This is a genomic window from Spirillospora sp. NPDC049024, from assembly GCF_040649235.1.
Lineage (GTDB): Bacteria > Actinomycetota > Actinomycetes > Streptosporangiales > Streptosporangiaceae > Spirillospora.
In genome coordinates, this window is record NZ_JBEZFD010000043.1 from 1 (window position 1) to 40,852 (window position 40,852).

Below are 40,852 nucleotides of genomic sequence, written 5' to 3' on the forward strand. Positions count from 1 at the left end.
CCTCAACGCCTTCGAGATCACCTTCGAAGGCCGCCTGGCCGCCGCCCGCAACTAGACCCCGCAAGATCGAGTTACACCGTTAACTGGACAGACCCCTGGGGCGCAGGACGCGATGGCGGCCGGCGCGGCGGATGGCGGTGTAGAGGCGGTGGAAGTGGCCGTCGTCCTGGTCTGAACCGTCGGTCTTGAAGTAGGTGTCCAGGTCGAGGGCCGTCTGCTCGGAGACGGCCTTGTCCGCCTTCTCCATCTGGCAGATCCACTGCGGGGTGCAGCCGAGGGCGCTTGCGAGCTGGTTCTGGGACAGCTTCGCGCGCTGGCGCATCCTGCGCAGCTCTTCACCGAAGTGGACGCGCAGCGCGTCGGGGTGGTGCTGGTCGCTGGCCATGGCGGGGGCCTCCGGCACTCGGTTGACGGGGGCGTCGGGGGGTGGACGTCCAATTGAAACAGCTTCGTAGCCGACAGTAATCGATCGACTGCATTCTGTCCCACGAATCGAACGCAGACCAACGAGTTCGGCCGCGAAGGGGCAGGTCAACCAATGAAAGACATGAGAACGGCCGGGATCGAGCGAGACTTCCCCGCCTGGATGGTGTGGATATCCCAGCAGGGCGAGTACTGGGGCGCGGTCCGACGCGATCCGAAGCTCACCATGCCCGCAACCGTCATAGCCGACTCCGAGGACGAACTACGCGCAGCACTAGCGGCCCAACCGTCCAGCGGGGAGCCGAGCCGATGAACCCGGCAGCCGGCCTGACGACTTGGATCCCCGGCTTGCAAGTCTGGTACGGGATCTACACCCGTTCATGGTGGGCCTTCGTCCCCGGCCTCCCAGACCGACTGATCGAAGCCCCGCCCCGGACCTCCTGGCCCAGAGCCTGACTTCACTGGCCATGCGAACCGCGAACCACCGACCCACACCAACCCGGCGACAGCGACGCAGTGCGCCTTAGAACCCCGGCCGTAGATCGCGAGCCCGCCTGCCATCACCGCGCACAGAGACCTTCGTGCGCCTCAGGAAGGGCATTAGGTTTGCGTTCATGGTCAGAGACACGCCGCCGGAAACGGCCAAACGGTACGTGGTCCTCGTCGAGGAAGTGATTCCCCTCGGGAGCGACGACCATAACTGGCAGCTCGTCAAGACGATCCCCGTGGAGGGCGACCGCACCATCGCCGACGCACGGGCACGGGCTCTGGCCATGGAACACGTCCCCGAGTCGCTCTACGTACCTCACGGCGCAACCCCCGCTCGGAGCGTGTTCCGGGTCGCCGACGGATCGTGGCTGGTGGAGGTGAGCACCCCGCCTCTTCCAGTCCAAAACTTGCCCGGATCACCACAGCCGAGCAGGTGCACGTCCAGGAATACCTCCCGCCTCCCGCCTCCCGACGACACTCCGCCACCCCATAAACGCCGCCTGCTCCGCCGCGGTTGACCGTCAAGATTCCGAAGTCAGAAACAGCTGAGCGCGTCGAACCGCATTCGGAACGGGTGATCGCCACCGTGCGTCACCTGAAGACACTACTCAATCCTCACAAAAATGGCGCCGAGCCTGTCCAAGCCAGCCTCTTCGACTCGCTCAAGCCTCCAAGTCTGGTCCCCAATCAGAAACGTGTCTCCAGGATGGAGGGTCAACTCGCGCTCGCCATCGTCTTTAACGGAGACAAGAACCTCTGGCACCCTACCGTCGTCTCCTTTGCGCGCACTCATCAACCCAATCTCCAGATCCTCATCTATAGAGGTTTGAGTGCCTTGCTTCAGGCCGAATCTCTCGACTGCCATGCTCACTCCATCGTGGTGTAGCGGTGCCGGATGTTGGCTTTGAATTCTTTGATCGTCATCGGCGAGGGATGACTTCTGTGCCAGGGATTGTACAGGTATAGATTTCCCTGATCATCAACCCTGGTGACCTCGTAGGCATGTTTGGCGATGAGTTTGTTCGGGAGGTTTGATTCACCTTTGCCCAGCTCGCGTGTCCCGACCAGCACGGGCTTTCCCTGGGAGAGCAGGCCGACGATTTCGTCCTGGAGCCTGCGGTCCGCGCTTCGCCCTTTGTTATCATATCCAGTCGGAAAGTCGACAGTCTTGGCAGGGTGACCCGTGAGCCCAGTAAGCAGTTCGGCACGCTCTTCGGGACTGCTGCCCTGATTCAATCGCACATAACCGGTCGGCGCATCCCCTGGCTTGCCCTGCGCTTTCCATATCCGGTTCGCTCTATCCAGACGTTCGGCACTCCAGGTCTGATCCAGCCCGGCGATCGCCTTCTCCAGAACCGGTGCCCAAGCCGTACCCGCTGCGGTAATTGCAGCAAATGCAGGCATATGGGGCCGATCATCTTTAATCGGCACCTCAGGTGTCACCGTGAGCGTGATCGACTGCCCGGTCGACTCGTAACGCTGCGCTGACTTCGAATACTTGGCCTCGTTGAAGCGGACCTCATAGTTGCCGTCTTCAGTTTCTCGCACACAGTTCCGGATGGCTTCAGGATACTTTTCGGCGACCGCCCCAAGGGTAGCGATTATGCCGCAGTCGCCGAGGATCCCCTGCTTTGCCTGTTCCCGGGCAGGTTCACCGTTGAACAGCGGTACACGTGTACCATCAGCACGATCCAGCGGCGTGCCATAACGGTCGGGGATATACTCAGGTTCTTCTCTTGGATCCTGAAAGTCCGGGCGATCGACCGTGCCCTTCAATTCCTTCGGTTCATCGCTTCGCCCCAGCTTGGCGGCAAGCTGTTTCAGCCGATCCGGTATCCCGCGTTCAAGGACGTCCTCGTCGAAGTCGACGATACTCCCGTTGTCGTCGGCTGGACTTTCCCCGGAGACTTGTTTGTCCAGTTCGTCCACCACGTCGTCCAAGCTGTTGAAGGCCGCCGGGCCGTCCGGCTCACCGGCCCCCGCGCGAAGATCGTCACCGGGCAGGTCTTCCGGTTGACTCACGGGCTCCTGTGAAACGCCTTCTGCCACGTCGCGGGCGTTCTCACTTCCCGACACCGAGGCGGGCGGCGGCATGTCGGTGCCCGGCTTCTGGTCTTGTTGAGGACTTGGGGCCTGCTCTTGCGGACGCTCGGTCTTCGAGTCATCGTTCTCCGGCGGTGACGGAGCAGGCTCGACGGCGGGTTCTGCAGGCGGCTGGCTACCGGCGTCTGTGGCTTCGGTCTCCTGTGGTCGGTTCTCCTGCCGGACAGGTTCGCGAGCGCGAGCGAGGCTTTCCAGTCGCGACGGCTGGTTCGGGGAGCCGGGGTTGTCGGCCGGCATGGTGTACTGCCGTGTCGATGATGCGGGGTCGTCACGCGTCTCGGCCTTCTCGCCGACGTCCTCGGTCCGTGTGGCAGTGGTTTTGTCGTCACGTCCGCCCTCGGCCTCACCGCCGCCTACCCTGGCATCGGTCTGCTTCCCGGCGTCACCAGAGCGCGCTTCCTGGACGCGTTCGTCCTGCTTCGACTCGTCCTCGGATTCGGAACCGCTTGCCTCCACCTTCGGATTGGCTGCGTCCCGCGGCTTGTCCTGGGTCCCTGGCGCGCTCGCCTTCTCCTTGTCTGCGTCCGTGGGCCGGGCGCCACTGTCTTCGGCCGCTGCCTGCTGGGGCCCGTTCTCCTGCGGGGCGGGTTCGCGGGCGCGAGCGAGGCTCTTCAGACGGGACGGCTGGTCGGGCGCGCCAGGATTGTCGGGTGGCGGCCCGGGCGGCTTGTCGGACGATTTGGGCCGATCGGCATCCTCGGCTTTGGTGTCGGTCCCGGTGGAATGCTCCACGCCCACGCTGCGGCCCTCTCCCCAAGATGAACCCGGCGACGGCCCGCCTCGTCGCATGCGAGCCTGGGGTGTCCGGTGCCGCGCGGGGTCTGCGGCCGGTCACACCGCCGTCCATGAAAGCGCGAATCCACAGGGATTGCACGATCCATTGATCAGTGAGCGCTATTCCGTCTTCGATACTGAAGCGCGAGACCGGCGTCCGCCATGTCGTCGTCGCCAGTGCCGGGTCAACGCCGTCAAACGGACGGCGAAGCGGGCGACAAACTCCGGACATGCGTGTGAGTCCGAGACTTCGCCGGGATGCGATCGCTCAGCTCGCCTGGTCGGCCGGCGTTTCGGTAGCCGGTGCAGCCGTTGGGGCCGGGGCTGGGCTTCCGGTGCTTGCCGAGTCCCCGGGACATCGTGATCGTCCAGGTCTCGGCTGCCTGGGCCGAGAGCCGGGGCTGCCGTTACCCGCCCGGGCGCCGGTCAGTCGATGCCGTATTGGGTGGTGATGCCTGCGATCAGTAGTTCTAGGCCCTCTGCGAAGTGGCGGTCGTAGTCGGTGAAGATCTCGGGGCCCGCGGCGGCGGAGAGGGGGAAGTCGGCCATCATCCGGGCGCGTTCCTCGACGTCGAAGCCCTCGCGCCGCTCGTCGGGGAGGGGCTCGACGCCCTGCTCCTCGATGACGAAGCCGATCGTGTACAGGTACGTCGTCAACGTCGCGCGGACCGCCTGGGCGAGAGTGAAGCCGGCGGCGGTGAAGAGGCGCAGGTTGTCCTCCATCTGCTCGGCGTGCTCGATGCCCGTGAAGCGTGAGCCGCTGAAGACCTTGGCGCCGTCGCGGTAAGCGCGCAGTGCCTCGCGAAAGCCGTGGTTGGACTTGCGCAGCCGTTCCTGCCAGGTGTCGTCGGGATGGAGGGGGGTCCCGGCGACCATCCGGCGGTACATCTCCGTGGCCATTTCGTCGAGCAGGGCCTGCTTGTCCTTGAAGTGCCAGTACAGGGCAGGTGCCTGGACGCCCAGCTCGCGGCCGATGGCGCTCAGCGTCAGGCCTTCCAGGCCCACCTCGTTCAGGAGGTTGAGGGCGGCGTCCGCGACCCGCTTGCGGTCGAGGGGTGCACGCCGTCTGGTGGTCACGCTTGACAGTTTAACGCCGTTAAGGTCATCCTCGCATCCAACTGAACTTAACGGCATTAAGGAGCGTGGACGCATGGCCGCACAGGTGGACGTACTGGTGGTGGGCGCGGGTCCCAGCGGGCTGGCTCTCGGCGTCGACCTCGCCCGGCGCGGGGTGGACGCGCTCGTCGTCGAGCAGGGCGACGGGCTGTTCCCCGGCTCGCGCGGCAAGGGGCTCCAGCCGCGCACCATGGAGGTCTTCGACGACCTCGGCGTCCTCGACGCGATCCGAGCGGCCGGCGGCGTCCACCCGGTCGGGATGATCTGGCAGGACGGACGGCGTATGGGCGAGCACCAGATGTTCGACCCGGCGGAGCCGACCGAGGACGCGCCGTACACCGAACCCTGGATGGTGCCGCAGTGGCGCACGCAGGAGATCCTGCTGGCGCGGCTGCGGAAGCTGGGCGGACGGGTCGCCTTCCGCCGGGAGGCGGTCGGCCTCGCACAGGACGAGAACGGCGTGACCGTGCGCTTCGCCGAGGGGCCAGAACTGAGGGCCGGGTACGTGGTCGCCGCCGACGGGGGGCGCTCGGCGGTGCGCCGGGCGCTCGGCATCGGCATGACGGGCGAGACGGTCGATCCGGGTCCGATGCTGGTGGCAGACGTCCGTATCCCCGATCTGGACCGCGACAACTGGCACATGTTCCCGGCAGAGGACGGGGGCTTCATGGCGGTCTGCCCCCTCGCGGGCACGGAGGACTTCCAACTCGTGGCGCGGCTCCCGGAAGGCACCGCGGTGGACCTCTCCCTCGACGGCGTACGCAAGGTCGTCGCCACCCGCTCGCACCTCGCCCCCGAGGACGTGACCGAGGTCCGGTGGGCCTCGGACTTCCGCCCGCGGGCGGCTCTGGCGGACCGCTTCCGCCAGGGCCGGGTCTTCCTCATCGGGGACGCGGCGCACGTCCACTCGCCGGCCGGCGGCCAGGGCCTCAACACCAGCGTGCAGGACGCCTACAACCTGGGCTGGAAGCTGGGCGCCGTGCTGCGGGGCGACGCGCCCGCCGCACTCCTCGACAGCTACGAGGAGGAGCGGCGCCCGATCGCCGCCGCCATGCTCGGGCTGTCGACGAGCGTTCACCGCGGCGAGACCCGCCGAGGCGAGGCGACCCGCCAGCTCAACCTCGGCTACCGGGCCTCCTCGCTCGCCGAGGAGACCCGCGAGGCCCCGGGCCCGGTGCGGGCGGGCGACCGCGCACCGGACGGGACGGTGAAGGGGACACGGCTGTTCGACGCGTTCCGGGGGCCGCACTGGACCCTGCTGACGGTGGACACGGACCTCGACACGTACACGGCGCAGGTGTACGGCGCGGGCGTCTTCCTGATCCGCCCGGACGGCTACGTGGGCTGGGCGGGAGAGACCACGGAGGGACTGGCAGAGTACGCGGGCCGAGTGGGGGCCAAAGACGCCTACCGGACCCTTTGACCTTCTCCACCGTTCACGAACCCGGCCCGACCTGTCGTCGCGGGGACGTCGACGTCCGATTCCTGCCAGCGTGGTCGTGCCCGCGCTTCCTACCGTCGGGGCGTGGAAACTGATCTTGCCGGTGCCGGTCGGCGCCGTGACCTGCCCGGTCCCGTCGTCTGGTTCATGTCGCTCGCGGCCGGGCTCGGGACGGCGACGATCTATCCGTTGCAGCCGGCGATCGCCGATGTGGCGGATTCGCTGCACGCCTCGCTCGGCGCGGTCGGGGTGGCGCTCGCGTGCGGGCCGATGGGCTACATGGTCGGGCTCGGCCTGCTCGTCCCGCTGGTCGACCGGTTCCCTCCGAGGCGGGTGCTGTCGGCGCAGGTCGGGGTCCTGGCGGCCGCCCTGTTCGTGAGCGCCGTCGTCGGCGATGTGCGGGTGCTGGGCGCGTCGACCGGCGTGATCGGGGCGTGTTCGGCGGTCGGCGCGGCCCTCAGTTCGATGGTCGGACGGCTGGCGTCCCCGCATCGGCGGGCGGCGACGCTGGGGATCCTGACGGCCGGGATCTCGGCGGGGATCCTCGCCGGCCGCATCGTCGGCGGCTGGCTCGCCGAGGTGATCGGCTGGCGCGGCATGCTCATGGTGTTCGCCGCGGCCTGCGCGGCCGTCGCGGTGGGCCTGCCGCTGGTGGTCCCGGGCACCCGGGGACAAGTCGAGCGGGGATATCTCGCCACGTTGAAGTCGATTCCAGGCCTGTTCGTCCGGTACACGGCATTGCGGTCGGCTGCGACCCGCGGTGCCCTGTGGTTCTTCGCGTTCTGCGCGGTATGGGCCGGGCTGGCGGTGGCGCTGTCGGAGCCCCCGTACTCGTACTCGGCGGAGCGCATCGGCCTGTACGCGTTCGCCGGACTCCTCGGCATCCCCGCCACCCGGGTCGCGGGCATGTTCACCGATCGCGTCGGCGCGCGGCGCGTCATCCTCTTGGGCCTGGCCGTCGCCGGGGCCGCGGCGGCGGTCGTCGGGGTCGCCCTCCCGAGCGCCCCGGCGACCTTGCTCTGCCTGGCGCTGTTCGACGCGGGACTGTTCGCCGCACAGGTCGCGAACCAGAGCACCGTCCTCGCGATCGATCCCGCGGCGCCCGCACGGTTCAACAGCGCCTACATGCTCGTCTACTTCGTCGGCGGAAGCCTGGGGACGGCGTTCGGCGCCACCGCCGTCGAACGGTTCGGCTGGCCTGCGACGACGGGGTTCGCAGCGGCCGCCGTCATCGTCGCCGCGGCGGTCACGCTGGGGGCGCGCGGCCGCTCCGTCCCGTCCACTTCCCCAGAGCGTGCCCAGGACCCTGTAAAGAGTTAGAGGTGGTCGACGGCGTTCTGGCAGCGAGTGGCTTGGGCGCGGAGGGCGGTTGCCAGTTCGGGCGGGCCCGCGGTCAGGGAGAAGTCGGCGTCCACGGAGGTGATCATCCATACGAGGGCGGACGGGGTGTCGGCGCCCACGTGGAGGAGGCAGCTGCGGGAGTCGACGGCCTCGATGACTCCCATGCCCGGCCACACGCGGTCGGCGACCGCGTCGGCGGGTTCGTGCAGGGTGACCGTCGCCTGGCAGGCCCACGACCTGACCGACAGCCGGCGCGCCAGGTAGGCGGCCACGTCGCCGTCCGGAGGGGCGCGGGGCGGGAAGCGGGGGCCCGCCGGGAGGCGCGGGCTCATGCGGTCCACGCGGAACGTGCGCCAGTCGTCGCGGTCGGGGTCCCAGGCCACGAGGTACCAGTGGCGTCCGAAATTGACCACGGTGTGCGGCTCGACCTGGCGGACGGTGTCTCCGCGCGGGCCCGCGTAGCCGAACCGCAGCCGCTCGTGCCGGCGGCAGGCGTCGGCGATGGTCATCAACGTGTCGGCGTCCACCTCGGGGGCGCGGGCGCCGACCCGGACGGTGGCCCGGGCCAGCGTCGCCACCCGGTGGCGCAGGCGGGACGGAAGCACCTGTTCGAGTTTGGCGAGCGCCCGGAGGGACGCCTCCTCGATCCCGGCGACGGATCCTCCGGCCGCCGTCCGCAGCCCGAGCGCCACCGCGACCGCCTCGTCGTCGTCCAGCAGCAGGGGCGGCAGTGACGCGCCCGCCCCCAGCCGGTATCCGGCCGTGCCCCGGTTGGCGTGGACGGGGTAGCCGAGTTCCCGCAACCGGTCCACATCCCTGCGGACGGTCCGGGTGGTGACCGCCAGCCTTTCGGCGAGTTCGGGACCGGACCAGTCCCCGCCGGTCTGGAGCAGCGACAGCAGCCTGAGCAGCCGCGCGGATGTGTCCGGCATGAATCCAAATATGCCAGTTACTTAGGAACGAATTCGTCCTAACCTGCTTCTAGCGTCGTCCGCATGAATTCCGAACAGGGCGTTCGTCCCTTCACCATCGATATCCCGCAGGATCGGATCGACGACCTGAACGCGCGGCTCGCGGCCGCCCGCTGGCCGGACGAGCTTCCCGGGGTGGGCTGGGACCACGGTGTCCCCGTCTCCTACCTCAAGGACCTCGCCGAGTACTGGCGCACCGGCTACGACTGGCGCGCGCACGAGGCCGCGCTGAACGAGTACCCGCATCACGTCACCGAGGTCGAGGGGCAGCGGGTGCACTTCCTGCACGTCCGGTCGCCCGAGGCGGACGCGCTGCCGCTCGTGCTCGTCCACGGCTGGCCCGCGACGTTCACCGAGTTCCTGGCAGTGATCGGGCCCCTCACCGACCCGCGGGCCTACGGGGGCGACCCGGCCGACGCGTTCCATCTGGTCGTCCCGTCGCTGCCGGGGTTCGCGTTCTCCGGCCCGACGCGCAGGCCCGGCGACGGTGACACCGCACGCTACGCCGAGGTCGTGGCCGGGCTGATGGACCGGCTCGGGTACGAGCGGTACGGCGCGCACGGCGGCGACGTCGGCTCCTTCGTCTCGCCCCAGCTCGGGCGCATGGCCCCCGAGCGCGTCGTCGGGGTCCACATGAACGGCCCGATGACGTTCCCGTCCTGGGACGGCAACGACGACGGCTTCGACGAGGCAGACAAGGAGCGGCTCGCCGTCCTGACCGACCCGTCCGGTGAGCGGTTCGGGTACGCGGCGATCCAGTCGACGCGGCCGCAGACGCTGGCGTTCGGTCTGCACGACTCGCCGGTGGGGCTGCTCGCCTGGATCACCGACCAGTTCCAGCAGTGGAGCGACCCGGCCAAGCGGCTTCCGGAGGACGCGGTCGGCAGGGACGCCCTGCTCACCAACGTCACGATCTACTGGCTGACCGACACGCCGGCGTCGTCCATCCGGCTGTACAAGGAGGCGTCGCAGTGGGGTGCCCCGGCGGAGATCTCGACCGTCCCCACGGGATGCGCGATCTTCCCGGGTGATCTCACGATCCGGGCGCTCGCCGAGCGGCAGCACAGGATCGTGCACTGGGCCGAGTACGACCGCGGCGGCCACTTCGCGGCGATGGAGGCGCCGGACCTCCTGACCGGCGACATCCGCGCGTTCTTCCGGAAGGTGCGCTGACATGGGCGCTCGCGAGGCCCTGTCCGCGCGAGCGCTCAACCGCGCGCTCCTCGGACGCCAGTTGCTGCTCCGCCGAGCGGACCTCCCGGTGGTTCTCGCCGTCGAACGGCTGCTCGGCCTCAACGCGCAGGACCCGAACCTGCCGTACCTCGCGCTGTGGAACCGCCTGGAGGGCTTCGCGATCGATGACCTGACGGCGGCGATCGAGAAACGCGAGCTGGTGCGCTCGACACTGATGCGTGCGACGCAGCACCTGCTGTCGGTGCCGGACTTCCGGCTGATCCGTCCGCAGCTGGCGCCGCTGCTGCGGCGGGTGCAGCGCACCGCGTTCGGCCGCCGCGTCGCCGGCGCCGACCTCGACGCGCTCGTCGCCGAGGCCCGCGACCTGCTCGCCGACGGCCGGACGCTCACCCGCCCCGAACTCGGGCGGCTCCTCGCCCGCCGGTGGCCGGACGCCGACCCCGCCGCCCTCGGATGGTCGGTGCAGTACCTCGAACCCGTGGTGCATCCCGCGCCGAGCGGCACGTGGAACATTCGCGGCGCGACGCCGTTCGCCCGCGCCGACTGGACCGGCGTCCACCGGGAACCGACGCTCCAGGACGCATGCCTGCTGGTCAGGCGGTTTCTGGCGGCGTTCGGACCCGCGTCGGTGGCCGACGCCCGGACCTGGTCGGGCCTTGCCGGTCTTCGCGAGGTGTTCGACCGCCTGCGTCCCGAGTTGCGCGTGTTCGCCGACGCGTCCGGTAAGGAACTCTTCGACCTGCCGGACGCGCCACGTCCCGAGGACGACGTCCCGGCGCCCGTGCGCCTCCTGCCCGAGTTCGACGCGACCCTGCTCGCCCACGCCGACCGCACCCGGATCATGACCGCCGACGTCCGGCGCCGTGTCTGCGACGGCGCCGCCGTGGCCGCCACGGTCCTGGTCGATGGCATGGTCACCGGCACCTGGACGGCGAAGAGCACCGCCGACACGGTCACGCTGACCGTCCGTCCGTTCCGCCCCCTGTCGCCGACGGACCGCTCAGCGATAGAGGCCGAGGCCGAACGGCTGCTCACCTTTACTCGCCCGCACACCCGCCACGACGTCCAACTGACGCTCTGTCAGTAGCCATTGACGTGTGGCGCCACCGACCCGGGAGGCCAGATCGCGGCAGAAGGCCCGATCGGCCCGAAATTGTCGGCGGTCCGAGTGAGAATGGTGCGGTGACGTCGAGATTCCAGGACCCCCTAGAGGACGAGACGTGCCGCCGCTTCGTGGAGCCCGCCCTGGACGCGGCAGGCTGGCAGGACGACCAGATCCGCGGCCAGTATCCGATCAATAGGGGCCGCCTTCGCGCGACCACGCGGGGCCATCGGCAGGAACGGCCGCTGAAGGCTGACTACGTCCTGTCCTACTCTGACGGGCTGCCGATCGCCGTCATCGAGGCCAAGCGCTCGCGCCGCGACCCCGCGGACGGCCTGGAGCAGGCAAAGCGGTATGCCCGCCTGCTGGACATCCCTTTCGCCTACTCGACGAACGGGCACCGGATCCTGGAGTTCGACGCCCGCACCGGCCTTCAGAACGAGATCGCGGCTTTTCCGTCCCCCGATCAGCTGTGGACCCGTTACCGGCAGGAACGGCAACTCGCTGACGAGCAGCAGGCGAGGTTGGCCTCGGCCCCGCTCAACTCGAAACTCCGCAACTGGGACGGCACCCCGAAGGAACCGCGCTACTACCAGAACATCGCGATCAACCGGGCGGTTCAGGCCATCGCATCCGGCAAGAAGCGGATGCTGCTCGTGCTGGCCACCGGCACGGGGAAGACTCTCGTCGCCTCGCAGATCGTCGCCAAGCTCTGGAACGCGAAATGGCCGGAGGCCCGGCGCCCCCGGGTCCTCTACCTGGCCGACCGCAACATCCTGATCGACCAGCCCAAGGACGACTACTTCGTCCCCATGTTCGGCGAGGCCGTGCACAAGCTCGGGGGAGGCGACGCCAAGACGGGCCGCTACATCTACATGGCCCTCTACCAGTCACTCGACAGCAGCGGCGACGCGGAAGCCCTCTACCGCCAGTACGCCCCGGACTACTTCGATCTCATCATCGTCGACGAGTGCCACCGGGGAAGCGCGGCCGAGGAGTCGAGATGGCGGGAGATCCTGGAGTACTACTCCCCGGCGGTGCAGCTCGGCCTGACCGCGACTCCCGTCACCACCAAGGACGCCGACACCTACGGCTACTTCGGTGAGCCGCTGTACCAGTACACGCTCGCGAACGGCATCGAGGACGGGTTTCTGGCCCCTTACCGCGTCCGCAAGGTGCGCCTGAACGTCGACATGACGGGCTGGCGCCCAGATCCCGGCCAGAAGGACCTCCTCGGCCGGGAGATACCAGACAAACTCTACGGCCCGAAGGAGTTCGAGCGGATCCTCGCCATCCTCGACCGCACCGAGGAGGCCGCCCGCTACCTGACCGAGTTCCTGCACCGGACGGGCCGGATGGGCAAGACGATCGTGTTCTGCGCGAACACCGGCCACGCCGGCCGGATGGTGAACGCCCTGACCAACGCCAACGCCGACATGTCGCGCCGATACAACGGCAAGTACGCGTGCCGGATCACCGCAGCGGACGGCGATCCGGGGCGGGAGCTGCTGGACGAGTTCCGCAAGGAGGAGAGCGACGTCCCGGTCATCGCGGTCACCTCCAGGATGCTGTCGACCGGAGTCGACATCCCGACCCTCCGCAACATCGTGCTGTTCCGCGTGATCAAGTCGATGCCGGAGTTCAAGCAGATCATCGGGCGCGGCACCCGGCTCTTCCCCGAGTCGCGCAAGTACACCTTCGACATCATCGACTTCGTCGAGGCGACGCGCCTGTTCAACGACCCGCAGTTCGACGGCCCGCCGATGCGCGTCGTCCGTGACGAGACCGACACCGACGGCCGCATCGTCGACTCAGTCGAAGAGGAAGTGCCCGGCGATGACGGGACCGTCGCCGAGCCGGAGGGCGAGTACGAAGAGCAGGACGGCGGGACCCTGCCTCCGCTCGTCACCGATCCGGACGAGGTGGACGACATCCTCGCCAGCCCTAAGACCTTCTACGTGGACGGCGTCCCCGTCACGCCGTGGGGCACCGCGTTCTACGTGTCGGACAGCAGCGCCAACGGCGGCCTGCGGCTCGTCGAGTACGACCAGTTCGTCCGCGACCAGATCATCAAGCTCCGCCTTGAGCCGCACCAGCTCATGGGGCGATGGGCGCAGATGAAGAGCAGGCAGGAACTGCGCAAGCTGCTAGACGACAGCCACATCGATCCCGAGGACCTCGCCGAATGGGCCGGACGGCCGGACGCCGACACGATCGACCTGCTGCTGTACCTGGCCTGGGAGGTCCCGCTGCTGTCGCGGTCGGAGCGGGCGCGCCGCGTCTCGGTCCGGCATCGCGAGTTCCTCGACTCGTTCGCACCCAAGGCCCGGGAGGTGCTCGATAGGGTTCTGGACCAGTACGCGGCTCGGGGCGCCGAGGAGCTGGACGTCCGGGCGCTGCGTTCGGACGCCTACTCCGATCTCGGCAACATCCTGGAGATCGGCGAGCGCTTCGGCGGCGGCGACGAGCTGCGCGCGGCGTTCGACGAGCTGAACGCCCGTGTCTACGAAGCGTCGTGACCTTCAATCTACTTTTAGTTCCAAGCAGGCATTCTGCACCAAACTAAAAGTGACTTGGAGGTGTAACGCCGATAGGGTGGCCGCATGCGGCAGCGGGACGACGAGCCTCGCGCCCGGCTGTGGCGCCGGGCGGCGCGTCAGCGCGGCTACTTCACCGCCGCCCAAGCACTTGAGGACGGTTACTCCTACCAGTCGCAGTACTTCCACGTGCAGCGCGGCAACTGGACGCGCGTCGATCGAGGGGTCTACCGCTTCCGCGAGTTCGCCGACCTGCCGACCGGTGAGAACGACCACCTCGTCCGCTGGACGCTCTGGAGCCGTGACCTGGCCGTGGTGTCCCACGGAACCGCCCTCGGCGTGCACGACCTGGGCATCGCCAACCCCGCCGAGATCCACCTGACGGTCCCGCCGGGATTCCGGCAGCGTGACCCGGCGGTGGTGGTCCACCGCGCCGAGCTTTCCCCCGAGGAGATCGAAGAACATGAAGGGTTCCGGGTGACCACTCCCGTCCGCGCCATCGCGGAGTCCGCCGCCGACGGGCTCGACCAGGATGCGATCGACTCCGCCGTCGCCGAACTGCTCGACCGCGGAGCCGCGACCAAAGGGCAGCTCCTGCGCGCCGCGCAGCATCTGGGGGCACGCGCCGAGCTCGCGATAGAGCGGGCCTTCCAGGCGGAACGCGCATGAGGAGGTACGCGACCGCTGTCGATCTCCGGCGCGCCTTGGAGGCCCGGCTCAAGCAGCGGGCAGAAGAGACCGGTACCGATCTCAGCCGCCTGCGCCGCGTGGCGGTGTTCGACCGGATCGGCGCGCGGCTGTCCGCGGCCGAACGGGGGTGGGTCCTCAAAGGAGGCGCGTCCCTGGAGTTCCGCCTCGGGGTCCGCGCCCGCGCGACGAAGGACCTCGACCTCGCACTGCTGGGCGGACCGAATGACGGCGTGGCCCTGCGCGAGGAGCTGATCGAGACACTCGCCGTGGACGTGGACGGTGACCGCTTCACCTTCACCGTCCGGCCGCCCACGGCCCTGGAGCCCGATTCGGCCGGACGTCCCGGCTGGCGGTTCTCTGTCGACGCCGCGCTCGCCGGCAAGTCGTTCGCGACGATCAGGTTGGACGTCGTTCTGCGCGGCGAAGAACTCGCGGCCACAGAACGCATCACCTTGCCCGGCTTCCTCGACTTCGCGGACGTGCCCGCCCGCACCATCGAGTCGGTAGACCGGCGCCAGCACTTCGCGGAGAAGCTGCACGCCCTGACCCGCGACTACGGCGAACGGCCGAACACGAGGGTCAAGGACCTCGTGGACATGGTCCTGTTGATCGAGGACGGCCTTCCCCCGGACCGGTCCTTGCTGGATGTGGTGAAGCACGTGTTCGCGGCCCGTGCCGTCCATCCGGTACCGCCGGACATCCCCGACCCGCCGCCCATCTGGGCGACGGAGTATCCGAGACTCGCCGAGGATCGGACGCTCGCCGAACCGAAGCTCGCGACCGCGCTCGATCTCGTCCGCAAGTTCTGGGCGCAGACCCTCACCACGGAAACGGAAATCTGACCCCGCCATGGCTTCAGCGAAGAAGAAGACCGAGGACACCAGCTCGCGCGCGAGACTCGGTTCCGTCATCAAGTCGGCCCGCGACATCATGCGCAAGGACGCCGGCCTGAATGGCGACCTGGACCGGCTGCCGCTGCTGTCTTGGCTGCTGTTCCTCCGCGCCTTCGACGCGCTGGAGAAGCAGCGCAAGATGGCGGAACAGGACGACTTCCGCCCCGCGATCGAGCCCAAGTACCAGTGGAGAAAATGGGCCGAGGACAAGGAGCTCACCGGCGACGACCTTCTCAAGTTCGTCAACGAGGAACTACTCCCGTACCTGAGCGACCTCAAGAGCGACCAGCCGGGCGACCCGCGCAACGTCCTCGGCCAGGTCTTCGAGGGCGTCCAGAACCGGATGGCGTCGGGCTATCTCCTCCGCGACCTGATCAACCAGATCAACAACATCAACTTTACGTCCAGCGACGACATCCACACGATGGCGTACCTGTACGAGTCGCTCCTGAAGGAGGTGCGGGACGCGGCCGGGGACTCCGGCGAGTTCTACACTCCGCGCCCTGTCATCCGTTTCATGGTCAAGCAGACGTTCCTGGAACTCGGCGAGACGATCCTCGACCCCGCCTGCGGCACCGGAGGCTTCCTTGTCGAGGCCTACACGGAGCTGACAGAGCTGCCCGACGGCCAGAAGCTCGGAATCCTCCAGCAGGAGAAGCTCTGGCGCGACCTGCGGGGCATCGAGAAGAAGCCGCTCCCCTACCTGCTGTGCATGATGAACCTGATCCTGCACGGCATCACCGAACCGAACATCCTGCACACGAACGCGCTCCGGCACATGCGCAACGAGACCGGGCCAAGCAGCCGCGTGGACGTGATCCTCACCAATCCGCCGTTCGGCGGTGAGGAGGAGGCCTCGATCGCCAAGGCGTTCCCGAAGGGCTATCAGACCCGCGAGACGGCCTGGCTCTTCCTGCACGAGGTAATCAGGAAGCTCAAGCCTGACGGTCGCTGCGCCATCGTCCTGCCGAACGGCGCCCTCTTCGGTGAGGGCATCGGCACCAAGATCAAGAAGAAGCTGCTGGAGGAGTGCAACCTGCACACCATCGTCCGGCTTCCGCAAGGTGTATTCGCGCCCTACACGCAGATCCCGGCGAACCTGCTGTTCTTCGACAAGACGGGCCCCACTAAGGAGACCTGGTTCTACCAGATCGACCCGCCCGAGGGCCGCAAGGGCTACGCAAAAACCAGACCCATGAGCAATGAGGAATTCGCGGAATGTGCCGAGTGGTGGGGCGGCAAGGAAAGAATCGGCCGAGAGACAAACACCCATGCATGGCGCGTCTCCATCGCCGACCTCACCGCCAATGAATATAACCTCAATCTCACCAACCCCGAGGAAGAGGACGATCTAGGCCATCGCCCTCCCTCTGAACTACTCACCGAACTGATATCTACGGAGAACAAGATCCTCAACCTCCTCACTTCGCTCCAGAACGACTTGGAGGGGATATAATGACGCTCTCCGAGCGTGCGTTCGGCGACGCAATTCGACCAAGCCCGAAGCGAATCTCGGTCAGCGCCGACGAAGAGTATCGCATCGCCGGCATATACAGCTTCGGACGAGGTCTGATCAAGAGACCAACAATTACGGGGGCACAGACGGCATACTCCACTTTTACTCGTCTTGAGACTGACCAGCTGGTGATGAGCAAGCTTAATGCTTGGGAAGGTGCACTGGCGGTAGTCCCTGACGAATTTTCTGGGGCCCATGTGTCCCCAGAATATCCCGCATTTGACATCAACAGAGATGTTGCCGACCCCGCCTATATTAAGCACCTGGTCGCCTGGCCAACTCTATGGGATCGCCTCACGCCACGAGGCTCGATGGTCCGTCGAAAGCGGACTACCCCGGCTACACTCATGGCAACCCCTGTGCCGCTGCCAGATCTGAAGGAGCAGCGCCGCATCGCCGCCCGCCTAGACGCCCTTCTTATGAAGTTCGAGCAGGTGGTGACACTTAGAGCATATCGCAGCGAACTGTGCGAGGCGCTAGGCGAATCCCTTATTTGGGACGCAGTGAAGTCGGCCAAGACCACCAAGGCGGTGGGCGAAGTTATAACCTTGATTCGGCGCCCCATTGCCCCACAATCCGGAAAGACCTATCGAGAGATCGGCATAAAGTCCTTCGGTAAGGGCGTATTCCACAAAGAACCAGTCAGCAGCGACGACATCGGCAGCAAAAAAGTTTTCGCTATCGAGCCGGGCGATCTGCTCTTCAGCAATGTCTTCGCCTGGGAAGGGGCAGTCGCACTAGCCAGTGCAGCCGAAGCGGGCTTCATTGGCAGCCATCGATTTATGACCTACCAAGTGAACGAAGATCTCGCAGATCCCTCATACCTTCGGCATTACTTCACCTGCAAGCCTGGACTTGAGGTGATTCGCAGAGCCTCACCCGGCTCCGCCGGAAGAAACAAAACCCTCGGCATCAAGAAGTTTGAGGCTCAACAGATTCCGTTGCCACCACTCGATACCCAGCATCGGATGGCCCGCACACTAGATGCGATCACAACAGGCGTCAAAGCAAATATTCAAGCCGAAGCAATCGCCGCAGTCAAACCATCACTACTAAACAAGGCATTTAGCGGACAACTCTGATCCCTTAACGCGACCTTGAGGCAGCGGTGAAATCTACATACTTGCCGCCCGCCCCGTCACTGTAACCGCTCTTGCGGTCACAGAGGCAAGCGTTGACGCCGTCGATTCACGACAACTCTGCTCGTAGTCGGCTCAGGAGGTCACGCGCCGCCACCGAGGTGAGCCTGAGCCGGGCGCCATCCGGGTCCTTGGAGTCACGGATCAAAACTTGTCCTGGCAAGGCGGCAAGTTCTACGCACTCTCCACCTACACCGTTGCTGTAGGTGCTCTTTCGCCATCGCAGAGTCACTTGCTTTGTTGTGCTCACAGGTAGACCTCCTTGGCCTGGCACATGAACTCGATGGTCTCAAGTCGGCTCAGAGCGTCACCCATCATCCTATTTAAGTACACTCCCGTCATGAAGACCTCATCCTTGTCGTCGATCAGTTGTCCGATTGCTCCCGACTCGATGTAGACCAGGTCTGCGTCCTTCTCAAAGCTCAGCAGGATCAGTCCCCCCGAGAGCGCTTCGGGCGTGATCCGCTCGAAGGGCATGATCAACAGCTGCACATGAGGCAGTCGCGCCATGGAGATGAGGTGATCGATCTGCTTCCTCATCACCTCCGCGCCGCCGACAGGCCGCCGGAATACCGACTCGTCCAGGATGAACGCCGCCATCGCAGGCTTCTCACGGGTGAGGAGGGTCTGCCGCTCCATACGGCTCGCGACACGCGCATCCAGCGTTTCCACAGGTTCGCTTGGATCCATGATCGCGCGAGCGTAGTTTTCGATCTGCAGTAGACCGGGCAGGATCTGAGCCGCGAAGCACCGAATCCCAATGGCCTTGGGCTCGTACTCCAGGTACGTCTTGAAGCCGGGGCGCAGGACGCGGTGGCGGCCGGCGCGGCGGATGGTCTTGTGGATGCGCTGGAAGTGGCCTTCGTCGTGGTCCCAGCCGTCGGTCTTGAAGTAGGTGTCCAGGTCGAGGGCCGTCTGCTCGGAGACGGTCTTGTCCGCTTTCTCCAGTTGGCAGATCCACTGCGGGGTGCAGCCCAGGGCGTTCGCGAGCTGGCTCTGGGACAGCTTCGCGCGCTGGCGCATCCGGCGAAGCTCTTCGCTGAAGTAGACGCGCAGCGCGTCGGGGTCTTGCTGGTCACCGGCCATGGCAGGGGGCCTCCGGCACTCGGTTGGCGGGGGCGTCGGGGGTGGACGTCCAGTTACAACGGCTTCGTTGCCCAGAGTAATTACTCGACCGCAACCTGTCTCAGGAATCAGACGCACGCCGACGAGTTCGGCCGCGAGAGACAGGTCAGCGAATGAAAGATGCGAGAACGGCCGAGATCGAGCGGGACTTCCCCGCCTTGATGGTGTGGATATCCCAGCAGGGCGCGTACTGGGGTGCGGTTCGACGTGACCCGAGGCCGGGCCTGCCCGCGACCGTCATCGCCGACTCCGAGAAGGAACTACGCGAGGCGCTGGCCGCTCAGCCGTCCACCGGGGAGCTGAGCCGATGAACCCGGCCGCCGGCCTGGCGTACTGGATCCCCGGTTTGCAGGTCTGGTACGGGATCTACACGCGGTCATGGTGGGCGTTCGTCCCGGGCCTGCCGGACCGGTTGATCGAAGCACGCTCCCCGGAGCTCCTCGCCCAGAGGCTCACCGCCTTGGCCATGCGAGCCACAGAGCACCAACACGCACCGACCGGGTGACCGCGGGGCTCTCCAGCCGGGACGGTTGGCCGGGGCCGCCGGGGTTGTCGGGCGGGTGTGCGGGTGGCCTGGTCCGGTCGGCGCTCGACCACCCGACAAGCATTTGGGACGGCCTGGTCAGGTCACGCGGGTCCAGGCGGTCTCGGTGACGATTACGTGGTCCATGAAGCGCAGGCCGACCGTTTCGGCGGCGTCACGCAGCGCCTCCGTCGCCCGGCGGTCGGACACGCTGGGCTCAAGACGTCCACTGGGATGGTTGTGCGCCACACCGAACGCGGCGCCGCCAGTCGCGAGTACCGCGGTCAGCACGTCCCGGACAGGAATAAGGCTTCGGTCGGTGGCGCCCTCGGTCAGCGGGACGACACGCAGTACTCCCCCGCCGGTGTCGCATGCGACGACCACGACCCTCTCGTGTCGCAGGCCGCGCAGAAGCGGCGCTGCCACGGCTGCGAGGTCCGCCGAGCCTCGGATCCTTCGGCGCTCCTTGCCCTTCGCCGCGCGCCGCGCCAGCTCGAAGGCGGCGGCGACGCGAGCCGCTCTGGCCGGGCCGATCCCCGGCAGGCGGCTCAGAGTGTGGGCGTCAGCACCTGCCAGGGTCGCGAGACAGCCCTGATCGTCGATCAGTCTGGCGGCCAATTCGATCGCATCGCGGCCCGGCCGCCCGGCGCCGAGGACCAGCGCCAGCAGCTCTCGGTCCGCCAGAGCGCGAGGGCCCTGGCGGAGCAGGCGCTCGCGAGGCCTGTCCGACTCGGGCAGATCCTTGACCCGCATCTCGTACCTCCCCCAGAAGGACAGCAGACGGGGGCGACAGAGCGCGGCAGGCTCAGTCGTCGGTATCGGTGTCGGTGACCTCGACCTCCGTCAGCCGCCGGGTCACATCCGGATCGAGCTCCTCGTCCGGCGTCTCGGCGATCGCGGCGCCCCCGACGAGTTCCTGGGCCCAGGAGAGAAGCGTCTCGGCACGTGCGTCCTGGAACGCGGAATAGTCACCGCGCACTGCCGCGTCGTACGCCGGCGGTGACACCAGAAGGCTTTCGAGCCGCGCGCGGATCTCCTCTTCTCCGCTGAAGTCGATCTCGTCCTTGAGGTAGGCGGCGGGGGCCTGGTCGGCCACGGCCTGATTGCTGATCGCGGTCAACATGACGATGTTGACCAGCGTGTTCGCCCGTTCATAGGCGAGCCCTTCGCGCATCAGCCACGCCTTCGGGAAGAAGTGGTGGTATTGCATGTCGTTGGACATGGCCAGGGCACGGCCGGTGTCGATCCGCTGCCCCGTGCGCAGGTCGCGCAGTCCTGCGGCCGCCAGGAGCAGAGCGAACGCCTTCGTCCTGCCGCTGTCGCGCCTGTACTGCTGAGACTTCCAGAGCCCGACGCTGAGGGGCGGCGTGTCCACAGCGATGTTCTTGGCCGCACCGGAGGCGAACGCGGCGACGGCGGCGAGGTCGTCGCTCATCTTCCGGGCGTTCCAGCCGTCGTAGTAGGCGGTCAGCGCCGTCTTCCAGAACCAGCTGCGGATGGCGGTGAACTGGCGCGCGTCGGGCTTCGGGAGCCGCCGGAAGATCTCGATGACGACCGCGAGCTGGTTCGGATACGGGAGCGCCTCGGCGGTCGGTGTGCCGATCTCGGTGGTGAGGAAGTCCACGGCGCGGCGTGCTGCGTCCCCGGTCTCTGCGATGGCCGAGGTCAGCTTCTCGTGCGGCAGGGCGGGCAGCCCTTCGAGGTCCCTCGTGGAGAACCCGAGGTCTGCGGCGGCGGAGATCGCCCTGAGCAGCAGTTGCCGGTCGATCCGTCCGTAATGCTTGCGTGCCAGGACTGCGCGGACGCCGTCGATCGCATCGAGCAGGTCGAACTCGTCGGTCCAGGTGGCGGCGCGGACGAACTCCACGGTCGTGAGCGGCGTCCCCCGCGTGTTGACGCGTTCGAAGATGCGGCCGACCTCGGTGAACGACGTCTTTTCGAGGGTCACCACGGCGACCTCGTACTGGGTGAATCGGTTGAACAGGAGGTCCGCTCGGGCCTGCTGCTCTTCAGGGAGCTTCATGACCCGTTTGAAGAAAGCGGACGGATCGGTCAGGAAGCGGAGCGGGACCTGGTAGGCCGGCGGGTCGTCGAGATCATCGCGGTGCAGAAAGCGCTCTTCCCGCAGGTCGTATGCGAGGTTCCAGTTACTCCGCGGGTCGTCCGGCTCCCAGTGGAGCGCGCCGCAGATCGTGGACAGCCGCTGGCAGCCGTCGAGGAGGTAGGCGGTGACGTCCTCGTCCTCGCGGACGTCGATCGCAAGGCCAGCGATGGTGCGTTCGCTCGCGAGGGGAAGATCGCTGCGCCACAGCAGGAGGCTGCCGATCGGGTAGTTGCGCGCGATCGAGTCCAGAAGGTCGAGCACCTGCTCCCGAGTCCAGACGAACTCACGCTGGAACTTGGGGAGGCGGATCCGCCCCTCGCGGACGCGCGAAGCCAGTCCCGTGATCAGCTCCGGGACCGGCCTGTGCTCCCGTTCCTGCGACCTTCTGGACACCCCGTCCCCCGCTCCGCCCGCCTGTCGCCTTTGCCACATCATGACATTTACCCCTGACGTTCTGACGTTCCTTTTAAGGATGTTGTGGGACTTCGGCCGGATCGCACGAGTCAGGTCAGGGAGCTGCAAAGCGACAAAGCGGTCAGTGGCCTGGTGGATTGGTTGGGGGGCCTCTGGACGGGAAATCGTCGTCGCATGGAGATACCGCGGACGCTGGTGCTGACCGGGCACTTTCCACCGGAGCCCGGCGGCGTTCAGACGTTCACGTGGGAGCTGGTCCGGAGGCTGCCCGTGGACCGGGTGGTCGTCGTGGCGCCCGCGTGGCCGGGGTCCGCGGAGTTCGACGCGGCCCTCGCGTTCCCCGTCGTCCGGCGGCACGGGTATCTGCTGTTCCGCGGGCTGCGGCGGCTCGTCGTCCGGCACCGGGTCGAGGCCGGGTGGATCACGGCGGCGGCGCCGTTCGGGATGTACGCGCCGCTGGTGCGGGCGGCCGGGGTGCGGTGGCTGGTCGGGTCCGCGCACGGGCAGGAGCTGGGGTGGTTCCGGGCGCCGCCGACGCGGGTGGCGCTCCGGGCTGCGGCGCGGTCGTTCGACGTCCTCACCCACCTCAGCGCGACCACGCTGCCGGAGCTCCAGGCCGCGGTCGGCGACCGGACGCGGCTGGCGCGGCTCGCCGGGGCCGTCGACACCGTGCGGTTCCGTCCGGGGCTGGACGGGTCGGCGGTGCGCCGCCGGCACGGGCTCGGGAACGGGCCGGTGGTGCTGAGCGTCGCGCGGCTCGTCCGGCGCAAGGGCCATGACATGCTGATCCGTGCATGGGCCGACGTGGTGCGGCGCCGTCCGGACGCCCGGCTGGTGATCGTCGGGGACGGTCCGATGCGGCGCAGGCTCATCGAGCTTGCGGACCGGGAGGTGCCGGGGACGGTCACGGTGACCGGGCCCGTCTCCGCAGCGGAGCTGCCGCGCTACTACGCCGCCGCCGACGTGTTCACGCTGCCGTGCCGCGACGACCGGGCGGGGCTCCAGACCGAGGGGCTGGGCCTGTCGGTGCTGGAGGCGTCGGCGTCGGGGCTGCCGGTGGTGGTGGGGCGGTCCGGCGGCAGCCCCGAGTCCCTGATCAACGGCCGGACGGGCGTGCTGGTCGACGCCGCCGGCCCGGACGAGATCGCCCTCGCCCTGCACCGCCTGCTCGGCTCCCCCGAGCGCGCCGCCGCGATGGGGGCCGCCGGACGGCGATGGACATGCGAGCGGTGGAGCTGGGACGCCGCCGCTGCCCGGCTCGCCGGCCTGCTGAAGGACTCCGCCCCCGAAGCGCCGCCGAAGCACGACACACCGGGGATGGAGCCCGCATGGGACTCAGGGAGCAGCTGAACAAGCGCGACTTCCGGCGGCTCATCGTCGGCCAGACGGTCTCCTCGTTCGGCGACTGGATGGGCACCCTGGCGCTGATGTACTTCGTGCTGCTGCTCAGCGACTCCACGACGGCCGTCGGCGGCGTGCTGGTGCTGCGGCTGCTCCCGTCCGCGCTGGGCGCGCCGGTGGCGGCGCGGGTGGTGACGCGCTGGCGGCGGCGCAGCGTCATGATGTGGGCGACCCTCGTCCAGACGGGCATGGCGCTGGCGCTGCCGATCGTGCCGTGGCTGGTGTGGGTGTACTTCTGGGCCTTCATGATCGAGGTGGCGGGGCTGATCTTCCTGCCGGCCCGGGACGCGTCGATCCCGTTCCTCATCGAGGACGAGGAGAACCGGCACGACACGGGCACGCTGGAGATCGCCAACGGCATCACGATGGCCACCTCGTACGGGATGATCCCGGTGGGCGCCGGCGCGTTCGGCCTGATCCTGCTGTTCTCGGAGAACGTCGGCCTGCACGGCAACTGGCGCTACGCGGTGGTGTTCTGGCTGGACGCCCTGACGTACCTGGCCTGCTACTTCGCCATCCGCTCGATTCCCGACCTCGGTCCGGGGCCCGCCGAGCGGCGGGAGATGGAGCGCACCGAGCAGGAGACGTCGTCCCGCGGCCTGCTCTCGGGCCTGCGCCTGCCCGTGGTGCGCGGGGTCCTGCCGGGGGTGGCGGTGGTGTCGCTCGGGCTGGGCGCGCTGTTCTCGCTGGGCGTGGTGTTCGTGCGGAACGTCCTGGCCGCGGGCCCGGTGGGGTTCGGGACGCTCGTGGTGCTGTTCGGCGTGGGCGCGCTCGTCGGGCTGCTGATCATCCACCGCAAGGTGCGGAACCTGTCGGTGCAGATCCGGGCCGGGACGGCCGTGCAGGGTGTGGTGATCTTCCTTATGGCCCTGCTGGGGACGGTGACCTGGGCGTTCATCGGGGCCGTGCTGTTCGGCGCGGCGGCGACCAGTGCGCTGGTGGGCGGGATCACCTACCTCCAGGAGGCGCTCAGCGGGGTCAACCGGAACCTGGCCCTCACGGCCTTCCACGCCGTCCTGCGCTTCGGCCTGGCGCTGGCCGCGCTGCTGGCCGGGGCCGCGGCCGACCTCCTGAGGAAGGCCGGCGCGGCCCCGCTCGGCCTGTCGCCGTCGCAGTTCGTGCTGGCGATGTCCGGGCTGGTCGTGCTGTTCGGGGCGTCCCTGATCCGCGTCCCCGGCGCCAACGGAGTCTCCGCTAAGTGACCGGGACGGGGCCGGGCTTCTTCTCCGGTTCCATCGCGGACGCCTCGCCGCGGCTGTTGGCGGCGCGGAGGGCGACGACGGCCGCGGCGACCAGGAAGAGCGAGCTGGCCAGCAGCGCGCGGGAGAACCCGCCGGTGAGCGCCTCGGACACCGGCCTGCGATCGGCCAGCAGGTCGTTCGTGCGGGCGGTGGCGACCGCAGAGAAGATCGCCAGGCCGAGCGCGCCGCCGATCTGCTGGGACGCGTTGAGCAGCGCAGCCGCCAGCCCGGCCTTGTCCGGCGGGACGTTGGCGTTGGCCGCGGTGGTGACGGCCACGAACGTGAAGCCGAGCCCGAACGAGGTGACCATCAGGCCGGGCAGCAGGTCGGCGAGGTAGTGGCCGTCCACTGGGACGCGCGACAGCAGGTAGATGCCCGCGGCCGCGAGCAGCAGCCCGAAGATCATCACCGGCCGCGTCCCGGCGCGCGCGATCAGCGGGGCGGACGCGCCCGCCGCGACGCCCACGCCCGCGCAGAGCGGCAGGTAGGCCGAGCCGGTCTCCAGCGGCGAGTAGCCGAGGACGTTCACCATGTAGAGGCTCAGGAAGAAGAACATCGACAGGAACCCGGCGACCGCGACGAGCTGGGTGACGTCCGCGGCGGCCAGCCCCCGGATCCGGAAGATCGACAGCGGCAGCAGCGGGTTCCGGCCGCGCTGCTCGGTGACCAGGAAGGCCAGCAGGACCGCGGCGGAGCCGGCGAGGCCGCCGATCGTGCGGCCCGCGTCCCAGCCCACCTCCGGGGCCTTGACCAGGGTGAACACCAGCAGCAGCATCCCGCCGGTGACGAGGACCGTGCCGAGCGCGTCGAAGCCCGCGAGCCGGGCGCCGCGCCGGTCGCCCTCGACCAGCAGGAACAGCCCGGCGATGACGAGGACGCAGACCGGGACGTTCACGAGCATCACCCAGCGCCAGCCGGGCCCGTCGGTGAGCAGCCCGCCGAACAGGACCCCGGCGGCGGAGGCGCCGCCGCCGACTCCGCCCCACACGCCGAGCGCCTTCGCCCGGTCGCCGCCCTCCTTGAAGGTGGTCGTCAGGATCGACAGCGTGCCGGGCAGCATCAGCGCGGCGCCGACGCCCTGCGCGAGCCGCGCGGCGACGAGCGTCCCGGGCGAGGTGGCGAGCCCGCCCGCGATCGAGGACAGCGAGAACAGCACGGTGCCCGCGACCACGATCCGGCGGCGTCCGAGCAGGTCGGCGAGCCGGCCGCCGAGGAGCATGAAGCCGCCGTAGGTCAGCAGGTAGCCGGACGGGACCCACTGCAGGTCCTGGACGGAGAAGCCCAGGTCGGCGCGGATCGCGGGCAGCGCCACGTTGACGATCGAGGCGTCGATGAAGTCCAGGAACGCGATGGCGCACAGCAAGGTCAGGGTGAGCTTGCCGCGTCCCGTCGCGAGGAAGGACGGAGGGGATTCGGTCATGCGGGCCTCCGGTCGGTGGGCCCGCGCCGGCGACCGCCGGCGCGGGACGCTCGGGGGCTCGTTCACTCCCCCGGGTCGGTTCGGTTCGCGTTCCATGAGCGGATCGGAGGGCGGGAGTGTGACGCGGCGGCCCGGAAATGTGGGCCAGGTCACAATCGTGCGGCGGATGTCACACTCGGGGGGCCGGCCGAGCTCAGAGGGGTGAGCGCAGAGGAGGTCGAGCCATGTCCGAAGACACAGCCGCCGACATCGCGACGGAGGTGTTCGCCGGGCACCGGGAGCTGCTGTTCTCGGTGGTCTACAACATGCTCGGGAGCGTCGCCGACACCGAGGACGTCCTGCAGGACGCCTGGCTCGCGTGGGCGTCCCGCAGCGCCGCCGACGTCCCCGGGGAGATCGAGAATCCGCGCGCCTACCTGGTGCGGGTCGCGGTCAACACGGCGCTCTCGCGGCAGGCCGCGATCAGGCGCCGCCGCGAGACGTACGTGGGGCCGTGGCTGCCCGAGCCGCTGGTGACCCGCGACGACGTGGACGAGTCCGCCGAGCGCACCGAGGCGGTCTCGATGGCGCTACTGGTCGTCATGGAGACGCTCACCCCGCTGGAGCGGGCGGTGTTCGTCCTGCACGAGGTGTTCGGCTACGCGCACACCGAGATAGCGCAGATGCTGGAGCGCAGCCCCGCGGCGGTCCGGCAGCTCGCGCACCGCGCCCGGGAGCACGTCCACGCCCGCCGCCCCCGCTACCAGGCCGATCCGAAGGTGCAGCGGAAGGCGACCGAGCGGTTCCTCGAGGCCGCGCTCGGCGGCGACCTCGACGCGCTGATGGACATCCTCGCCCCCGACGTGACGCTGTGGACGGACGGCGGCGGCAAGGCCAGGGGCACGGCGGCCCTGCGTCCGATCCAGGGGGCCGACCGGGTGGCGCGCACCATCACCAGGACGACCTCCCAGCGGCTCAGTGAGCTGGACATCTGCTACCGCACCGTCAACGGCGACCCGTCCGCGGTGCTGTTCGACAAGAACGCCCCGTTCGCCGTCATGGTCCTCGACCTGGACCCGGACGGCTACCACGTCCGCGGCGTCTACGCGGTCACCAACCCCGACAAACTGACCCACATCGAGGAGAACGAGGAGATCGAGGACGAAGACTGAACCCGCACCTCACGCCGAACTGTCTCAGGAATGGGGCAGGACGCACATGGCGTCGAGGCCGAGGACGCGGTTGAGGCGGCCGAAGGCCAGCCAAGAGCCGATGCACATGCTCAGCTCCACGATCTCGGCCTGGGTGTAGTGGGCGGCCATGCGGGTCCAGAAGTCCTCGTCCAGGCCGTGGTGGTCGAGGATGTACCGCTCGGCGTACTCGGCGGCCAGGCGGGTGCGGTCGTCGAAGGCGTCGGTGGTGCGCCACTCGGCCACGGCGTCGGCGAACCCCTCCTCGACCTTCTGCCCGTCGCGCTCCGTCCGCCAGTCGAGGCAGAACAGGCAGCCGTTGAGCTGGGCGACGCGCAGCCGGGCGGCCTCGAACTCGCGGAGCCCGAGGGTGGTGTGCGCGTAGACGGCGAGGGAGAGGTTCGAGGCGGCGGGGCCGATGCCCGGCACCATCTCGCCCCACACGTACTGGATCGGGTCCTTGCCCTCGGGGATCTCGATGTTCACGGGCCTGCCCTTCTGCTGACGCCTCTCATGGCGCCGTCCTGCCGAGTCTGCCCACGGCGGGACGGACGGGAACGTCGAGCGCGTCGTAGAGCCCCGGTTCGGCGTCCACGAGCCAGTCGATCGCGTTCACCAGGCGGCCGGCGGCGGTGGCGTTCCCGCCGGCGGCGCGGTTGCCGTGCTCGTCGGTGGCCTCGACGGTGACCTCGATGCGCGGGACGCCCTCGATGACCACGCGGTGCGCGCCGTCGCCGTCCGGAGGCACGGGCCAGTCGGGCGCGCAGGACGGGTGGATGCGCGTGACGTGCTCGACGACGATGCGGGGCTCGCCGCCCACGATGCCCTGGACCTCGAACCGCACCGCGCCCTGCGTCCCCTTCTCGAACTCGCCCATGGACACGGTGGTGATCGTGGCGTCGAGCGGGCGCCGGTCGACGGTCTCGCGGATCTCGTCCAGCTCGACGCCGAGGGCGCGGGCCATCAGCCTGACCTGGCCGCCCCACACCATGGTCGGGACGGTCGCGGCGAGCATCGGCGGCTCGTAGTCCATCGGCTGTCCCATGCCGACCAGGTACCGGACGGAGTCGGGCTGGTCGTAGGTGGAGTAGTCGAAGATCTCCTGGCAGCGGACGACGTCGATCGTGCCGCCGAGGCCGCTGACCAGCAGCGGCAGGACGTCGTTGCCCCACCCCGGGTCGACGCCGGAGGCGAACAGCGAGCCGCCGCCCTCGGCGATCGCGTCCAGTACCTCCGCGCGCATCTCGGGCGGCGCGTTGCGCTGGTCGTAGAGGGCGTACAGGGCCGGGGTGACGACGACGGCCCCGGCGCGGATCGCCTTGAGGACGTCGGCGAGCGCGTCGTCCGGGCGGATGTCGCCCGACGCCGCGTACACGACGGCCTGCGGGCGGTCGGCGAGCACGGCCTCTACGTCGGCGGTCGCCGCGACGCCCAGGTCGCGGTCGAGGCCGGCGAGGTCGCCCGCGTCCCGTCCGACCTTGCCGGGATCGTGGACGATCACGCCGCTCAGCCGGAGCGCCGGATGCGCCTCGACGGCCCGCACGGCCAGCCGTCCCATGTTGCCGGTACCCCAGACGACCACGGAGATCATGCGCGGAATGTACCAGGACCCAAGCAAGCACTTGGTAGCCACATGTGGACACGGAAATCTTTCATCCAGCTCGTGACGCGGCCCCTAAATCCCTATAGAACACGTTCTAATCTCACGAGTGAGGGAGGTCACATGAGTGACACCACCCCGTCCCTTCGCGTGTCCCGTCGCGGTTTCATCGTTGGAACCGGTTCTATGGTCGGGCTGGGCCTGCTCGGCCGGACCGGAGCCGCGGCGGCCCCGGCCCCCGCGCCGATCGCCAACGGCGCCCGCGTACCCGTCCTCGTCATCGGCACCGGCTACGGCGGCTCGGTCGCCGCGCTGCGCCTCGCCCAGGCGGGCGTCGACGTCCACATGGTCGAGATGGGCATGACCTGGGACACCCCGGGTTCGGACGGCAAGATCTTCTCGGGCATGAAGTCGCCGGACTACCGCGCCTACTGGCTCCGGACGCGGACCCTGCAGCCCATCAGCAACTTCCTCGGCTTCCCGATCGACAAGGACGTCCCCAAGTACACCGGGATCCTGGACGCCGAGGACTTCGGCGGCATCCTCGTCTACCAGGGCCGCGGCGTCGGCGGCGGCTCCCTCGTCAACGGCGGGATGGCGGTCACGCCGAAGCGCTCGCGCTTCAGCGCCATCCTCCCGTCGGTGAACGCCGACGAGATGTACAACGTCTACTACCCGCGCGCCAACTCCGGGCTCGGCGTCAACGAGATCGACCGCGCCTGGTTCGACACGACCGACTGCTACCAGTACGCCCGGGTCGGGCGGAAGCACGCCGAGCGCTCGGGGTTCGAGTTCGTCTACGTCCCGAACGTCTACGACTTCAACTACATGAAGCAGGAGGCGGCGAACGCCGTCCCGAGGTCGGCGCTGAACACCGAGATCCTCTACGGCAACAACTACGGCAAGAAGTCACTCCAGAAGACCTACCTGGCGCAGGCCAAGGCCACCGGCCGGGTCGCCATCTCGGCCCAGCACCGGGTCACGTCGGTGTCCCCCGCGTCCGGCGGCGGGTACACGGTCGCCATCGAGCAGATCGACACCACCGGCAACGTCGTGGCGACCAAGACGGTGACCGCCGACCGGGTGTTCTTCGCGGCCGGCAGCGTCGGCACCAGCAAACTGCTGGTCAAGCTCAAGGCGACCGGCGCGCTGCCCAACCTGAACGGCGAGATCGGCAAGGGCTGGGGCGACAACGGCAACGTCATGGTCGGCCGCGCCAACCACATGTGGGACCCGACCGGCAGCCTCCAGTCGTCCATGCCCACGGGCGGCATCGACAACTGGGACGCCGGCGGCGCGTTCGCCGAGGTCGCGCCGCTGCCCACCGGCATCGAGACGTACGCCTCGTTCTACCTGTCGATCACCAACACCCCGCACCGGGCCGAGTTCTCCTGGAACGCCTCCGCCGGACGCGTCGACCTGAACTGGCAGAAGTCCTGGAAGCAGTCCAGCATCGACATGGCCAAGACGATCTTCGACAAGATCAACAGCAAGGAGGGGACAATCTACCGGACCGACCTCTTCGGCACCTACAAGATCTGGGGCGACCACCTCACCTACCACCCGCTCGGCGGCGCCGTCCTGAACAAGGCCACCGACAACTACGGCCGCCTGCACGGCCACCCCGGCCTCTACGCGATCGACGGCTCGCTCATCCCGGGCAACACGAGCGTGAACCCGTTCGTCACCATCACCGCCCTCGCCGAGCGGAACATCGAGAAGATCATCGCCACCGACCTGTGATCCACCGGGATCCGGCCACGGGCGCGTGTGGCCGGACCCCTTCCACGGGCGCACGGGCTCTACGGGCAGGCGGGGAACAGCCGCCGCGTCCCCGTGCCGGCCGCGTAGGCGGCGGGGTCGCTGAACCGGCAGCCGAAGTCCGGACGCGCCACCACCGACGGCCTGGTGACCACGTCCCCCGCGGGCCGCACTCCCCGGTCGATCCAGCGGACGAGATCGTCCCAGGCCGCGCCCGCCTCACCGCCTGAGAACTCGCAGTGCTGGGTCGTGCGGACTGCACGCTGGACGAGCAGCCTCGACCGGTGGTTCCGCGCGACCTCCTTCGCGTAGATCTGCTCCATGGAGAACGGGACGAACAGGTCCCCCAGCCCGTGCAGGCTCAGGACCGGGACGTCCGGACGCCCGTTGATGCGCGGAACCTGGGACAGCCGGTTCGAAAGCCGCGCCGGCAGGTTCTGGACCCGCACCCGCTGGACCGTCCTGTTCACGTCGACCGGGCTGTTCGGCTCGTACCGGGTGAACAGGTTCGTCCCCAGCTGCCCCGGCTCCTCGGCCAGGGTGGCGCCCGGCTTGGGCGGCTCGGCCAGCGTGAACGGGAAGTCCTTCCAGACCGCGAACGAGTTCGCAGCGCCGGGGCGCTCCCCGCCCGTCCGGTTGACGACGATCGAGCGGAACTGCTTCCCGCGCTCGTTCGTGGTGTCCGGCCCGCCGGGCCGCAGCCCGGTCAGCCCGAGCGCCGCCTCGATCTTCGGGACGGTCGCCGTCGCGTACTGCTCGGTGACCGGGTACTCGCGCACGCCGGACAGGGCCTGGGCGACGAGGTTGTAGTCGAGGAAGTAGTCGAACAGCTCGTCGTCGCCGAGCACACCGCACATGGGCAGCGCGCCGTCGTAGTACCCGGGGAACTGCTCCAGCGACCGTCCGATGATGTGCCCGCCCATGGACACCCCGGCGATGATGCGCTGCTTGGGCCGCCCCACCTTCGCGGCGAAGAGTTCGGCCACGTCGCGAGTGCTCAGCACGCCCGCGCGGACGTCGTACCCGTTGTCGTAGTAGGACGACGCGGCCCAGGCGTACCCCTGGTCGAGGAGTCGTTCCCGCAGGCCGAACGAGGGCGGCCCCACCGTGAGCACTTTCCCTTGCCCGGCATAGCCGTGGGCCCAGAGCGCCAGCTTGCCGTTCCACTGCGGCGGTACCTCGATGTCGTAGGCCGCGTGCCGGTGGACGCCCTGGATAACCCGCGACGGCTCCCCGTGCACCTGGACGGGCGCGAGCGGCGGATTGACGATCGTGTATCCGGGGAGCGGCTGGTCGTCGGGAACGCGGTCGGCACGAGCCGCGCCCGCCGGAACGAGCGCGGAGAGCACCAGCGCGGAGAGAACGGCGAGGGGACGAATGCGCATGAAGCGCATTACATACCGTCCGGTCGGTCAATGGAATGACGAGACCGCATCCGGCCCCTCGCGCTCGTCGCGCGGACGGGCGGCGGCGCCATCCGGTCGCCCGCGCAGCCTGACGTCTAGAAGCCCAAGAGGCGCGCTCCGACGCCGGGCGACCTCCGGCGCGATCAGGCCCCCGGATTCGCATAGCGGTCGGCCGTGGCCCGTACCCGCAGGGACGGGCCACGGCTGAAAGGGTCAGCGAGACGGCCCAGTGGAGGTGTCACCGGAGGCGCGTCGCTTGTTCTCCAGTTCGGTGACGTTGCCGCTCTTACGAGCCGTGCCGGAACGCGGTCTGCGTACGGCGACACCGCGGTCGCGGGTGGCGCGCATGACGTCGACCATGGTGGTGGGCCCCCTCCATCCTCGATCCTTGGCGTAGGCACGGGCGTCCCGGCGCAGCTTGACAACCGCCTCGGAACCCCCGCGCGGTATCCACGAGCGAGTGGCGGCCCTGGTGACTCGGCGCCGTTCGCGGCCCTCGTCGCGCGCGATCCGATATTCGGTGCGGTGCTGGAGCCAGGTTGGCAGGGCGGGTTGGAGCAGCGCGGCGACGGCTCCGAAGAGCGCCACAACGGCGACGCAGCCCGCGACCCACCGGGCCAATGCCGGGTCACCGGTCGCCTCGAACACCGCCACGGCGGCGGCAGCGGGGGTGCCGGCCGCGAGTGCGACCAGGCTGCACCCCTGTTTCCAGGTCACCGCCGCCTCGCCTCCCCGCTCTGCGCCGCGGTGCGGCACGGACCGGCATCGGACATGCTCCCCAACAAAGCGGCGGAGTAGGTATCAACCTGTGCGGCTTTGCCGTACGGTGGAACCACAATGTGCTCAGGTATGGGTAGTGCCGAGTCTTTCCCGGCACCAACGCTCCTGTGATGCATTAAAACCACCCCAGGGCTCTCCTCTAGTGAAATCGGGACGGGTCTTGCGGGGTGAGGGCCGTCAACCTACCGGTGAGCTGCGCCAACAACCGGCGGTAGGGATGACGGCCCTCGGCTTATCCGGGCTTTCCGCTTTTCGCTTCCCGGACAAGATCTATAAGAAAAGGGCCACGGCCGGGTCCGTCTCCTGGTTCCCCTTACAGGAAATGCCGTGAGCCCCATCTGGACTGATCACGAAGCGCCGCTTATCGATACCTCCTGGCCCACCCGCTCCCCGAACCGCGTTCTGCCCGGACCGCGTTCGGTCAGCCGGCTCCGCAGCGTCTGCTACCCCGGCGAGGACAGCGTGACAGGACCGGAAGAGTCGCGTTTCCGCACTAGGCAACGACTCTACTCCTCCACGGCCCCAAAGTTGCGCACACGTTGCCCCTTGCCGCCGATGTCGCCCATATCACTACTAAGAGTGAGCAAACGATCATGATTAGTGTTTTCGATCATGCGTGCGAATCATGCAAAACTGCTCATTACGTGGCGAGTCGGACGCTTTACATGCGACGGTCAGACGTCAAGCGATGGCTCGTCATCGAGATACCCGTGAGTACGGTCGCATTCCAGCGCGACGCCGTCGACAACCACCGGCAGTAGTAAGCACTCCGACAGGAGCGAAGAGCATCTACGTTCCTTGATAAGGCTTTACAAAGTATATTCCGTCACCGACAGTGACGATCTATGACTGCAACATCATGCTGATGCGGAGGTGTGCCGGAGGTGACGCAGCGACGTATCCATAGCGCCCGCTCTGGCTTGGGTCGCGGAGGAGGCAGCAGAGCCGCCTGCTGTTCCCAATTGTCGGCGTATCGTGGAGGATCTCTTCGAGCCGCTCGCTGAGCATCCGGTAGCGGCGGGGATCCCGGCCCCGGTTGACCTCGATGCAGCCGGCACGGGATCGCCTCGGCCTCCGCGACCAACCGGTCCCGGGCCTTGATCAGGGCCTCGCGGTAGCGGATCGTCGCCCCCTGCTGTTGGCGACGATCTGCGCCTTGAACCCGCCGGGCAGCACCCCGGCGATGTAGTGGCGCAGCATGTGCCGTGCCTTGGCTTCGATCAGCTCCTCGGCTTCGAGGACGTCGCCCCGGGTGGCGTACCGGCGCTGGAGCGCCTCGCGCTCCTGCTCGCTCTACTCGGCGAACATCTCCTCGAAGACCTCGTCGAGGTCGCGCCCGTCGCGGACGGCGCCCTTGACGGTGTTGCCCTCGTAGATGATCCGCACGACCGCGCCGTCCGCCTCAGCGTCGGCGAGCAGGTAGCGGTCGGTGACCGGGCCGAAGATCTGGCTGGTCCGCTTCTTCTTTCCCATGATGATCGGCGTACCGGTGAAGCCGATTCGTGCGCAGTTGGGCAGCGCTTCGAAGAGGTTCGTGTCCAGCCGCGAGCCGTGCGACCGGTGCGCTTCGTCGTTCAGGCTGACGACCGACTCGTCGGCGTTCAGCTCGCCGAGCGAGGGCGCCGTCTCGCTCGGCTCCCCGTCGGACTTCCGGGCGGCCACGTCCTGTTGCCTCAGGATCATCACGGCGACGATGCCCGGCCCGTGCTCCGAGAGGAGCCGCTTGGCCTTCTTGACGCTTGCGGCCTCCTGGATCTCCTCGCCGGTCATCAGCGTCCTGGAGAGTTGCCTTTGCAGCTGCGTCCGGTCGGTGACCAGGACGACCTTGGCGGCGGCCAGCCCCTCGATCGACCGCATCCGCGACGAAGACCTCCTGACCCTCCGTCCCAATGCGGCCTCGGCCGACTCCCGACCAGGCCAACGCGGACGGCAACGCCGCCGCTCCCCCCGAACCCGCCGAGCCAAGCCCACCGCAGACCGCAAAAAGCCCCCCACCGGCACGTCCTGACCTCAAGCGCGGTTGCCGTGGTGGCTGCGGTGCAGCGTCAGGCGGCGTTGGTGGGCCGGTCGGTGACGGGAAGCCTCATGGTGTGGTCGCCGAAGTCGGCCACCAGGTCGAGGTGTCCTCCGAGTGCCTCGACGTATCGGGCGATGACCTCGATGGAGGTGACCTCACCGTGTTCGATCTGGGAGATGCGGGCGACGCTCACGCCCATGTCGGCGGCGAGGTCCTTCTGGCCGAGGCCGGCGTGCTTGCGGGCTTCGGCGAGCTGGTGTCCGCGCGTCTCGGCGAGGAGCCTGCGTGCTCCGGACTCGATCTCGGAAGGGGAGACGCCGGCGGCGTGCAGTTCTTGTTCCAGGGTTTCCCAGTCCTGCGGAGTGCGCTTGGGCACGGTCACTCCTCCTCTTGGGCGGTGTGGTCGATGTAGAGCTGTTCGGCCAGTGGGATCTTGTCGCGGTACCACCGCTCCCAGTTGCCCGCCTTGTCGCCGCCGAGCAGAAGGAGCGCTGATCGTGTCGGGTCGAATGCGAAGATTATCCTTATCTCGGATCGGCCGTCTCCTGCCTCCTCCCACGGGTGCTGACAGGCGAACTGGGCTGGGGTGGCCTCCGGCGGGTCTCAGGATGAGCAGAAAGGCCCATCGGTGCGAGGCCCGCACTGATGCCGCTAGTCGTGTTCCAGCACCACGGCGGCCAGCCGGTTCTGCTCCGTCACGCACCGACCGCGCCCGACGATCACGCCACGGTCACGTGATGGTCAACGCCGGCCGGTGGGCTGGGATGCCTTCTCGTCCGAGCCGGGCCAGGCCCCGCGGGCGCTGATCTCGAGCATCAGGGCGGCGATGTTCCAGGCGTCGTCGGCACCGCTGTGGTGACGGCCCTCAAGGGGAAGGCCGACGTGCTCCAGCGCCGCACTCATCCCGGGCTTCCTGCGGAGGTTGAAGCAGTGGGTGAAGGCCTGCTTGGCGTTGGTGTGCCGCGAGCCGAACGGGTAGGAGACGCCGCCGTCCGAGCACTGGCGCTCGAACTGCCTGCGGTCGTAGTCGCCCCAACTCACCCAAGCACGGGACCGCGACCGGTGCTCCCGTTCCAGGAGCGCGCACGCGGTTCCGAAATCGACACCGCCCTCGACTTCCGCCGAAGTCAGCCCGGTCAGTTCGGTACAGAACGCGCTGACCGCCGAGCGCGCAGGGCGGACCAGAATGCGGTGCTTGGCCACCCGCTTCCGCGCCTCCACGTCCACCACGCACAGCCCGATCTCGATGATCTCGCTGACCTCTCCGGGCGGCGGACGTCCCTCCCAACAGGTCGCTTCCACATCAATGACATTGAGAAACTGCCCAAAATTTTCCATAGTCAAGCAACGCTACCGACGAACTCCCGGCCTGGCGACTCGTTAATGGACGCCCGCCTGAATTGCGGGAAGGCATGGAGACCGGAAAACGCGGATCTCCGTCCGGACGGTGAGGGAGGCGGTTCGCCGCGGGTTCGGATCGCGGGGTCACATCATGTACACCTGGCCGGTCTGGCGGCCCTCGATGGAGCGGATGTAGGCATCGGCGGCGACGGCGACCGGGACGGGCTGGAAACCGGCGAACAGGTCGCCGTAGACGTCCATCGACTCGGCGAAGACGGTGGGGCTCACGGCGTTGATCCGCTGGCGGTGCGGAAGTTCGATCGCGGCGGCCCGGACGAACGCCTCGACGGCGCCGTTCACCGTGGACGCCACCGAGCCGGTGGCGACCGGGTCACGAGTGAGGACGCCGGTGATGAGAGTGAACGAGGCCTCCTCGCCCAGGAGCATGCTGCCTTGACGGACGAGTTCGATCTGGCTGAGCGCCTTGCCGGTGAGGCCGTCTCGCATGTCCTGGGCGCTCAGCTCGGTGAAGGGCTTCCACGGGACGCTGCCCGCGGTGTTCGCCACGGCGTCGACCCGGCCCGCCCGTTCGTACATCGACCGGATGGAGTCGGGGTCGGTGATGTCGACGGAGATGTCGGAGCCCGAGCGGGAGGCGGTGACGATCTGGTGGTCACGCTTCTGCAGGGCACTGTGGACAGCGCTCCCGAGGGTGCCGGTCGCTCCGATGAGCAGGATCTTCATGCAGGGATGATCGTTTGTCACGGTCCAGAAGTCCAGCCATGAAGGTCGTCTCAAACGAGCCAGGCCCGCGCGGTGGCCGCGCGGAGGCCCGGCCGTGTGGCGAGGGCATGCCGCTCCGCGGGAGCAGGCGTACGGTCAGGGAAGCGTGACCTTGGCTTCGAGCCGCAGGTACTCGCCGTACCGTCTGGCGGCCTGGTCGAGCGCTTCGAGCTGCGAAGGTGTCAGCGCCCGGTAGGGCCGCAGGTCGAACCGCACATGGTCGCGGCCGACGGTGCGCCGCATGGAGGCGGAGAGCTGGGCGTCGACCAGGGCCATCCCGATCGCGGCCTCCCGGACGCGCGGCACGTCGCCGGCGGCGTCCAGCACCCAGCGGGTGTCCTGGTAGCCGCGGTACGTCTCGTCGAGGATCTGCAAGAGGTGGCCTCCAGGATCCTGCGGTCCGTCGGGGGCCTCTCCGGGCGCGTGCCAGAAAGTGCGCCCGTCGTGCTGGAACGAGTCGAGCCGATCACGCACCTGATGCAGGCCTGCGCGCACGTCGGTGAGGGTGAGCGTCGCCCAGTAGGCGAGGTCCCGTTCGGTCGCCGGGCCGTGGCCGGTGAAGTAGCGCAGCGCGAGTTCGGCCAGGGCCTCGGTCCGGTCGAGGCGCCGTGGTGCCGGCACGCGCTCGGACATGAGCGCGTAGGTGTGTTCGCCATCGCTGACCCGCCCGCTGCAGATCAGGCCGTCCAGCTCGGCGTGGGCCAGGAGGATCACCGGCATCTGCCCGCCGCCCAGGACACCGCGCTCGCGCAACTCCTCGGCCAGCTGCGCGCGGGTGAGTTCTCCCCGGCTCTCCAACGCCTCCATGACGGCGGTGACCGCCCGGTCGATGGCACGTTCGTCGAGGCCGTGGGTATCGCGCAACTGCCGGCCGGTGACCTGCCGGACCCGAGGACCGGTCAGGTCGAGCAGCCAGCCGACGTCCTCGGCTCGCACGAAGTGCCACGTCGGCCGCAGCACATGTGTACGGACGACGGCGCCGTCGTCGAGGAGGCTCGCCAGATCGGCCCGGTCGGGTTTCCGTGTGCGGGAGGCTACGGCCCAGGCCGCCTGGCTGGAGTTCTCCGCCTGGACGGCCAGCAGTGATCCCACCGCCTCACCTGCCGACCCGACGTGGGGCCAGACCAGGTGTTGAGTGCGCAACCGCCAACGAGCGATGTCGATGTCCCGCACCGCGCCCCCATCTCCTGGATTCGAACCGGGAACAGCCTAGGCAACCGCACTGACATTCAGCCGGTCGGCGGACGTTCGCCAATCCAAGGTGCTCGCGCCCCGTCCGCAGCGACATCTGCGGACGGGGCGCGACCACATGGCGATCCGTTGTGCACCGGGTGCGACCCGCCGGCGAGGGCCGGCGGGCCGCACCTCGGCGGTCAGTTGTAGAAGGTCGCGCTGTGGATGTCCACCGGGTTGGCGGTGTCGCCGGTGCCCACGCCGTAGACGGCCACGAACGCCGAGCCGGTCGAGACCAGGCCGGTGTAGTCACCGAGCATCCGGCCGGAGCTCGTCGACGGCACCTTCCGCGCGTCGAAGGGCCCCTCGATGTGCCGCTCGCGCCACGATCTAGACTTCGTGCATTCCTGCGCGCAGGTCACGGCCCAGAAGTCGGTGGGCAGGTCGGCGGCGGACGTGTTGTTTCGGAAGTCGTAGTACGTGACCGCCACGGTGCCGCCGGGGGACACCGCGATCGCCGGTACCACGGCCGAACCGGAGGGCGTCCTGTCCACGCGGACCGGGCTGGACCAGGTCTTCCCGCCGTCCTTGGACTCCGCGTACTGGACGTGGAAGGTGCCGTCGGCGTCCTGGCTCTGCCAGACGATGTTCGCCGCCTTGCCGCCCGGCCGGGCCGCCAGCAGCGGCAGCGAGGCGTTGCGCACGGGGTCGCCCGAGTTGTCGGGGTCGGGGACCTTGGTGCCCACGGCCATCGGAGCCGCCACGTTCAGCGTCGGCGCCGACCAGGTGTCGCCGCCGTCTGTCGAGCGGATGACCTGCGTGGCGGCGGTGGTGTCGGTCTCCTGGTGCATGCCCATCAGCAGCGTCCCGTCGGCCAGCGGCACCAGCTCGGTACCGATGACGCCGCTGTTGGTCGGGAAGTCGTACACCTTCTTCGTGGTCCAGGTACGCCCGTCGTCGGTCGACTTCGCCATGTAGATCGGCTGTACCCAGCTCTGCGTCGTGTCGGTCGACTGGGTCTCGACCCGGTCCCAGACCGCGTAGACCACGCCCGGGTGGTACGGATCGGCCGTGATCGCGGGGCGGTCGTTGAAGAGCTGCGGATCGTCGTCGCGCTTGAGGGTCACCGGACGGTCCCAGTGCATGCCGCCGTCACCGGACCGCGACACCAGGATCGCCGTCGTCTCGCCGGTGCGCGACAGCGAGAACGACGCGGCCACCGCCGCACCGGACGGCGTGATCGTGACCCAGTGGTCCGTCGTGACGTCGTAGTCACCGCCGTTGGCGGCGGTACCGCCGTCGCAGCGGGAGAACGCGGGCTGGTCCGCCGACGGACGCCAGGTCGCACCGTAGTCGTCGGACACGGCGGTGGCGGTTCCGTTGCTCCCGTACCTGTTCCACCGGTCCTGCTGGTACACCGCGACCAGATGCGACGGCCGCTTCGGGTCACGAGCCACCATGGGCTGGACCTCGGTATTCGGGTTCAACACGTATCCGTCGCCTTCGGGCTGCCCGCAGCCCAAAGGCAGCGCACTGGTACCCGATATCCGCACCACACTGGCAGGGTCGGACGCGTCCGCGAAGGCGGATTGAACCGTGAAGGTCAAGGCGAACACGGTGGCCGCCATGGCCGCCATTAACGTCGAAGGTCGTTTCAACGGTGCCTTCCTCATCCTCGATCGGGGGTCTCCGCGGGACGCGGCCATGAACCGGGCAACGCGTCCCAGCGGACGCCGGAACGGCACGACCGACGCTACAGTCCAAGATCGACTTCTATCCCGCGAACAGCGAAATCAAGATCATCTCTGCCCTTTCCCCGACCCTTCGGCCCGCGTCACCGGCCGATCAGCGAGGAAGGTCGAGGTCGTCGCGCTTCACCCGGGCCAGCAACCCGCCGAACGCCTCCCGCCCGAACACCAGCCGCTCCCCATCCGGATCCCTGGAGTCCCGCACCCACACCCAACCGCCCAGCTCCGCCAACTCCACGCATGCATCGTCATTGCCGCCGCCGCTGTGGGAGCTCTTGCGCCAAGTGATCACTGGGGAAGGTCGAGGGCGTCGCGCTTCACCCGAGCCAGCAGCCCGCCGAACGCCTCCCGCCCGAACACCAGCCGTTCCCCATCCGGATCCCTGGAATCCCGCACCCACACCCGACCGCCCAACTCCGCCAGCTCCACGCATGCCTCGTCGTTGCCGCCACCGGTATAGGAGCTTTTTCGCCAAGTGATCACTGGTACATCCTCAACGTTCGCTCGATCAGATTTCTCGAAGCCGCCCGCGACAGGGCCATTGCTCCGATCTGATCGAACCGTATCGCCAGGATGTCCGCTTGTTCACCGGCCTCGATCAAACGGCCGCCGACCTGCGCTCCGGCATACGCGACCTCCCGCCCTCGAACCCGCAGCACCTGGAAAGGGCCGTCGTGTCCCGGGTGCCAGCCGACCTCTCGCGGGACGACTCGCACACACACTCGCGGCAACTCCGCCACTTCGAGGAGACGCGCCATCTGCCCTTTCATGACCTGCGGGCTCGCCACAGGGCATTCGAGGACCTCCTGGTCCATGAGGATCCAGAGGTATGGCGGGTCGTCCCTGAGCAGGACCTCCTGCCGCTTCATTCGGGCCTTGGTGGTCGCCTCCGCATCGTGCACGTGCCCCGCCGCCCGCAGCACGCCCTGCGCGTAAGCCTCCGTCTGCACCAGCAACGGCACGTGCTTGCCGTGGAAGATCTTGATGATCTCCGCCGCCATCTCGTATTGGACGTATTGCCGGGTCGGGTAGCGGGGACGCATTACTGCGTCCCCGCCCCCTCAGAACCGTGCGTGCCATTCGTCACGGCACACGGCTCAAGCAGATCCAAGCGGCG

At 68.4% G+C, this 40,852-nt stretch carries 40 protein-coding genes; 16 read left to right on the forward strand and 24 right to left on the reverse strand.

The genetic code is table 11. The features are described 5' to 3' along the window. Window positions 1–79: 79 nt before the first annotated feature. Complete coding sequence (locus AB0C21_RS42050; protein WP_500211981.1) at window positions 80–385, reverse strand: helix-turn-helix transcriptional regulator; 306 nt, start codon at window positions 383–385, stop codon at window positions 80–82. A 619-nt stretch (window positions 386–1,004) separates the two neighbouring features. Here AB0C21_RS42050 and AB0C21_RS42055 point away from each other — a divergent pair. After that, complete coding sequence (locus AB0C21_RS42055; protein WP_500211982.1) at window positions 1,005–1,430, forward strand: hypothetical protein; 426 nt, start codon at window positions 1,005–1,007, stop codon at window positions 1,428–1,430. Between the two features lie 86 nt (window positions 1,431–1,516). On the opposite strand, the gene AB0C21_RS42060 is transcribed toward AB0C21_RS42055, so the two are convergent. The 3 genes from AB0C21_RS42060 to AB0C21_RS42070 all read right to left on the reverse strand — a co-directional run bounded on the left by AB0C21_RS42060 (window position 1,517) and on the right by AB0C21_RS42070 (window position 4,866). Beyond that, window positions 1,517–1,777, reverse strand: coding sequence for a DUF6406 domain-containing protein (locus tag AB0C21_RS42060; protein ID WP_500211983.1), 261 nt, complete (start codon window positions 1,775–1,777; stop codon window positions 1,517–1,519). A 2-nt stretch (window positions 1,778–1,779) separates the two neighbouring features. Beyond that, on the reverse strand, window positions 1,780–3,753 hold the full coding sequence (locus tag AB0C21_RS42065) for a calpain family cysteine peptidase (protein WP_500211984.1): 1,974 nt from the start codon (window positions 3,751–3,753) through the stop codon (window positions 1,780–1,782). A 462-nt stretch (window positions 3,754–4,215) separates the two neighbouring features. Beyond that, window positions 4,216–4,866 (reverse strand): TetR/AcrR family transcriptional regulator C-terminal domain-containing protein, encoded by a 651-nt coding sequence (locus AB0C21_RS42070; protein WP_500211986.1) that lies wholly within the window; start codon window positions 4,864–4,866, stop codon window positions 4,216–4,218. A gap of 73 nt (window positions 4,867–4,939) precedes the next feature. Between AB0C21_RS42070 and AB0C21_RS42075 the strand changes: the two genes are divergently transcribed. Continuing rightward, a complete protein-coding gene (locus AB0C21_RS42075) occupies window positions 4,940–6,328 on the forward strand; it encodes an FAD-dependent oxidoreductase (protein ID WP_500211988.1) in 1,389 nt (462 codons plus the stop codon). 102 nt (window positions 6,329–6,430) lie between these two features. Beyond that, window positions 6,431–7,666, forward strand: coding sequence for an MFS transporter (locus AB0C21_RS42080; protein WP_500211989.1), 1,236 nt, complete (start codon window positions 6,431–6,433; stop codon window positions 7,664–7,666). Here AB0C21_RS42080 and AB0C21_RS42085 read toward each other — a convergent pair. Further along, window positions 7,663–8,619, reverse strand: coding sequence for a helix-turn-helix transcriptional regulator (locus AB0C21_RS42085; RefSeq protein ID WP_500211991.1), 957 nt, complete (start codon window positions 8,617–8,619; stop codon window positions 7,663–7,665). The two genes, AB0C21_RS42080 and AB0C21_RS42085, sit on opposite strands and share 4 nt — an antisense overlap. A 63-nt stretch (window positions 8,620–8,682) precedes the next feature. Here AB0C21_RS42085 and AB0C21_RS42090 point away from each other — a divergent pair, with 63 nt between their 5' ends. From AB0C21_RS42090 to AB0C21_RS42120, 7 genes are all read left to right on the forward strand, one after another. Beyond that, window positions 8,683–9,831, forward strand: a complete 1,149-nt coding sequence (locus AB0C21_RS42090; protein WP_500211993.1) for an epoxide hydrolase family protein — start codon at window positions 8,683–8,685, stop codon at window positions 9,829–9,831. A 1-nt stretch (window position 9,832) separates the two neighbouring features. After that, window positions 9,833–10,939, forward strand: a complete 1,107-nt coding sequence (locus tag AB0C21_RS42095; RefSeq protein ID WP_500211995.1) for a winged helix DNA-binding domain-containing protein — start codon at window positions 9,833–9,835, stop codon at window positions 10,937–10,939. Window positions 10,940–11,034: 95 nt separating this feature from the next. Next, window positions 11,035–13,473 carry an EcoAI/FtnUII family type I restriction enzme subunit R gene (gene hsdR, locus AB0C21_RS42100; protein WP_500211997.1) on the forward strand — a complete coding sequence of 813 codons (2,439 nt, stop codon included), beginning with the start codon at window positions 11,035–11,037 and terminating at the stop codon, window positions 13,471–13,473. A gap of 84 nt (window positions 13,474–13,557) precedes the next feature. Further along, window positions 13,558–14,160, forward strand: a complete 603-nt coding sequence (locus tag AB0C21_RS42105; RefSeq protein ID WP_500211999.1) for a type IV toxin-antitoxin system AbiEi family antitoxin domain-containing protein — start codon at window positions 13,558–13,560, stop codon at window positions 14,158–14,160. Then, a complete protein-coding gene (locus tag AB0C21_RS42110; protein ID WP_500212001.1) occupies window positions 14,157–15,023 on the forward strand; it encodes a nucleotidyl transferase AbiEii/AbiGii toxin family protein in 867 nt (288 codons plus the stop codon). The genes AB0C21_RS42105 and AB0C21_RS42110 overlap by 4 nt, the downstream gene beginning before the upstream one ends. Window positions 15,024–15,030: 7 nt before the next feature. After that, on the forward strand, window positions 15,031–16,530 hold the full coding sequence (locus AB0C21_RS42115) for a class I SAM-dependent DNA methyltransferase (protein ID WP_500212003.1): 1,500 nt from the start codon (window positions 15,031–15,033) through the stop codon (window positions 16,528–16,530). After that, complete coding sequence (locus AB0C21_RS42120; protein ID WP_500212005.1) at window positions 16,530–17,672, forward strand: restriction endonuclease subunit S; 1,143 nt, start codon at window positions 16,530–16,532, stop codon at window positions 17,670–17,672. Before AB0C21_RS42115 ends, AB0C21_RS42120 begins: the two co-directional genes overlap by 1 nt. Window positions 17,673–17,778: 106 nt before the next feature. On the opposite strand, the gene AB0C21_RS42125 is transcribed toward AB0C21_RS42120, so the two are convergent. Continuing rightward, window positions 17,779–18,003, reverse strand: a complete 225-nt coding sequence (locus AB0C21_RS42125) for a DUF397 domain-containing protein (protein WP_500212007.1) — start codon at window positions 18,001–18,003, stop codon at window positions 17,779–17,781. After that, on the reverse strand, window positions 17,976–18,815 hold the full coding sequence (locus AB0C21_RS42130) for a helix-turn-helix domain-containing protein (protein WP_500212009.1): 840 nt from the start codon (window positions 18,813–18,815) through the stop codon (window positions 17,976–17,978). Before AB0C21_RS42130 ends, AB0C21_RS42125 begins: the two co-directional genes overlap by 28 nt. A gap of 152 nt (window positions 18,816–18,967) precedes the next feature. Between AB0C21_RS42130 and AB0C21_RS42135 the strand changes: the two genes are divergently transcribed. Both AB0C21_RS42135 and AB0C21_RS42140 read left to right on the forward strand, forming a co-directional pair. Continuing rightward, a complete protein-coding gene (locus tag AB0C21_RS42135) occupies window positions 18,968–19,165 on the forward strand; it encodes a hypothetical protein (RefSeq protein ID WP_500212011.1) in 198 nt (65 codons plus the stop codon). Beyond that, window positions 19,162–19,359 (forward strand): hypothetical protein, encoded by a 198-nt coding sequence (locus tag AB0C21_RS42140; RefSeq protein WP_500212013.1) that lies wholly within the window; start codon window positions 19,162–19,164, stop codon window positions 19,357–19,359. Before AB0C21_RS42135 ends, AB0C21_RS42140 begins: the two co-directional genes overlap by 4 nt. A 117-nt stretch (window positions 19,360–19,476) precedes the next feature. Here AB0C21_RS42140 and AB0C21_RS42145 read toward each other — a convergent pair whose 3' ends face one another. Next, window positions 19,477–20,130 carry a JAB domain-containing protein gene (locus tag AB0C21_RS42145; protein WP_500212015.1) on the reverse strand — a complete coding sequence of 218 codons (654 nt, stop codon included), beginning with the start codon at window positions 20,128–20,130 and terminating at the stop codon, window positions 19,477–19,479. A gap of 52 nt (window positions 20,131–20,182) precedes the next feature. After that, window positions 20,183–21,874 (reverse strand): GmrSD restriction endonuclease domain-containing protein, encoded by a 1,692-nt coding sequence (locus tag AB0C21_RS42150; RefSeq protein ID WP_500212017.1) that lies wholly within the window; start codon window positions 21,872–21,874, stop codon window positions 20,183–20,185. A 195-nt stretch (window positions 21,875–22,069) separates the two neighbouring features. Between AB0C21_RS42150 and AB0C21_RS42155 the strand changes: the two genes are divergently transcribed. Together AB0C21_RS42155 and AB0C21_RS42160 are read left to right on the forward strand one after the other, a co-directional pair. Next, window positions 22,070–23,245 carry a glycosyltransferase family 4 protein gene (locus AB0C21_RS42155; RefSeq protein WP_500212019.1) on the forward strand — a complete coding sequence of 392 codons (1,176 nt, stop codon included), beginning with the start codon at window positions 22,070–22,072 and terminating at the stop codon, window positions 23,243–23,245. Next, window positions 23,224–24,498: an MFS transporter gene (locus AB0C21_RS42160; RefSeq protein ID WP_500212021.1), complete on the forward strand. Its 1,275-nt coding sequence runs from the start codon at window positions 23,224–23,226 to the stop codon at window positions 24,496–24,498. Before AB0C21_RS42155 ends, AB0C21_RS42160 begins: the two co-directional genes overlap by 22 nt. Here AB0C21_RS42160 and AB0C21_RS42165 read toward each other — a convergent pair. Further along, window positions 24,491–25,957, reverse strand: a complete 1,467-nt coding sequence (locus tag AB0C21_RS42165) for an MFS transporter (protein ID WP_500212023.1) — start codon at window positions 25,955–25,957, stop codon at window positions 24,491–24,493. The two genes, AB0C21_RS42160 and AB0C21_RS42165, sit on opposite strands and share 8 nt — an antisense overlap. Window positions 25,958–26,181: 224 nt before the next feature. Here AB0C21_RS42165 and sigJ point away from each other — a divergent pair, with 224 nt between their 5' ends. Then, entirely contained in the window at window positions 26,182–27,108 is a 927-nt protein-coding gene (gene sigJ / locus AB0C21_RS42170; RefSeq protein ID WP_500212025.1) for an RNA polymerase sigma factor SigJ, read from the forward strand. Between the two features lie 24 nt (window positions 27,109–27,132). On the opposite strand, the gene AB0C21_RS42175 is transcribed toward sigJ, so the two are convergent. After that, window positions 27,133–27,612: a carboxymuconolactone decarboxylase family protein gene (locus tag AB0C21_RS42175; protein WP_500212027.1), complete on the reverse strand. Its 480-nt coding sequence runs from the start codon at window positions 27,610–27,612 to the stop codon at window positions 27,133–27,135. Window positions 27,613–27,637: 25 nt separating this feature from the next. Next, window positions 27,638–28,717, reverse strand: a complete 1,080-nt coding sequence (locus AB0C21_RS42180; protein ID WP_500212029.1) for an NAD(P)H-dependent amine dehydrogenase family protein — start codon at window positions 28,715–28,717, stop codon at window positions 27,638–27,640. A 132-nt stretch (window positions 28,718–28,849) separates the two neighbouring features. Here AB0C21_RS42180 and AB0C21_RS42185 point away from each other — a divergent pair, with 132 nt between their 5' ends. Next, window positions 28,850–30,469, forward strand: a complete 1,620-nt coding sequence (locus AB0C21_RS42185) for a GMC oxidoreductase (protein WP_500212030.1) — start codon at window positions 28,850–28,852, stop codon at window positions 30,467–30,469. Window positions 30,470–30,528: 59 nt separating this feature from the next. On the opposite strand, the gene AB0C21_RS42190 is transcribed toward AB0C21_RS42185, so the two are convergent. The 12 genes from AB0C21_RS42190 to AB0C21_RS42245 all read right to left on the reverse strand — a co-directional run bounded on the left by AB0C21_RS42190 (window position 30,529) and on the right by AB0C21_RS42245 (window position 40,778). Further along, the gene (locus AB0C21_RS42190) at window positions 30,529–31,872 is read right to left on the reverse strand and encodes a hypothetical protein (RefSeq protein ID WP_500212032.1); all 1,344 of its coding nucleotides are present in this window, start codon (window positions 31,870–31,872) and stop codon (window positions 30,529–30,531) included. A 234-nt stretch (window positions 31,873–32,106) separates the two neighbouring features. Further along, window positions 32,107–32,610: a hypothetical protein gene (locus AB0C21_RS42195; protein WP_500212033.1), complete on the reverse strand. Its 504-nt coding sequence runs from the start codon at window positions 32,608–32,610 to the stop codon at window positions 32,107–32,109. A 1,356-nt stretch (window positions 32,611–33,966) separates the two neighbouring features. Continuing rightward, the gene (locus tag AB0C21_RS42200) at window positions 33,967–34,530 is read right to left on the reverse strand and encodes a DEAD/DEAH box helicase family protein (RefSeq protein ID WP_500212034.1); all 564 of its coding nucleotides are present in this window, start codon (window positions 34,528–34,530) and stop codon (window positions 33,967–33,969) included. A 188-nt stretch (window positions 34,531–34,718) separates the two neighbouring features. Continuing rightward, complete coding sequence (locus tag AB0C21_RS42205; RefSeq protein WP_500212036.1) at window positions 34,719–35,066, reverse strand: helix-turn-helix domain-containing protein; 348 nt, start codon at window positions 35,064–35,066, stop codon at window positions 34,719–34,721. Window positions 35,067–35,068: 2 nt separating this feature from the next. Next, a complete protein-coding gene (locus AB0C21_RS42210; RefSeq protein WP_500212049.1) occupies window positions 35,069–35,218 on the reverse strand; it encodes a type II toxin-antitoxin system RelE/ParE family toxin in 150 nt (49 codons plus the stop codon). A gap of 213 nt (window positions 35,219–35,431) precedes the next feature. Further along, the gene (locus tag AB0C21_RS42215) at window positions 35,432–36,028 is read right to left on the reverse strand and encodes a 3'-5' exonuclease (protein WP_500212037.1); all 597 of its coding nucleotides are present in this window, start codon (window positions 36,026–36,028) and stop codon (window positions 35,432–35,434) included. Window positions 36,029–36,175: 147 nt separating this feature from the next. Beyond that, the gene (locus AB0C21_RS42220; protein WP_500212039.1) at window positions 36,176–36,775 is read right to left on the reverse strand and encodes a short chain dehydrogenase; all 600 of its coding nucleotides are present in this window, start codon (window positions 36,773–36,775) and stop codon (window positions 36,176–36,178) included. 135 nt (window positions 36,776–36,910) lie between these two features. Continuing rightward, on the reverse strand, window positions 36,911–37,906 hold the full coding sequence (locus AB0C21_RS42225; RefSeq protein ID WP_500212041.1) for a winged helix DNA-binding domain-containing protein: 996 nt from the start codon (window positions 37,904–37,906) through the stop codon (window positions 36,911–36,913). A 281-nt stretch (window positions 37,907–38,187) separates the two neighbouring features. Beyond that, window positions 38,188–39,447: a sialidase family protein gene (locus AB0C21_RS42230; RefSeq protein ID WP_500212043.1), complete on the reverse strand. Its 1,260-nt coding sequence runs from the start codon at window positions 39,445–39,447 to the stop codon at window positions 38,188–38,190. A 385-nt stretch (window positions 39,448–39,832) separates the two neighbouring features. Further along, window positions 39,833–40,027: a DUF397 domain-containing protein gene (locus tag AB0C21_RS42235; protein WP_500212045.1), complete on the reverse strand. Its 195-nt coding sequence runs from the start codon at window positions 40,025–40,027 to the stop codon at window positions 39,833–39,835. Further along, window positions 40,024–40,218, reverse strand: a complete 195-nt coding sequence (locus AB0C21_RS42240; RefSeq protein WP_500212046.1) for a DUF397 domain-containing protein — start codon at window positions 40,216–40,218, stop codon at window positions 40,024–40,026. Before AB0C21_RS42240 ends, AB0C21_RS42235 begins: the two co-directional genes overlap by 4 nt. Beyond that, window positions 40,215–40,778 carry a DUF5753 domain-containing protein gene (locus tag AB0C21_RS42245; protein WP_500212048.1) on the reverse strand — a complete coding sequence of 188 codons (564 nt, stop codon included), beginning with the start codon at window positions 40,776–40,778 and terminating at the stop codon, window positions 40,215–40,217. Before AB0C21_RS42245 ends, AB0C21_RS42240 begins: the two co-directional genes overlap by 4 nt. Between the last annotated feature and the right edge of the window lie 74 nt (window positions 40,779–40,852).

What these genes read in the sequence shown, in the direction of transcription:
- AB0C21_RS42050 (WP_500211981.1), bottom strand. Translation starts at nt 385, where the DNA reads ATGGCCAGCGACCAGCACCACCCCGACGCGCTGCGCGTCCACTTCGGT.
- AB0C21_RS42120 (WP_500212005.1), top strand. Translation starts at nt 16,530, where the DNA reads ATGACGCTCTCCGAGCGTGCGTTCGGCGACGCAATTCGACCAAGCCCG.
- AB0C21_RS42105 (WP_500211999.1), top strand. Translation starts at nt 13,558, where the DNA reads ATGCGGCAGCGGGACGACGAGCCTCGCGCCCGGCTGTGGCGCCGGGCG.
- AB0C21_RS42165 (WP_500212023.1), bottom strand. Translation starts at nt 25,957, where the DNA reads ATGACCGAATCCCCTCCGTCCTTCCTCGCGACGGGACGCGGCAAGCTC.
- AB0C21_RS42160 (WP_500212021.1), top strand. Translation starts at nt 23,224, where the DNA reads ATGGGACTCAGGGAGCAGCTGAACAAGCGCGACTTCCGGCGGCTCATC.
- AB0C21_RS42130 (WP_500212009.1), bottom strand. Translation starts at nt 18,815, where the DNA reads ATGGCCGGTGACCAGCAAGACCCCGACGCGCTGCGCGTCTACTTCAGC.
- AB0C21_RS42245 (WP_500212048.1), bottom strand. Translation starts at nt 40,778, where the DNA reads ATGCGTCCCCGCTACCCGACCCGGCAATACGTCCAATACGAGATGGCG.
- AB0C21_RS42230 (WP_500212043.1), bottom strand. Translation starts at nt 39,447, where the DNA reads ATGGTGGCTCGTGACCCGAAGCGGCCGTCGCATCTGGTCGCGGTGTAC.
- AB0C21_RS42220 (WP_500212039.1), bottom strand. Translation starts at nt 36,775, where the DNA reads ATGAAGATCCTGCTCATCGGAGCGACCGGCACCCTCGGGAGCGCTGTC.
- AB0C21_RS42090 (WP_500211993.1), top strand. Translation starts at nt 8,683, where the DNA reads ATGAATTCCGAACAGGGCGTTCGTCCCTTCACCATCGATATCCCGCAG.
- AB0C21_RS42115 (WP_500212003.1), top strand. Translation starts at nt 15,031, where the DNA reads ATGGCTTCAGCGAAGAAGAAGACCGAGGACACCAGCTCGCGCGCGAGA.
- AB0C21_RS42180 (WP_500212029.1), bottom strand. Translation starts at nt 28,717, where the DNA reads ATGATCTCCGTGGTCGTCTGGGGTACCGGCAACATGGGACGGCTGGCC.
- AB0C21_RS42140 (WP_500212013.1), top strand. Translation starts at nt 19,162, where the DNA reads ATGAACCCGGCCGCCGGCCTGGCGTACTGGATCCCCGGTTTGCAGGTC.
- AB0C21_RS42185 (WP_500212030.1), top strand. Translation starts at nt 28,850, where the DNA reads ATGAGTGACACCACCCCGTCCCTTCGCGTGTCCCGTCGCGGTTTCATC.
- AB0C21_RS42110 (WP_500212001.1), top strand. Translation starts at nt 14,157, where the DNA reads ATGAGGAGGTACGCGACCGCTGTCGATCTCCGGCGCGCCTTGGAGGCC.
- AB0C21_RS42085 (WP_500211991.1), bottom strand. Translation starts at nt 8,619, where the DNA reads ATGCCGGACACATCCGCGCGGCTGCTCAGGCTGCTGTCGCTGCTCCAG.
- AB0C21_RS42190 (WP_500212032.1), bottom strand. Translation starts at nt 31,872, where the DNA reads ATGCGCATTCGTCCCCTCGCCGTTCTCTCCGCGCTGGTGCTCTCCGCG.
- AB0C21_RS42215 (WP_500212037.1), bottom strand. Translation starts at nt 36,028, where the DNA reads ATGGAAAATTTTGGGCAGTTTCTCAATGTCATTGATGTGGAAGCGACC.
- AB0C21_RS42075 (WP_500211988.1), top strand. Translation starts at nt 4,940, where the DNA reads ATGGCCGCACAGGTGGACGTACTGGTGGTGGGCGCGGGTCCCAGCGGG.
- AB0C21_RS42200 (WP_500212034.1), bottom strand. Translation starts at nt 34,530, where the DNA reads ATGCGGTCGATCGAGGGGCTGGCCGCCGCCAAGGTCGTCCTGGTCACC.
- AB0C21_RS42135 (WP_500212011.1), top strand. Translation starts at nt 18,968, where the DNA reads ATGAAAGATGCGAGAACGGCCGAGATCGAGCGGGACTTCCCCGCCTTG.
- AB0C21_RS42155 (WP_500212019.1), top strand. Translation starts at nt 22,070, where the DNA reads ATGGAGATACCGCGGACGCTGGTGCTGACCGGGCACTTTCCACCGGAG.
- sigJ (WP_500212025.1), top strand. Translation starts at nt 26,182, where the DNA reads ATGTCCGAAGACACAGCCGCCGACATCGCGACGGAGGTGTTCGCCGGG.
- AB0C21_RS42095 (WP_500211995.1), top strand. Translation starts at nt 9,833, where the DNA reads ATGGGCGCTCGCGAGGCCCTGTCCGCGCGAGCGCTCAACCGCGCGCTC.
- AB0C21_RS42060 (WP_500211983.1), bottom strand. Translation starts at nt 1,777, where the DNA reads ATGGCAGTCGAGAGATTCGGCCTGAAGCAAGGCACTCAAACCTCTATA.
- AB0C21_RS42145 (WP_500212015.1), bottom strand. Translation starts at nt 20,130, where the DNA reads ATGCGGGTCAAGGATCTGCCCGAGTCGGACAGGCCTCGCGAGCGCCTG.